The organism is Duganella violaceipulchra (assembly GCF_019166075.1).
GTDB classification, from domain to species: Bacteria; Pseudomonadota; Gammaproteobacteria; order Burkholderiales; family Burkholderiaceae_D; genus Rugamonas; species Rugamonas violaceipulchra.
Map to the genome: position 1 here is coordinate 225982 of NZ_JAHTGR010000008.1, position 56471 is coordinate 282452.

The window sequence follows — 56471 nt, forward strand, 5'->3', positions numbered from 1 at the left end:
GCGCTGGCCTGCGTGCGCGAGCTGGGGATACGTCCGGAGGTGCTGAATATCGATGGCGGCGGCATGGCCATCGGCCATCCGCTGGGCGCCACCGGCGCGCGCATCACCGGCAAGGCGGCGGCGCTGCTGGCGCGCACCGGCGGCCGCTACGCGCTGGCCGCCCAGTGCATCGGCGGCGGCCAGGGCATCGCGACGGTGCTGGAGAAATTCACGCCGGCCGCTTGACACCCGGCGGTTTTTTATCCAGTATCGCGCTGGTGCAATCAGCACCGCCACCAATTGAGGTTGCCCTCCCCCACTGCTCACACCTTGAGCCTACCCGCTTGACACAACGCCGCCGCAAGGGCGGCAAGCCGTTCTGTGTCCGGCGGGTTGATTGACACTGATCGCCAGTGTCCCTTCCCTTTTTTGTCTGACCAATTTGGCGCCTTTGCGCCGAAGGAGTTCCCTTGATTTATGACGTCGTCATTGCCGGCGCGGGTCCGGTCGGCCTGTTTCTCGCCTGCGAGCTTGGTCTCGCCGGTATCCCCGTGCTGGTGCTGGAGCGGGCCGAAAACCCGTGCAATCCCTTGAAGCGGCTGCCGTTCGGCATGCGCGGCCTGTCGGTGCCCAGCGTCGAAGCCTTCTATCGCCGCGGCCTGCTGGCGGACATCGCGGGGATAGCGCCCGGCGCGCCGCAGCCGCGCCGTCAGGCCGGCCATTTCGCCGGCATCCCGTTCGATGACGCCAACATCGATACGTCGAAATGGCCGTATCACCTGCCCGGTCCGGCCGACACCACTATGGCGGCCGACATGGAACACATCGAAACCTCGCTGGCCGCGCGCGCCGCCGCAGTGGGCGTCGAGATCAGGCGCGGCATCGGCGTCGACGAAGTCGCGCAGTCGGAAGATGTAGTGACCATCCAGGCCGGCGGCGACACCATCCGCGCGCGCTGGCTGGTCGCTTGCGACGGCGGCCGCAGCACGGTGCGCAAGGCGCTGGGCTTTGAGTTCGCCGGCACCGATCCCGAATTCACTGGCTACTCAGTGCAGGTCGACATCGCCGATCCCGAGAAGCTGGCCGCCGGCCGCCACTACACGCCGACGGGCATGTATTTCCAGTCACGGCCAGGCACGATAGCGATGGTCGAATTCGACGGCGGCGCCTTCCACCGCACACAGCCGATCACACTGGAGCAGGTGCAGGCGGTCTTACGCCGCGTCTCCTGCACCGACGTCACGCTGACAGGGCTGGAACTGGCCACCACCTGGACCGACCGCGCCTGCCAGGCCAGCGCTTACCGCAAAGGACGGGTTTTACTGGCCGGCGACGCCGCACACATCCACTCGCCGCTGGGCGGCCAGGGGCTCAACCTGGGGCTGGGCGACGCCATGAACCTGGGATGGAAGCTTGCGGCCACCATACGCGGCGACGCGCCGGCCGGCCTGCTCGACAGCTACACCAGCGAGCGGCATCCGGTCGGTGCGCAGGTGCTGGACTGGTCGCGCGCGCAGGTGGCGCTGATGCGGCCAAGCCCGCACGCACGCGCGCTCGAGGCCATCATCCGGGACCTGATCGGTACGCGCGACGGCGCGACCTATTTCGCCGAGCGCGTGTGGGGCATCGCCCTGCGCTACGACATGGGCGGCAGCCATCCGCTGGTGGGCCGCAGCGCTCCCGATTTCGAGCTGGTAGATGGCAGGAAGCTGGGTGAACTGCCAGGCAAGGGCCATGGCCTGCTGCTGGACTTTGACGACATCCGCCAGCCTTGGCAGGCGCTGGCCGGCCGCTGGAGCGACCGTGTCTCCTATGTCGCCGCCCAGGTCAAGGACAGTCTGGGCTTGAGCGCCATCCTGGTGCGGCCGGACGGCATTGTCGCCTGGGCCGGCGAAACGTCCGCCGCCGAAGCGGAAGCCGCCCATGCCACGGCGCGATGGTTCGGCCAGCCGCGGCGCTAGACTTATTGCGCCAGCTCGATGCAGTTACGGCCCACGCGCTTGGCGCGGTGCAGCGCCGCATCGAGCCGGTCAAGGACGGTGGCCCCGCCCTCGTCCGCCCCCACCTGGGCCACGCCCAGGCTGATCACCACGTCACCGCTGTTCGGCAGGTCCGCTTCGGCGATCGCGCCGCGCAGTTTTTCCGCCAGCCGCATGGCATCGGCCGCCACGGTGTGGGTGGCGATGATCAGGAACTCTTCGCCGCGCATGCGCGCCAGCAGGTCCGAGGTGCGCAGCCGGCCTTTGACCACGTCGGCCACCGCGCGCAGCGTGGGCGCGCCGACCGGAGAACCGTATAAATCGTTTTCAGACTGGAAGCTGGCGACATCGAACGACAGCACCGCCAGCGGCAGGCCGTAACGGCGCGCACGGCGGATTTCGTTGTCCAGCATGTCCTCGCCGGCGCGCCGGTTGGCGGCGCCGGTGACGCTGTCGATGGTGCTCATCAGCGTGATCTGGCCGGACAGCTCTTCATTCCGGTGCTTCAATTCGCTCATGCCCAGGCCGAAGCTGACAAACTGCGCCAGGCTGGCGAAGCAGGCGAACTGCTCGCGCGAGAAGGTGATGTGGCGGTCGAACATCAGGCAGATCGCGCCCAGTTCCGAGCCGCCCGGTTCGGCGCGCAACGGCAGCGCCAGCACCATGCGCACGCAGCGGTCGTGCAGCATCATCGCCAGTTCCGGGTCGCCGGCTTTTTCCGGCGCATCGAGCAGCACCATCTCGCCGCGCGACACCGCCAGCAACGGCGGGAACACGTCGCGCAGCGGCGATTGCAGCAGGCGGTCGCGCCGTTGCAGCAGGCGCCCCAGGTCCAGGTGGTTGCGCGATTCCTGCGCCACCAGTTGCAGGTCGCCCCGCTCCTTCATGTGCAGCACGGCGGTATGGCGCACGCCGGGGAAATTGCACAGCGCCAGGCAAATCTGCGCCGACATCGATTCGATGGTGTCGATGCCGCTCAGCGCGCGCTGCAGGCTGCGCTGCACGCCCAGCAGGTCGCGCAATTCCTTTTCCTTGTCCAGCAAGGTTTGCTGCAAGGCGGCGGCAGCATCGGCCGGCACCGCCAGCGCCAGCTGCACGGCCTGCTGCAACTCGTCGCTGAGCACCGGGCAGATGCGGTAGTCGAACTGGCCGTAGGTCATCAGCTCCGGCAGCCACGCGCTGTGCTCGTAGGCGCACAGCACCAGCACCGGCGCACCGGCGCGGCCCCGTATCAGCGCGCCGACGCCGGCCAGCTCGCTCAGCTGCTCGTAGCCGTTCAGGTCCAGCACCAGCAGGTCCACGTGGCGTTTGCCAAGGGCAGTGGCCGTGGCGTCGACGTGCTCCGCCATGGTCAGCTGGGAGAACAGCTCTCCGCAGCAGGCCTGGAACTCCGCGCGCCGCTCGCCTGCGGCGTTAAAAAAGACACCTACGCTAGTGGTCCTGTCCGCCATCATATCGCTCCTACGCATGCTTTTTAGTGTAAAAAAATACATCCCCGCACTAGTGTGCCATAAAGTTCATAAATAGCAATATTTTTTGCATTAAAGACTAGACTATTTCCCAAGGAAACTAATTGGCGTCGCGGTTTTGCCGCATATGTGTGAACGAGCGCACCGTCACAGGACACATAGCCGCAAATACTGTGTACTCCAAGGAGGATGCCATGGCAAACACCAAGAATCAATCGGATCCGGACGCGGCCAACATGCAGCGCGAGATCCAGCAACAGCAGGACCAGTCGGACCAGCGCGGCAAGCAGGAAACGCGCGCCAACCAGATCGGCGACCGCCAGGGTCCGGTGCAAACGACTCAGCACGACTACCCCGGCACGCCGCTGCCGGCCCAGCACCTGGAAAAGCCGGGGCTCGAGGCCGAGATGCAGCTCAAGCCGGAATTCCTCGCGCCCGACTACTGCGGCAGCGGCAAGCTGGCCGGCATGGTGGCCATCGTCACCGGCGGCGATTCCGGCATCGGCCGCGCGGTGGCGGTGCTGTACGCGCGCGAAGGGGCCGACGTGGCCATCATCTACCTCAACGAGCATGAGGACGCCAACGACACCAAGCGCTATGTGGAGGCGGAAGGCCAGAGCTGCATGCTGCTGCCGGGCGATGTGCGCGACGCCGCCTTCTGCCGCAACGCCGCCGAGCAGGTGCACGAGCGCTTCGGCCGGCTCGACATCCTGGTCAACAACGCCGCCTTCCAGGAACACGCCGAAAAGCTGACCGACCTGACCGAGGAGCGCTTCGACCTGACCATGAAGACCAACGTCTATGGCTACTTCCACATGGCCAAGGCGGTGCTGCCCTACCTCAAGCGCGGCGCGGCCATCATCAATACCGGCTCGGTCACGGGCCTGAAAGGCTCGAAGCACCTGCTGGATTATTCGACCACCAAGGGCGCGATCCACGCGTTCACGATGTCGCTGGCGTCCAACCTGCTGGAGCACGGCATCCGCGTCAACGCCATCGCGCCCGGACCGGTGTGGACGCCGCTGAATCCCGCCGACGCGCCGGCCGACCAGGTGGCGCAGTTCGGCGCCGACACCGACATGCAGCGGCCCGCGCAACCGCAAGAGCTGTCCCCGGCCTATGTGTTCCTGGCGGCGCCCTGCTGCTCCAGCTACATCACCGGGATCGTGCTGCCGATGACCGGCAGCGTCGGCGAGTAGGCCATGGCGGCGCGCGCGTTGTGGAAAGGGGCGATCAGCTTCGGGCTGGTGCACATTCCGGTCGAGCTGTATTCGGCCGTGCAGGAGCACGAGCTGGACCTGACGATGCTGGACCGGCGCGACTTTTCGCCGGTCGGCTACAAGCGCTACAACAAGAACACCGGCAAGGAAGTGACCTGGGACGATATCGTCAAAGGCTATGAATACGAGGACCACGAGTATGTGGTGCTGTCCGACGAGGACCTGAAGCGCGCCAATCCCGAGGCCACCGGAACGATCGACATCCAGGCCTTCGTCGACGCCGCCGAGGTGCCGCTGCCCCACTACGAACAGCCCTACTACCTGGCGCCGACGCGCGGCGGCGCCAAGGTGTACGCGTTGCTGCGCGAGACGCTGCGCAAGGCCGGCAAGATCGGCATCGCCACGGTGGTGATGCGCACCAAGCAGCACTTGTGCGCCCTGGTCTGCGTCGACAACAAGATCGTCTTGAACACGCTGCGCTATGCGGCCGAGATCCGCAGCGCGGAAGAATTGAAGCTGCCGCCAGCCACCATGAAGGCAGCCGGCATCAGCGACAAGGAGCTGCAGATGGCGCTGTCGCTAGTCGAAGGCATGAGCGAGGAGTGGAAACCGGAGCAGTATCACGACACCTACAAGGACGACGTGCTGGCACTGGTGAAGAAGAAGGTGAAGGCGGGCCAGACCAAGACCATCACCGCCGCCGAGCCGGAGGCCAGGTCGGCGAAGTCGTCGAACGTGGTGGATCTGGTGGCGCTGCTGCAGGACAGCCTGGGCAAGCGGCCGGCGAAAACCGGCGGTACGCCCAAGACGAAAACCACGGCCAGGCGGCCTGCCGCGCGCAGCCCATCCCGCGCGCGCGCCGGCGCGGCGCATTAACGGCGACGCGTTTTCCAGGCCAGTGCCGCCAGGCCGGCCAGCAGCATGACGTAGGTTTCCGGCTCAGGCACGGGAGCCGGCATTGGCGTGACCGTCACCGACGTCAGGGCGCCGTTCGCGCCCATCATCGCGTGGGTCGCGTTGGAGGAGTAGGTGTAGTAAAAGCTCGACTGGCCAAAGCTGGCGAAGTCCAGCTGATCCGGCATGGTCGACGCGCTCAGGGCCAGGCCGGATTTGTCGAAGAAGCTCACCGCCATCATCTGCGAAGCGTAGGCATTGGCCGACACGTTGGCGATGCCGAAGCTGTCCGCGCCACCGAGGGCTGCGGAGTTGTTGGCGACTTGCACATTGGTGCTGCTGTAGTTCGCGTTGCCCAGGCTGATGCTGGCGCCGCCGATGCTGGCGTCCAGGCTATTCTGGGCCGCGGGCGCGGAATACATGGTGCTGCCGCCAAAGTGGCTGAACACGCCGGTCGCGGTGTCGTAGCTGAAATGACCGGTGAGCTGATCGCCCACCGACACGGTGCTGCCCGACAGGCTGCTGGAGGCCACTGCGCCGCCGCTGAAGGTCTGCGGCGAAAACTCGACCATTTCCTGGATTTTGGCTGTGAAATCAAATTGATAGACGGTCGCTTGGGCGGAGCCGAACAAGGTCATACCGGCTAACAAAATGGGCAGCTTTTTCATCTGGAGGGTCCTGAATCAAGTATCAAGACGCCATTAAAACATTCATAACACATGTTGTCAAGAGAGAATAATAATTTCACCATAAAAACATTCAAGCCGCGCCGGGCTTGAAGCCCATGACTTTCATCGCCGGGGCCAGCCCCTTGGCGGCGTGCTCGTAGGCGTCCCAGGGCGCATTGCCGACATCGAGCCGCGTGTGGACGTTGGCGACGGTCCATCGGTCGGCGCCATGCAGGCCGTCCAGTTCCTCCCACGCCAGCGGCACGGAAATGCCCAGGCCCGGCCGGCTGCGCGCCGACCACGCGGCCACCGTGGTGGCGCCCCGCCCGTTGCGCAGATAGTCGATGAATATTTTCCCCACCCGGTTGCGCGGCCCGCTCTTCAGGACGAAACGCTCCGGAATATGCTCCGCCATGTGGGCCACGATGGCCTGCGAAAACGCCTTGACCTCATCCCAGCCATACCCCGGCCGCACCGGCACCACCACGTGCAGTCCCTTGCCGCCGCTGGTCTTCAGGAAGGCCGGCAGGCCCAGTTGGTCGAGGAAGGCGCGCATCAGCTGCGCCGCCTCCTGCACTTGCGGCCAGGTGACGCCCTTGCCGGGGTCGAGATCGAACACCATGCGGTTGGGCTTTTCGTAGCTGGAGGCGTTGGCGTTTTGCGTGTGCAGCTCCACCACGTTCCACTGCGCGGCCGACAGCAAGCCCCGTTCGGTGGCGATTTCCAGCATCGGTGGGTGATCGGGATCGAGCTTCGGATCGAGATGTTTAACGCCGGGCAGCTTGCCAATTTCGGCGTGCTTCTGGAAAAACAATTCGCCGCCAACGCCGGCCGGCGCGCGCACCAGCGAGACCGGGCGGCCCTTCAGGTGCGGCAGTATCAATGCGCCGACCAGCGCGTAGTAGCGCACCAGCGTGATCTTGGTGGCGCCGCTCTGCTGGTCGATCACGCGATCGGGATTGCTGATCTTGAGTGTGGCGGGCAGCTTGCCCTGCACTGTGCTTGCTGGCTGCATGGTTGCTTGCTCCTTGAGATGGGCCGCGACTTCACGGACGATGGCGTCGGCCTTCTTGTCCTTGCGCAGACCTTTGAAGACGGCGTGACGGATCGAGCCCGAATGCGTCCACTCGCCGAAACTCACTTCCGCCACCAGCGCCGGCTTGACCCAGTGGGCTTTCCTGTCGATGTCGCGATTGGGCGCGAACGGACTTTTGTCGGCCGCCAGCTTGTCCATTTTATTCTTGATGTCTCGCAGCGTGCCGGCGTTGAAGCCGCTGCCGACGTTGCCCGCATATTGCAGCTTGCCGTCCTTGTCGTAGGTACCCAGCAGCAGCGAGCCGAAACCGCTGCGCGAGCCCTGCGGCTCGGTGTAGCCGCCGATGACAAACTCCTGCCGCTGGCCGCATTTGAGCTTGATCCAGCTGCCGCTGCGGCGCGAGGTGTAGCCGCTGTCGCGGCGCTTGCCGATGATGCCCTCCAGGCCCATGCTGCATGCGGCCGCGATCATCTGCTGCGGCGTCGCGTCCAGCGCGGCGCTGAAGCGGATGGTGTCGGACGGCTTGTTGTCGAGCAGCGCTTGCAGCATGGCGCGGCGCTGCTCCAGCGGCGCTTGGCGCAGATCGCGGCCGTCGTGGAACGGAATGTCGAACAGGAAGTAGACGATATCGGCGGGCTTGTTTTCGTCGAAGGCGTTTTGCAGCAGGCCGAAGTCCGGACGGCCGTTGTCGTCGTGGACCACGATTTCGCCGTCGTACCAGCCGGGCGGCAGTTTCATCCTGGCGAGGGCGTCGCGCAGGTTTTGCAGGCGATGCGTCCAATCGTTGCCATTGCGGGTGAACAGGCGGATGTCCTTGCCGTCGATGCGCGCCAGCAGGCGGTAGCCATCGAACTTGATTTCGAATAGCCAGTCTTCGGGCGAGGACGGCGGCGCATCCACCAGCGTGGCCAGTTGCGGCGACAGCGTTTCCGGCAAGGCGGCTACCGGCATCGCCTTGACGCTATCCGGCATCTCATCCACCACGCTGAACTCATCGGCGGGTCGCGCGTAGTCGTCCTTCTCCTTGATGAGCAGCCACGGCTCCTGCTTCTCGCCCCTGCCCTTCATGCGTACCAGCGCCCAGCGGCCGTGCATCTTGTGCCCCACCATTTCAAACTTCAGGCTGCCCTCCGCCAGCGCCTTGCGCGGATCGCCCAGCGGCCGCCACACGCCGCGATCCCAGATGATCACCTTGCCCGCGCCGTATTGTTTGGGCGGGATCGTGCCTTCGAAATCGTTGTAGGAAATCGGATGGTCTTCCACATGCACGGCCATGCGCTTGTCGCGCGTGTCGTAGCTGGGGCCCTTGGGCACGGCCCAACTCAACATGACGCCATCGAGCTCCAGCCGGAAATCGTAATGCAGGCGGCTGGCCCAGTGCTTTTGAATGACGAAGGCCAGCGCGCCTTTGCCCTCCTCGCCGCCTTCGGCCGGCTCGGGCGTGAGCGCGAAGTTACGCTTGGACTGGTAGGTTTTAAGAGCGTCTCCCATTCGAACAGAGTATGCCCGCATGCCCTGCAATTCCGTGCGCTAGCCAACATGTAAGCAATCTGGAGAGCTTGTAAGTGAATGTAAAGCCCGTCAACGACAGCGCTCCGGGCCGCGTTTTTTGCTCAGTGACACGGGAATTGTCCCGGCTCCAAATCAACCTGAATGAGGATTTCATCATGAACAAACTTATCGCTACCCTGATCGCCGGCCTGTTCGCTACCGCAGCTTTTGCACAGACCCCAGCCACCAAGCCAGTCGCTCCAGCCGCTCCGGCAGCTGTGAAAGCCGAAGCCAAGGAAGCCAAGACCGACGCCAAAGCCACCGCTAAGGAAACCAAGGCTGAAGTCAAAGCCGAAGCCAAGACCGCCAAGGTAGAAGCCGAAGCCAAGAAAGACGTCGCCGTCGCCAAGGCTGACGAAAAAGCCGACAAGGCCGACGCCCATGCCAAGGCTCACAAAACCAAAGCCAAGGCCCACGCCAAGGCCGAGAAAGCCGAAGCAGCAGCTGCACCAGCACCTGTCGTCACCAAGTAATTCGCAGCCCCCCCGTTGGGGGTACGCGGCGGCCCCCAGCCCGCCGCAGACGTAAAAAACCCCGCCGGCCCGAACGCGCTTAAAATCGCGTTCAGTACCGGCGGGGTTTTTCATTGGCCGTTCAGCTTATTGCTGCGCGACCTTCGGCGCCGCGTTGGCGCCATCCCAGCCGCCGCCCAGGGCGCGAATCAGCGCCACGGTGGTGACTGCGCGATTGCCACGCAACTGCACTGCGGTGCGTTCCACCGTCGCCAGGTTGCGCTGCGCGTCCAGCAGATCGAGATAGCTCGAACGGCCGGCCGCGTACAGCTTCTGCGCCAGGTCGGCGGAACGACGTGCCGATACCACGGCGTCTTCGATCTGCGCGGTCTGTCCAGCGAGGATGCGCAGGCCGGCCAGGTTGTCTTCGACTTCCGCGAAAGCCACCAGCACGCTCTGGCGATAGGTGCCGACCGATTCCTCAAGCGCCGCTTCGCTGCGCGTGATATTGGCCTTGTTGCGGCCACCATCGATCAGCGGCATCGACATCAGCGCGCCCAGCACCCACGAACGGCTGCTCCACTTGAACACGTCGGCAACTGTGTTGCTCGAAATGCCGCCGGCGTTGGCGTTCAGGGTCAGCGCCGGGAACATCGCCGACTTAGCGACGCCGATGCGGGCGTTGGCCGCTTCCATCGTGCGCTGCGCCGAAGCGATGTCGGGACGACGCTCCAGCAGCGACGATGGCAAGCCCGCCGGAATCACCGGCAGCAGCGAGGTATCGAGCAGCGGGCTGGCGCCGGCCGTGTAGCTGGCCGCCGGTTTGCCCAGCAGGACCGCCAGTGCATGCTCGGTCGTCACGCGCTGGCGTTGCAGGCCGATGGCTTCGGCGCGCGACGTGGCCAGTTCGGTCTTGGCGCGCGACAGGTCGAATTCGCCGATGTCGCCCAGGTCGAAGCGACGCTGGTTGACCTTGACGTTTTCCTCACGGGTCTGCACCGTGCGGTTCAGCGTTTCCAGTTCGGCGTCGGTGGCGCGCAGACGGAAATAAGTCTGCGCCACGTCTGCCTGCACCGACAGCAGCACCGAACGGTAGGTCGCTTCCATGGAGGCGGCGTCGTTGCGGGCGGCGCTGACGTTGGACGATACGCGGCCGAACAGGTCGACCTCGTAGCTGGCCGTCAGGTTGGCGCTGAACGCGTTGCCCGCAGCGACCGGCGTACCGGCCGGCAGGCCAAGCGCCACGTCGGACTGGCGCTGGCGCTGCGCGCCAACGTTGACGCCGACCTGCGGAATGCGGTCCGCCTCGGCGATACCGGCGATGGCGCGGGCCTGCTTGACGCGGGCTGCTGCCACTGCCAGGTTGGCGTTGGCCTTGGTGGCTTCGGCGATCAGCTCATTGAGAGCCGTATCGTTGAAAGCCAGCCACCACTCGCCGCGCGGCTGCGCTTCCGCGGCTTGCGCCTGTTTCCAGGTGCTGCCGTCGGCGGCGACCTTCACCGGCGCAGGCAGTTGCGATTCCTTGAACGCGACCGGCACGTCCATCGCAGGCTGCTTGAATTCCGGCGCGGCGCATGCGGTCATCAGCAAGGCCGCCAATACAGGCGCCACGCCTTTAGCGATCATATGCAGTTTGTTCATCGAGTTGCTCATGTTAGTGAGTCCCTTCCAGTTTTACCGCGGCGGCGTCGCCGGCCACGGCAGGTTTTTTCTTCTCCAGGCGCACGGCCAGCTTGCGCAGCAGGACGTAGAACACCGGCGTCAGGAACAGGCCGAAGAAGGTCACGCCCAGCATGCCGGCAAACACCGCCACACCCATCGCATGACGCATTTCCGAACCGGCGCCGTGCGAGAACACCAGTGGCAGCACGCCCATGATGAATGCGATCGACGTCATCAGAATCGGACGCAGACGCTGACGCGATGCTTCCAGCGCCGCTTCGACGATGGTGCGGCCATGGTGTTCCAGTTCACGCGCAAACTCCACGATCAGAATCGCATTCTTGGACGCCAGGCCCACCAGCACGAACAGCGCGATCTGGGTGAAGACGTTGTTGTCGCCGTGGGTCAGCTTCACGCCGAGCAGTGCGCACAGGATCGACATCGGCACGATCAGGATCACCGCCAGCGGCAGGGTCCAGCTTTCGTACTGGGCTGCCAGCACCAGGAACACCAGCAATACGCACAGCGGGAACACATACATCATCGTGTTACCGGACAGGATGTCCTGATAAACCAGTTCGGTCCACTCGTAGCCGATACCTTTCGGCAGGACTTCGTTGACGATCTTGGTCATTTCAGCCTGCGCTTCGCCGGTCGATACGCCAGGAGCGGCGCCGCCATTGATCTCCGCAGCGACGTAGGCGTTGTAGCGCTGTACGCGGTCCGGGCCATAGCTGTCCTTGACGCGCATCAGCGACGACAGCGGAATCATCTCGCCCTTGTTGTTGCGCACTTTCAGCTGGGCGATGTCTTCAGCGTGCGAACGGAACTGCTTGTCCGCCTGGACGCGCACCTGGTAGGTACGGCCAAACTGGTTGAAGTCATTCACATACAGCGAACCCAGATTGATCTGCAAGGTCTGGTAGATCGTCTGCAGCGGCACGCCCAGTTGCTTGGCCTTGGCGCGGTCGATGTCGGCGAACAGCTGCGGCACGTTGATCTGGTAGCTCGAGAAGACGCCGGCCAGTTTCGGGTTCTGCCATGCCTTCATCTGCACCGCTTGCACCGCCTTGTACAAGGCGTCGTAACCCAGGTTGTCGCGGTCTTCGATCATCAGCTTGAAGCCACCGGTGGTACCCAGGCCGCTGACAGGCGGCGGCGACAGCACCAGCACGAAGGCGCCTTCGATGGAGCCCATGCGCTTGTTGATTTCGCCGGCGATCGCCTCGGCCGATTCGCTGGCCTTGGTGCGCTGGTCGAACGGCTTCAGGCCGACGAACACGATACCGGCGTTAGGCGCGTTGGTGAAGCCATTGATCGACAGGCCAGGGAACGAGATCGAGTTGTCCACGCCAGGAATGTCCTTGGCGATGTCCGACATCTTGCGGATCACGGCGTCGGTGCGGTCCAGCGAAGCGGCGTCCGGCAATTGCGCGAAGCCGATCAGATAGCCCTTGTCCTGTGGCGGCACGAAACCTGGTGGCACCAGCTTGAACATGAAGCCGGCGGCGACCGCCAGCACGGCGTACACGATCAGCGAGCCGCCCTTGCGTTTCAATGCACCTTTCACGCCGGTTTCGTAGTTGTGCGAAGCGCGGTTGAAGAAGCGGTTGAACCAGTTGAAGAAGCCGCCGAATACCTTGTCCATGCCGCGGGTCAGCGCGTCCTTCGGTGCATCGTGCGAACGCAGCAGGGTCGCGGCCAGAGCTGGAGCCAGCGTCAGCGAGCTGAATGCCGAGATCACGGTCGAGATGGCGATGGTCAGCGCGAACTGCTTGTAGAACTGGCCGGACAGGCCCGATACAAACGCGATCGGCACGAACACGGCGCACAGCACCAGGGCGATGGCGATAATCGGACCGCTCACCTCTTTCATCGCCTGGATCGTCGCATCATGCGGCGTCAGGCCGTTGGAGATATTGCGCTCGACGTTTTCCACCACCACGATCGCGTCATCGACCACGATACCGATGGCCAGCACCAGGCCGAACAGCGACAGCGTGTTGATCGAGAAGCCGAAGCCCAGCATCACGGCGAAGGTACCGACCACCGACACCGGCACCGCCAGCAGCGGGATCAGCGAAGCGCGCCAGGTTTGCAGGAAGACGATCACCACCAGCGCCACCAGGATCACCGCTTCGATCAGGGTGTGGATCACGGCGTCGATCGACTGGCGCACGAATTGGGTCGGGTCATATACAACGCTGTACGTGACGCCTTCCGGGAAATCTTTCGACAGACGTGCCATGGTCGCGCGGACGTCAGTCGACAGTTGCAGCGCATTGGCGTTCGGCGCTTCGAAAATAGGAATCGCCACCGCCGACTTGTTGTTCAGCAGGGACCGGAGCGCATACGAGTTCGAACCCATTTCAAGACGGGCGACATCCTTCAGCAGCGTGACCGCGCCGTCGGTGTTGGTCTTGAGGATGATGTTGCCGAATTCCTCTGGAGTCTTCAGGCGACCCTGCGTATTGACGGTCAGCTGGAAGTCCGCGCCCTGGCTTGGGCCCTGACCGATCACACCGGCGGCAACCTGTACGTTCTGCTCGCGCACCGCGTCGACGACGTCGCCGGCGGTCAGGCCGCGCTGCGCCACCTTTTGTGGATCGAGCCATACGCGCATCGCGTAGTCGCCCGAACCGAACAGCTGCACCTCGCCCATGCCGGGCAGGCGGGCCAGTTGGTCCTTGATGTTCAGCACCGCGTAGTTACGCAGATACAGGTCGTCGTAACGGCCGTTCGGCGATTGCAGGTGGACCACCATGGTCAGGTTGGGCGAGGACTTGACGGTCGTCACGCCGATCTGGCGCACTTCTTCCGGCAGGCGCGGCAGAGCGCGTTGGACGCGGTTCTGCACTTGCGTTTCGGCCTGCTCGACGTTGGTGCCGATCTTGAAGGTGACGGTCAGCGCCAGCGCGCCGTCGGAGGTGTTTTGCGAGGACATGTAGAGCATGTTCTCGACGCCGTTGATCTGTTCCTCAAGCGGCGCGGCCACGGTTTCGGCGATGATCTTCGGATTCGCGCCCGGATACTGGGCCCGCACCACGATCGATGGCGGCACCACGTCCGGGTACTCCGAGATCGGCAGCTTGAAGATAGCGATCAAGCCGGCGACGAAGATAATGATCGACAGTACAGCCGCAAAAATCGGCTTGTCGACAAAAAATCGAGAGATATTCATATTGTTTTATTCCTTGGAAGTGCCGGTCTTCGCAACGACCGCGGCGACTTTTTCATCTTTTTTGACTTCAGGTTTCGCCACGTTGGCGGCCAGCGGATCGGAATCCATGGCGACCACGGTCGGCGTGATCGGCGCGCCGGGATGGACCCGCTGCAGGCCGTTGACGACGATCTTCTCGCCGGCTTTCAAACCGCCGCGCACCACGCGCAGGCCGTCGATCGCAGGTCCCAGGGTCACAGGGCGGTACTCGGCCTTGTTATCCTTGTCGACCACGAACACGAACTTGCGGTCCTGGTCCGTGCTGATGGCGCGGTCGTTGATCATCAGCGCCGACTTGGCGCCGGTGGAACCGGCCAGCTGCACACGGGCGAACAGGCCGGGCACCAGCATGCCGTCGGTGTTGGTGAAGGTGGCGCGCATGCGCACCGAACCGCTGCGTGGATCGAGCTGGTTGTCGACGAATTCCAGCTTGCCCTCGTGCGGGTAGCCGGTTTCGTTGGCCAGGCCGATCTTGACGGTGGCCGGCTTGCCCTGGTGGGCGGCGGCGCCAACGCGCAGATAGGTCTCTTCGTCGCCGTCGAAGGAAGCGTAGATGCGCTCCAGCGAGACCACCGAAGTCAATACCGCCGAAGCGTCGACCAGGTTGCCGAGCGTGATTTCCGCTTTCGACACGCGGCCATTGATCGGCGACGTCACCTGGGTGTAGCTCAGGTTCAGTTTGGCCGCTTCGTACTGCGCTTGCGCGGCGCGGGTGTCGGCGTCGAGCTGTTTCAGGCTCGATGCCAGGGCGTCGTATTCGCGCTGGGCGATGGCTTTGTCGGCCAGCAGTTTCTCGGCGCGGGCCAGCTCCAGCTTGGCCAGGTCGGCCTTGGCGCGGGCCGAACCGGCTGCCGCTTCGGCGCGGTTGGCTTCCGCCTGGAACGGACGTGGATCGATGACGAACAACACTTCGCCCTTCTTCACTTCGCTGCCCGGCTTGAAGTTGATGGCGGTGATGAAGCCGCCGACGCGCGGACGGATCTGCACTTGCTCGATCGCTTCCAGGCGGCCCGAGAACTCCTGGGTCTCGGTGATGGTTTTCTCGACGACCACGGCGGCCGAAATCGGAGGACCACCGGCTGCCGCCGGTGCTTCAGCCGTCTTGCCGGTAGCGTCTTCGCAACCGGAGAGGCCGAAAGCGGCCAGTCCCGCCAGCGCCATAGCGGCGGCCAGCGGCCGGGCTACGACGGTGAGTTGTTTAATGGTTTTCATGTTTATTCCCTTTTATATGAAAATAATTAATAGAAATGGCGGCACCGGTTGCCCTCAACGAATTGCGAGAAAACACGGTACTAGCGCCCCTCCGGCAAGCCAGTGGGGACGTGATTGCAGATACTGCTTAAAGGTTGGGGAACCCTATTCGGCTGGCGGTGTCTCGGACCGTTCCAGGCCAGCGATGAAACTGGCGATTTCTCCCAGCGCGTAACACTTGCACGCGCATTCGTTACGTGCCCCGGCTTCGTTCAAAGCCGCGGCAGGCATTCGGTTGACGGTGGTCTTGACGCCGCAGGCGATCAATTTGGCACCGTATTGTTCCGCTTCATCCCGCAGCGGGTCGTCTTCGGCCGACAGGATCAGTGCCGGCGGCAGGTTCTTCAAACGGCTCGACTGCAACGGCGAGGCGTAGGGGTGGGTGCGGTCGGCGGCGTTCGGCAGGTAGCCGCGGTAGGCCGCCGCGCAGGCGTCGGCCACGTCCAGCAGCTCCGGCGCGTTCTGCATCTCGCGCATCGACCAGGTGCTCAGGCCGGGGTCGAGCATCGGCATCACCAGCACCTGGCCGGCCAGCGCCGGGCCGCCTCGGTCGCGCGACATCAGCGCGCAGACGGCGGCCAGGTTGGCGCCGGCTTCGATGCCGGCCACCAGCAGGCGCTTGCCGGTCCAGCCCAGCTTGGCCTTGTTCTTCTTGGCCCAGATCAGCACCGCGTGGGCGTCTTCGACGGCGGCCGGGAAAGGCTGCACCGGCGCCAGTGTGTAGGCCGTGGCCAGTACCGCGCTGCCCTGGTTGTCGTCGGCCATGTGGCGCAGGAACATGTCGGCGTCTTCCAGATCGCCGCTGTTGAAGCCGCCTGCGTGGAAGAACACGACCAAGGTATCGCGCTTGATGCCGGCTTCGCCGCTGGTGTACAGGCGGGCGGCCAAGGGGCCTTCCGCGCCGCGCACTTCCAGCGAGCGGACCTTGATCAGCTCCGACAGCTGCGGCAATGGCTCGACGGCTGCGCTCATCGCTGCACCGTATCCGATGGGCTGGACAACATCGCGGTGTCGGCGCAGGCGATGGTCTCGCCGGCGGCCGCCTCGGTCAGGGCACGAACGCCGGTCGCTTCGGCCTTGGCCGCCTGCGAGTAGGCATCGGTATAGACCACGCCTGCCAGGGCGACCGAAGTCAGCGCCAGTGCCAGCGTTGCAAAAATTCCATTCCGATATTTCATGATGAACCCCTTTCCTTCGATGGTCTTACTTGGTGCAGTACAGCAATCATAAACTTGATCTACAATCTGATAAATACCGCAATGTCGAATTGATTGTTCAGGATTCCGAACAATGGGATGGAAAGATGAATAAACTGCAAGCAATGGAAGTGTTTGTCCAAGTGGTCGACGCCGGCGGCTTCACGCGCGCGGCCGACAATATGCAGCTGCCCAAGGCCACCGTCTCGACGCTGATCCAGGCGCTGGAGGCGGCGCTGTCGGTCAAGCTGCTGCACCGGACCACGCGCCAGGTCAGCGTGACGGCCGACGGCGCCGCCTATTATGAGCGCTGCCTGCGCATTTTGTCGGACGTGCGCGAGGCCGAGGAATCGCTGTCGCGCACGCGGCTCAGCCCCAGCGGACGGCTGCGGGTGGACGCGCCCACCGGCCTGGCCAGCGACGTGCTGATCCCCGCCCTGCCCGACTTCTTCACGCGCTACCCGGACATCCAGCTGGAGCTGGGCTGCAGCGACCGCACCATCGACTTGATCGAGGAAGGCGTGGATTGCGCGGTGCGCGGCGGCGTGCTGGGCGATTCCAACCTGATCGCGCGGCGCGTCGGCATTCTGCAGTTCGTCACCTGCGCTACGCCGGGCTACCTGAACAGCTATGGCCGGCCGGTCCATCCCGATGAGCTGATGCGCCACCGCTGCGTAAACTATTTTTCCTCCCGCACCGGCAAGCTGTTCGACTGGGACTTCTCGCGCGACGGCCACCGGATACAGGTCGCGCTGCCCGGCCACATCGCCGTCAACGACACCAACGCCTATACGGCGGCTGGCCTGGCGGGACTGGGCATCGTGCAGATGCCGAACTTTATGCTGGAGCCCATGCTCAAGGACGGCCGCTTCGAACAGCTGCTGGCCGACTGGAGCACCGATCCGCTGCCGGTCCACGTGGTCTATCCGCAGAACCGCCACCTGTCGGCCAAGGTGCGGGTGTTTGTCGAATGGGTCGCCGAACTGTTTTCCAACCATCCGGGCATGCGCCTGCCGAAAGCCCCGCCACCGGCGCGCCCGATTCCATTTGAGGTTGCACTATGACTGCCATGACTGATATGCACCGCATCGTTTTCCTCGACCGCGACAGCGTGATCGCCAATATCCGCAAGCCTTCGTTCGCGCACGAGTGGACCGAGTATCCGGCCACCGCCGCGGCCGACGCCATGCAGCGCCTGCGCGACGCCCGCGCCACCATCGCCATCACCAACAAGGTGCCCTTGCGCGCGGCCGACCTGGCGCAGCTGCCGGATCTGAAGATGATCGCGGTGGCCGCCACAGGCACCGACATCGTCGACCTGGCGGCCTGCCGCGAGCGCGGCATCGTCGTCTCCAACATCCGCAACTACGCGGTGCACACGCTGCCCGAGCACACCTTCGCATTGATCTTGGCGCTGCGCCGCCAACTGGTGGCCTACCGCGCCGATATCGAGGCGGGACTGTGGCAGAAGTCGGACCGTTTCTGCCTGTTCGGCCATCCGATTTCCGACCTGGCGGGCAGCCGTCTTGGCCTGCTGGGATATGGCGCGCTTGGGAAATCGGTGGCGCGCATCGCGCAGGCGTTCGGCATGGAGGTGATGGTGCATACGCGCTCGCCGATACCCGACGCGGCGGCCGACGGCGTGCGCGAAGTGGGCTTCGACGAGCTGCTGGAAACATCGGATGTACTGAGCCTGCACCTGCCGCTGAACGACAAGACGCGCAACCTGATCAGCGCGAAAGAGCTGATACGCATGAAACGCAGCGCCCTGCTGATCAACACCGCGCGCGGTGGACTGGTGGACGAAACCGCGCTGGCCGATGCGCTGCGCAGCGGCGTGATCGCCGGCGCCGGCTTCGACGTGCTGGTGAAGGAACCACCGCCGGAAGACAACGTGCTGCTCAATCTGCGGCTGCCCAATTTCATTCTCACCCCGCATTCGGCCTGGGCCAGTTCGCAGGCGATGCAGGTGCTGGTGGATCAGCTGATTGACAACGTCGAGACGTGGGTGGATGGCGCGCCGCGAAACGTGCTGGCTTAACCAGCGCCTGGGGCACGTTCGGTGAAGCTGCTGCTGGCTGTAATTCTGGTGCCGTTTGCAGGCCTGCTCGTACTGGTGCTGGCTTACAAGCTGGTCTTCCTTTGCCTGAGCCGGCGCGCCACGGCCGTCGTCACCCATACGGCCTTGCACCAGCAGGAGGATACCGAGGGCTATCTCAATCGCCACTACCGGATCTCGATCCGTTATGACGTAGCCGGCCGCAGTTACGAGGCGGACGGCTTCCAGGAGCTGGTCGATTTCGCGGTGGGCAGCGAAGTATCGATCCGCTACCGCCGCAATAATCCACAGGACGTGCACCTCGGTTACTGGGGAAGCCTGTGGACGCTCGCTGTCGCCACCGCGCTCGCCGTTTCCTTCGCATGGTTCATGGTGAGTTAAACGCTTTATCTACTATCGATAATTGGTGCCGTTGTTCATGTCGATGACGTCGCCATTGATGAAGGCCGGCGCGTCGGTTGCCAGCCAGCAGACCGTCTCCGCAACCTCTTCGGCAAGGCAGAATCGCTGGCTGATGGTCGCGGCCATCAAACGGTTCTTTCTCTCTTGCGGAATGTTTTTCATCATTTCAGTTTCCACGGGGCCCGGCGCAACCGAATTGGCGATCACGCCTTTGGGGCCATAAGTGCGCGCCAATGAACGCATCGCATTCATAAGGCCCGCCTTTGAAACGCCGTACCAAATATCCGGATGGCCGATTTCGCCGGCGATCGACCCCATGCTGACAATGCGGCCGCCGCCCTTGCTCGCCATCCGCTCGGCCACATGCACACTCAGGCGCACCGTTGAGATCAAGTTCACGTGCAGCATGTGGAGTATCGCTTCGCTGTCGTAGTCGCTTGCCGTCTTCGCATTCATGATCCCGGCATTGTTGATGAGTACGTCAGGTGTTCCGATCTCCCCGACAATCCGCGCAACCTGTTCGTATTCCCCGATGTCGGCTGTCCACGAGGTCAAGCCGCTCACCGCAGCCGGGACGCCCGATCGAGACAGCACATGCACTTCAAATCCCTTGTTCAATAGCTTCTTCGATATTTCGAGTCCGATGCCTCGGTTACCACCAGTGATGATTGCTTTCATTTTTATGCGCAGGCAGTTGGTTACTAAAAACAATAGAGTATAATAAATGCCTATTTAACACAACCCCGCCTCGCCAGAGCAGCAGTATAGGAACACCACGTATGCTTATTCAACGCCGCTCCATCCTTCTTGCCTTAGCTTGCCTTGCACTATGCGCTACCTCGCCACCGGTTCTTTCAGCTTCGGCGCCAATGAATGAACAACAGTTTTGGCAACTCATAGACGCGGTAAAAAATGAGGCCGGTACTCGTATCGAATTCCGACCGGCAGTTTTACAAAAACATCTTTCATCTCTCGATCCCGAGGCAATTCAAGGTTTTCAGCAACGATACGAAGCGCTCCTGCTCATGGCCAATCGTTGGAGTCTTTGGGGCGCGGCATCCCTGATGAACGGCGGCTGCTCCGACGATGGATTTAAATACTTCCGTGATTGGCTCATTTCCGAAGGAGAGAAGACTTTCAAGGAGGCGCTTGCCAAGCCAGATTCGCTTGCATCGTTCCCGCGTCGCGATTTTTTTGAGCTTGAGTTATTTGGATATGCCGCCCTCAAGGCCTACGCCGCAAAAGGCGCTGGGGCGTTGGAGCGCGACTTCAAAGTAGAGTATGCCGTCACCGAAGGCCTCGAATGGCAGGAAGCTGATTTACCCCAGCTATTCCCCGCGCTGGCCGCGAAGTATCCCAGGCGCTAGCGTGTCATAAGCGAGGGTCAAGTCTGACATTCGGACACGACCTCAACCATCACCGGCCAAATTAAGGCCGAGCTTGTGTCCGAATGTCAGACTTGACCCTCCCCATCCTAAAACAGACGGCGCACGCGCACAGATAATGTGCTGCCCAATGGCGACAGACCTCGCTCGGACCGGGCTTCGCCGGTCTGGCGCAAAGCCGACAGCATCAGCGTAGTGCGAGGTGAGTAGTGATAGTCGGCCGTACCATGCCAGACGGCGCTGTGGTCGTCCCGGCTGGCATAGACACCGCCGCCTAGTTCCCAATCCCCCACCGTTTGACCTAGCGAGACACTAAGATAGCGCTGGCGGGCGCCCTGGCTGACCAGCATCTGCGCGGCCTGCGCCTGCAAGCCTTTGCGCGCGATGTCCGGCAGCGGCAAGGATAGATTGCGGTCGATTAGCGCCAGCCAGCGGTCAAACTGGCTGTAGGACAAGCCGCGTCCATCGTAGGCATATTCAAGTTGGAGTTTGGGCAGGTCCGGTAAGGTGTAGGTCAGGCCGACCGTCGCGCGCTGGTAGCGCCGGCCGTCGTCGCTGCGCAGGAAGGCTGGTGTGGCGTCTCCGCCGCCGGACAGCACCGCGCCCGCACTGGGGCGCTGCGTACCGCGTGCGCTGTAAGCCGATCCATACCACGACAGCTGCTCTCCCACCGCTCCGCTCAGCGTTGCACCGATGCCGTTGGATTCCCCGCTGGCGCGGCGCAGCAGCACGCTGGCACTCAGGCGCTCAAACTCGTAACCAAATTTGATGATGGATTGTTCGACGCCGCGGTTGTAGCCATCCGCGTGCCGCGCCGCGTCCTTGCTGTAGATCGCCGTCAGGCTGGCCTGGGAACCGGTCCATCCCAGCACCGCCATCGGCAAGCCTTCGGACTGCCCCAGTTCATCCAGCGGATCGTTCAGGTCCGTGCGCTTCTGCAGAAAGCCCAGCGGCTGGTTGACGAAGGATGGATCGAGCGCATACAAGCGTTTTCCAAGCGATAGCGTTACCGCCGGAGTCAATTGAAATACGCGATTCAGTTCCTGAAGCGTCGCTGACGAAGCGCCGCGCTGTCCATCGATGTTGCTGCGCCGGGCTTCGAAACGCGCGCGCCAGGTCAGGTCATGGAAACGGCCTTCGAGCAAGCCCGCCAGCGTCGTTTTATTTGTAGGTATCGCCAGAAAATTATCGACGTTGAGCGGTGTCGCCTGCAAGCGCGTGGCTTCCTGGCTGGCCAACGCGAAACCGCCCTGCCAGTCGTCGTCCGCCTGTGCGCCGCCGCACAGCATGAACCCCGCCATCAATGCCGGCCAACGCACGCTCATTGTTCCAGGCTGCGCGGATTGAAGGTGCTGGCCGAGAACTCCACCGCCTTGACTTTCTCGTACACCACGCGCGTTTGCTCGGCAGGCAGCAGTGGATCGAAATAGCGCGTGACCGGCGGCAGGCCGCCCGTAGCCGCGTCGAACTCCGCAACCTTCAGCAGCTTGCCGCTGGCGACATACAGCATCGCCTTCTGCGGCACGTACTGGCCGCGCTGCTTCGTCACCAACAGCGTAATGCGCGTATAGGTCGCTGCCTCGTTCTTGCTGCTTAGCGCCAGCGCGATGCAGTCGACCGTGCAGGACGCGGGCGGCGTATCCATCGTCACAGCGTCGTAATCGTTCGTGAAACTGATCCGTGCCAGGTCGCCGATCGACGCCTTGCCGCGCAGCGTTTGCAGCGGCGTCAATCGGATAGCGCGGCGGGTGCGGGGCGCGTAGAAAAAGATGCCTGCATCGGTGGTCAGGAATTTCTGACCGCGCTGGTCGACGCTGGTCGCCTCCACCAGCACCTGATTGTGATTCGCGCCACGAATCACGTAGGTGCCGGGCTCCTGCTCCTGGCCGCCCTGCACCGGCACGATGCGCACCGCCGCCTCGAAACTGTCGAACGGCATGCGGTAGCGGTCCACCTGCCGCAGAATCTCCTGCGCCGGGGGCGCGGCCATCGCCGGCCCCGCGAGCAGGATGGCGCAGCTCACAAGCCAGCGGATACGGTCAAATTGAAATGGCATGGAGCTGGCTCACTGTATGGAAAGGGATGACATGATCGGCATGCGGCCGATGCGACGGCTGATCAACCATGCAGCCAGCATCGCCACCAGCGGCAAGGCGCAGATGATGGCGGAGCTGTACAACGGCACCCACAGCATTTGCAGCAGCACGCCGGCGTTGCGGCCAGGCGGCGGCGCCAGTTCGATATGCGCGGCGTTGATCAGCAGGATGGCGCCAAACGCCAGCAGCGCGCCGGCGCACGCGCCAAACACGCCTTGCAACATGCCCTCCATGACGAACAAACGCCGCACCTGCGCGTGGCCTATGCCCATCGCGCGCATGGTGCCGATCTCCCTGCCCCGCTCATAGATGGTGGTCAGCGTCATCGCCGCCACGCCGAGGAAGACGATGATGCAGATCACAACGCCGAACACCAGGAACTGATTGCGGTACAAGGCCAGTACCTGCGAATACAGTGGCGCCAGCGCCGGCCAGGTGCGCAGCTCGACATGCGCACCGTTCATGGCCGCGCGCAAACGCGCCGATACAGCGTCTGCCTGCGCAGTGTCCTGGTACAGCACAGCGACGCTGGATACCTTGGTCGTACGCAGCAGCTCTTGCGCCGTTTCGAGCGGCATTTGCAGCAGGTACAAATCGGTCTGCGGAACACCGGTCGCCACCAGACCCGCCACTTCCAGATCCATCGCGTTGACGCTGCCGCTGACGGTGGTGGTCATCAGCGTGATCGAGTCGCCGGGCTTGACCGACAGGCGCCGCGCCATCTCCTTGCCGATCAGGACTTGATATCGGCCAGCCGGCTTGGCGTTCAACGGAACGCCAGCCGATAAAGTCTGGAAGGCGCCAAACGCCTGGCGCTCACGGTCCGGCATCACGCCGCTGCCCTCGAAATTGAGCGTGCGTGCGCCGTTTGAAACCAGGCCGGCGAACAGCAAGCGCGGGACGACGCGGCGCACCTGCGGCTCCTGCGCCAACAGCGTTTCAAGCTGCGCCAGCGCCGGCCGATCCAAGCCATATTGCAGCTGCTGTTCGGCGTAGCCGTCAAACTGGCCGGCGCCGGCCAGCTGTGCATGACCCAGGCCGCTGCGGATCGTGCTCTCGCGCAGGCCATCCAGCGAGGCCGCGATGTACGCCACAAACAGCAGCAGCGCCAGCGTGCCCACGCCTATGGTGCCGCCCAGCAGAAGGGAGCGCCGCCCATTGCGGCGCACGTTGCGCAGCGCGAGTGTCAGCCATTGCTTCATGCGACCTGCCTGCCATCCGCCAGCCGCACCACGCTGTGCGCCATGTCCATCACCCGCTGGTCGTGGGTGGCTATCACGAAAGTGGTGCCGACCTGGCGGTTCAGACTACCGATCAGTTCCAGCAGCTGCTGCGCGGTCTTGCCATCCAGGTTACCGGTCGGCTCGTCGGCGATCACCAGGCTGGGACGATTGACCAGCGCCCGCGCGATGGCGACCCGCTGCTGCTGCCCGCCCGACAGTTCGGACGGTTCGTGCCTGAGGCGATGATCCATGCCGACCATCTGCAGCGCTTCGATGGCGCGGCGGCTACGTTCAGCCGGTGACAGCTTCTGCGGCGCCAGCGCCAGTTCCACGTTCTCCTGCGCCGTCAGCGTGCCGACCAGATTGAATTGCTGGAAGACGAAACCGAGCTTGCGGTTGCGGTACTGGTCCAGCTTCGGTTCCGCGATCTGGTCCAGCCGTTCGCCGTCGACGCTGATGCTGCCGCTGTCTGGCCGGTCGAAGCGCGCCAGCATGCCGAGCAAGGTGCTCTTGCCGCTGCCCGATGGCCCGGCGATGGCCGTCACGCTGGGTTGATCGATGCGAAACGATACCCGGTCCAACGCCACGATGCGCTCGTCGCCGCGCAGATAATGCTTCGATACCGCGTCTACTTCCAGTATCGCCGCCATCAGTAGACCATGTCGATATCGAGCGCCGCTTTGCCAGCCTTGACTTCCACCGCCGCGTCCTCAAAGGATGGCGGCCCGTACTTGCCCTTGGCGTTGCGCGAGAACGCATAGCCCTCCAGCGGCATGCCGTTGGCCGAGCGGTCGAATTCACCGTTGCCATTCTCGTCGTGGAACAGCATGGCCGCGTATGTGCCGGGCTTGACGCCGTCGAACTTCAGCTTGACGACCGGCGACGCCGCCACCGTCTGCATATACGGACAGCGCTTGAGAAAGGTCGCCTTGTCGCACAGTGCCGCCATGACCATGCCTTTGCTGCCGGCGACACCGGTCAACTTGATGGTGACACTGGCGCCAGCCGCCAGCGACGGCGTTTGCACCGATGCCGCCTGCGGCGCCCGCGACAACAGCAAGGCCAGTACCACGCCCACACACGCGACGATGCTCATGGTGGCGATCAGCGGAAGGCGGCGCAATTTGCTGCGCGTGTCTTCGTCCCGCTGCAGCTTTGATCGATTTTGTTCGTTCATGTCAGGTCTCATTTTTCAGGAGCGCGGCATCCATGTAAAACGCCGCGCCGACAGCGCCAGGCAGGCTATCAGCATCACCGACAACAAGGCCACACTGTAGATATCAGTGCTCCACCCCATGCCGCCGGTCAGGCCGCGTCGTATGCTCGACATCATCGCGTTGAGCGGCAAACAATCCAGCGCTTCGCGGGCCAGCTTGGGCAGGCCGCCCAGCGGGACCATGAGATTACCCGAAAACAGCAACGGGAAATACAGCAGATTGCAGAACATGGTGGCGGCGGCCACGCTATTGGTCATGGCTGCGATCAGCAATCCCAACGCCAGGAAAGCCCCTGCGCCCAAGGCCAGCATGGCGATGGCTGCTGTCACCTGCATGCCGTCGGCGCTGATGCGCACGCCGTAGATCGCCCAGGCGGCGACGAACATCGCCAGGCTGGCCGCCAGCACGATCAACAGCCGCGATATGCACCATGCGGCCACCACCACGCCGGTCGGCATCGGGAACAGCTGGTACATGCGGAACATGCCGCCCTCGCGCGCGGCCACCAGCGGGCCGGCGAATCCCATCAAACTGGTGGACAGTATCACCATGCCGGCCAGGCCGGTGACGAGGAACAGGCGGTAGTCCAGCGTTTGCTCGGCGCCTGGCGGCGGCGGCAGGGCCACGCGCGGCGGCGCATTCAGGCCGTTGAGATTGTAGGCGTCGCTGTAGCCGCGCAGCAGGCCGTATGCAGCGTCGAATGCGGCGCCCGCGCCATGGCCGCTGCGCAGCGCCATGTCCGTGGTGCGGCCGGCGGCGACGTTGGCGGCGAAACCGGCCGGTATCGTCAGCACGAAGTCGGCTTGCGCGGCCGCGCCATCGGCAGGAGTCGTCACCGGAGCGAAGTCCACGCTGTGCTGCTGGCGCAGGCCAGACTGCAACTGCCGCAAGTAGGCGCCGCTCTCGGTGCTGCGATCCAGATCGACGATCGCCAGCGACACGGGACCAAGCTTGACGTCCTGGCCGAACAAGGCCATCTGCATGACCAGCATCAGCAAGGGGAAGGCAAAAGTCCAGAACAGCGCCAGCTTCCCGCGCAAGAACATGGCCAGATCGGCTTTGACCAGATGCAGAAGTATTTTCATGATGGCTGCCCCGTTGTGGGCACGATTTGGGTGACGTCGGCGAGGAAGTCCTCTACCGACACGGGCTCCAGGCTGAACGCGCCGACGCGTTGTTGTTCAATGAACTGGCGGAAGGCCTGGTCGAAACCGGCGCCGCCGAACAGTTCCCAGGCGCCGTCGCGTTCACGCGGCGCTTGCACCAGTGCGGGCAGCGCGCGCAGGGCCTGCAACGCCGCTTCCGACAGTTGTTGACGCAGCACGCCCTTGAATTGGCCGACCCGTTGCGCCATCAGTGACGCCAGCGTGCCCTCTGCGACGATGCGGCCATCGTCAAGGCAGCAGATGCGGTCCAAGCCCAGCAAGTCGGACGGTGCGTGCGAGATCACCAGCAGCGTCACCGGCAAGGCGGCCAGCAGTTCGCGCAGCGCGCGGGCGAACCATTCGTCCAGCCCCAGCGACGGTTCGTCGAGGATGGCCAGCTCCGGCACGTGGGCCAACGCCATCCATAGCATCACGCGCTGTTTCTGGCCGCGCGACAGCTGCTGCCAGTATCGGTCGCGCAGTTCGTCCAGCCCCAGTGCGCGGGTGACCGCGGCGTCGGTGCGGTGATACATGGCCTGGTGCAGCGCCATCATCTCGCGCACCTTGGTCTGGCCCGGCAGATCGTAGCCTTGCAACAGGCCGCCGATGCGCTGGCGTGTGGCCGCATCGCGCGGATCGCCCAGGTGAAGCGCGACGGTGCCGCGGTCGGGCTGGCGCAATCCCAGCAGCGTTTCCATCAGCATCGATTTGCCGCTGCCGTTACGGCCGATGAAGGCCACGCGTTCGCCGCGCCGCACCGTCAACGCGCCGGGGCGCAGCGTGAAGGAGGACGACAGCCGCAGCTCCACGCCGCTCAGTTCCAGCAGCGCCGGTGCGGGCGCAGATGGTGGCGCGTCCAACGGCTGCTCCGCAGCGGGAGCGACAACCTCCTCCGCCGGCATCTCGACGCCATATTCCAGCAAGACCTGGCGCGCGTGTTCGCGGTAGACCGGGTCCAGCATCGCCTGCCGCAGTTTGCTCACGCCCAGGTCGCGATCACCGCCGTATGCGGGCGGCGCATGCAGCAGCAATGAGGCGTGCTGCACCAGCAGGTCGGGATCGTTCGGTATCAGCTGCACGGCCTTGTTGAAGGCGTTGATCGCCTGCTGGCCGGCGCTGGCGACCTTGATGATGTTGGGCCGGGCCAGCAAAATCATCAGGATCGCGTGCGTGCCGCGCCATAGCCACAAGCGTCCTTGCGGCAGGCATTCCCCGGCCTTGAGCAGCATGTCCAGCTGCGCCAGTTCATGGGCCGTCGGCGCGGTCGCGAAATTGACCTGCAATAGCGCGCGGTTGATGCGCGCGCCGAGCAGGCTGTCGAGCAGCGCCGGTTCGGCATGGATTTCGTCCGCTTCCAGCGCTGCGATGGCCTCGTCCAGGTCCGCCGGATGCTTGTTGATCCATGCGGTGAACACGGCCTGGCGCGCGCGATCGATCAGCGCGGTCTGCCCGGCACTTGGCCCGCCGCTGCGGGCGACAGCGGGAAAACTCTGCCCGCTCGCCTCTTCCACCAGACGCACAACCTGGGCTTCCGAGCCGGCCCGCGCCACGGCGGCGAACAGGCGCGTGACGCGTCCCGCCCCGCCCAGCGCGTAGATCGCTTCCAGCAAATCGGCGCCGACGCGGCAGGCCGACTTGTACACCGCCAGATCGCTATCCACGCTTTCGCCGAACATGCTGTCGGCGCTGCGGCTCAACAGCGTTCGCATCGGCGGCAGCAGATCCATGTCCGCCGCCGGCAACGTGGCGCCCGCATGACGGTTGGCGAAGAAGTGCGCCAGCCCCTCGTCCAGCAGACGCACGCCGCAGGTCAGGAAGCAGTGCGCCACCTCGTGAAACTGCACCGCCCGCAAATCGTCGGGATAACCGGGCGACAGCGTGGACAGGCGCAGCACGGCCAGTCCGGGGAAGCTCTCCATGGTCAGGTGCAGGTCGCGGCTCTCGGCTCGGCATTGCAGCAGGATGCACGGTGCCGGCAACTCAAGGAAACTGGCGCAGCAAGCGATCGCCTCTTCAAAATGGGCCTGCAAGGCTGGCGGCAGCGGCTCGGCGCCAAGCGCGAACAGCGATCCGCTCGGGTGCCAGGCCTGCTTGCCCACCACCATATCGAGCAGCAGTGGATAAGCATGGAAGCGGCCACGCAGCGCGAACAGCTGATCCAGCTCCGCCAGCGCGGCATCGTGCTCGCCCACCGCCGCGTGACGCAGCAAGGCGAATGCCCCCTGCCGCAGGCTGGCTCCAGCCGCAGGCACTGCATCGCCCAGCACACGGATGGCGTTGTCGTTCATGGCTTGGCGTTCTCCTGCTGTGCCTCGCGTCCCAGCAACATGACCGACACCACGGTCTCGGTCACGCCGTCGATATCGAGCAGCGCCGCCAGTTCGTCGTCGTAGTAAGCGCCGTAGACCAGCGATCCCATGCCCAGTCCCTGCGCCGCCAGGCACAGGTTCTGCGACGCGTGGCCTGCCTCGAGCAACGCCATGCGATAGCCGCGGGCGCCGTATTTGGCGGTCGCGCGCTGCGGCACGCTGGTCATCACGCACACCAGCGGCGCCTTGATCGACTGCTCACCGCCGCGCACTTCGGCGCTGCCGAAGGCGTCGCCATCCTGCGGCTTCAACACCCGCAGGCAGTGCCCACGCGCGTCGTAGTGCGCGATGCATGGTGCGACACCCTCGACCTGGTTCAGGAAGAAGTAAAACTCGGTCGGATACAGGCCGCCCGGCGATGGATAGGCGCGGAACGCCAGCTTGACGTGCGGCGCGGCGTCGCTGCTGCGATAGCGGTTCACGCGCACCGCGTGGTGCAGCAGGCTCGAAACCTCGCGCAGGCTGAGCGACGGCGCGAAACCGCGCGCGCTGGTGCGCCCCGCCATCGCCGCCGCCAGTTCGCCCAGCGCCAGGTCAGGCTGCGGCAGGTCTATCTTCGGACAGGAGGCGAACACGTTGTAGCCGGCCGCGCCGCGCGCGATGAAGGCCGGATGCCGCAGGTAGCGGACGATGTTCTTGACCTGCCCCGCCAGCGTGGCGCGATGGAACTTGGTCTGCTCGTGCAGGATCTCTGCCGGGTCGTCGATGTCGAAATCGCCCGCCATGGCCTGCGGCGGCAGCAGTTCTTGCAAACTATGGTTCATATCGGGTCCGCATCATGGGAAAGGGTGAGGATCGGTATTCGGCGGCGGCACCTCGGCCAGCCCCCAGTGGCGGGCGATCTGGCGCAGGCGGCGTTCGTCGCGGCTCAACATGCCGTCGCCGAACAGCAGCGGATGCAGGCCGGGGATCAGCGAGCGCACCACGCAGAAGCCCAGGCTGGCGATATCCTCCGACGTCACATCCACCGCCAGCGCCGGCAAACCCATCGCGCGCAGGCGCGCCAGCAAATCGTCCAGCGTGGCCAGTTGATGCAGGGAGGCGTCGCCGCTATCGATGCTTGCCGCGTTCGTGAACAGGAAGTCCATCGCCTGCTGGCGCGACGGCTCCAGGAAGTAGGCGAAGTGGTCGCCTGGATTGCGGATCGCGGCGCGCTCCGGCAGCGGCGTGCCGGCGCCGAGGATGGAGCTCGCCCAGCAATAGCCGTGCAGCGCTTCGATCACCGCCTTGTTGATCGCCTGGCCGACGCCCAGCTGCGCGCTGGCGCCCAGCGACATGGTGCCGTCGTTGCGGCTGCGCGCCAGGCACAGCACCACCGGCAGGCCGACATCGGTGGTGATGTCCCACAACCGCACGTCCAGCGACGGATGGTCCAGCGCGCGCTGCACGCCGGGCAGCAACGCCGCCCGCGCTTCAGGGCCCACCTCCAGCCGGCGCGGCGCGTAGCGCATCTGCCACATCGCCGCGAAGGCGTCGCGTTCGATCACTTCGCACAAGCCGCTCAGGATGGCGCGCTGTTCGTCCATGCCGCACGCCAGGCCGGTCGACGACGATTGAAAGACGATCTCGCGCTGATTCTTCACCTGCATGCCGAGGTAGACCATCTGCGCCGGCACGTAGCACTCGCGCTGCGGGTCGCACAGGTCGGTCGCGGCAGCCCAGGCGCGGGTGACGTCGGCATCGGGTGCGGAGAATTCAAAGCCCTCGGCCGCGTACTGCTCCGGCGAGAACAGCACAAACTGCTCCAGCCCCACCGCCGCCGCGCCCAATTGGGCCTGGCTGGCGTAGTGCAGCTGGTCGTCGAAATGCACGGCGGCCGAGTAGCGCTCGATCGCCTCGCCGAACGCCGCCCACAGGGCCGAGGTGCGGTCGAACGCGGCGCCGGAACCGGCCAGGCTGGCGCGGTCGCTGGTCGGGTTGTTAGGTTTGGCGCGCGACGGATCGATCATCATCGCCTTGACGTCGACCATCAGCGCGTTGAAGACGAATAGGCCGCGCGCATCGGGATGCTCGGTCTCTTCCAGCAGCGTGGTGATGATGCCGTGGCGGCGGTGCACCAGGGCTTCGTGGATCAGCGCCAGGCGCGCAGCGTCGGAAAGTCGTTCCATGGCTTAGGCCCGGCGACGCAGCAGCGATTGCTGGAACACGGTGCCGACCGGCCGCGCCGTGCTGGCGTTGCCGCAACACGCGCAACGCGGCAGGCGCAGGATGCGGCTGCGATGGGTCTCGCCGCTCAAGCTATCAATTTCGCTGAACACGCTGTGGTGCAGGTCGTCCAAGGTGCCGCTCAGGTATTGCAGCACCAGGCGCGAGGCCTCGGCCACGCCGAACTGGATCGCCAGCTTGCTCGGCAACGCGTGGTACAGGATGTTTTCCGGCTTGCTGCGCACGTCGAATTCGGCGACGAACTTGCGCGTGCTGCGCACCCGGTGGAAATAGCATTCGTAGCAGGCGGTCGCCTTGGGCATCACCAGCGGACCGCACTGCACCGTGCTCCAGTCGATGCCCAGGTACAGGCTGGCCATGCCGCGTTCGACCGCCTTGGCGTTCATCGCACGGAAGGACGCGAAGTCCTCGAAATCGGAGCAGACCAGCAGCAGCGCGCGTTGCTCGCCGATGGCGTCGGCCGGCGGCAGTTCGGCATCGCGGCCGATGCGCCGCAGCGGCACGTTCATCTGGGCCAGCGCCTCGGCCAGCGCGTCGGCGCAGGCGCCCTCGCCGGCCAGCACCAGCAGCCAGTTGGCGCGGTCGTAGGCGGCCAATTGGTCGCGCGGGATCAGCGCATCGAGTTCGCGCCGGTGCTGCAGATGCTGGTGGGTGGCGTCGCCACCGGCGCGGGCGTCGTCGCGCACCAGCACCCGGGCGTTGACCAGCGCCGTCACCGCCGCCTCGACCGCCTCCGGCGGGAAGCTGTCGGCCATGGCTTCCATCAGCGCGGTCAGCTGCACGCCCTGCCCGGCCTGGTCCAGGATGCTCTTGAGCATACCGACCTTGTCCTCGACCGTGAAGCGGCGGCCGACCACGGACATGGCTATCTTGTCCTCGCCCAGCGTGGTGATTTCCGCCAGCGGCGATACGTAAAGTGACTCATTCATTGTGAAGACCTATCGTCAGAACATTCATCCAACCTCCGGAAAGGCGGGACGACGGAGCAATGCGCACCGCTATCCCGCCCGCCCGCTGGCAATTAGCAGCAGCAGGAGCAGGAGCAGGTGCAGCAAGAGACGCTGACGTCAGCCAGGGCGCCGCTCATGTCGTCGTGCAGGTATTCCGATTCGGTCGAATCGGTAATCGAGATGAAGGTCGTGTCGATCAGGATTTCCATTTCTTTTTCCTATTATGAAGTGAATGAAAGGCGGCCCCCTCATGCGTTTTGCGCATAAGGAGTCGCCGAAATCGAGAGTAGCACGCGACGATTGCCGCACAGAAAGGAATGACTTTAAATACAACAGTACTAGAACATTAACTCTAATTCAAGCAGATTCAATTGACTTGCGCGCGCATCAGGCGCGTGCCGCCGCCAAGCCGCATGCCGTCGTTGCGGCTTGCAAGATAGCGCTGGCGCAGCTGGTCGGCGCCGTGGTCGGAGACGTCGCCGAAGCCGAGCGCCCGCAATTCGCAGGCCAGCACCTCCGGCGCGAAGTAGGAAATCCAGGGTTCGCCCTCGGCCTCGTACTTCTGGGCGAAATAGGCCATGCCCATGCGCTCCATCGGGTTGAGCAGGTCCGGCACCACGCCGTAGTCGAACACGATGCCGCTGCCGGGCGCCAGGCCGGCGACGAAGGCCAGCGTGTCGAACACGGCGTCGCTGCTCAGGTACAGGGTCACGCCCAGCCAGGAAAAGAACACCGGCTGGTCCAGCCGGCAGCCGGCCGCCGTCAACGCTTCGGCCAGATCGTCGCGTTCGAAATCGACCGGCACGTAGGTCAACGATGCCGGCGCGGCGACGCCGGCCTGCTCCAGCAAGCCGCGCTTCCAGCGCTGGGTGGCGGGGTGATCGACCTCGAACACGCGCAGCTCGGCCAGCCGATTGCGGTAGGCGTAGGTATCGAGGCCGGCGCCCAGCAGCACATACTGACGCACGCCGTCGCGCAGCGCCTGCGCCAGTTCGTCTTCGGCGAAGCGGCTGCGTACCGCCATCGCGGCGCGCAGCACGCGCACCACGCCGGCGTCGAATTTCTCTGGCGCGGCGCGCACCGTCGCCTCGTGTTCGGGCCCGAGAACGGACAAGGCCAGCGGATCGTCGAACACCAGCGGCGTATCGATCAACTGGTGCGCGGCGCGCAGCATGGCCACCATCAGCGCACTGCGGCTGGCCACGCCCTGCTGCAACAAACCCTTGCCGCTGCTGGCCTGCTTCATTTGAAGCTACCCGGCAGCAGGATGTTTTTATCGACCATGGTGACGTCGCGCAGGCCGCAGAAGGCCATCGTCAGATCGAGTTCGTTGCGGATGATGTCCAGGCATTTGGTCACGCCCTGCTCGCCCATCGCGCCCAGGCCATACAGGAAGGGACGGCCGATGTAGACGCCCTTGGCGCCCAGCGCCAGCGCCTTGATCACGTCCTGGCCGGAGCGCACGCCGCCGTCCATGTGGATTTCGATCTGGCCGCCGACCGCGTCGACGATGGCCGGCAACGCGCCGATCGACGACTGCGCGCCGTCCAGCTGGCGGCCGCCGTGGTTGGAGACGATCAGCGCGTCGGCGCCGCTCTCCACCGCCAGCCGCGCGTCTTCGGCGTCCATGATGCCCTTGATAATCAGCTTGCCGCCCCAGCGCTGCTTGATCCACTCGACGTCTTTCCACGACAGGCTCAGGTCGAACTGCTGGTTGGTCCACGCCGACAGCGACGACATGTCCGACACCGACGATGCATGGCCGACGATGTTGCCGAAGCTGCGGCGTTTGGTGCCCAGCATGCCCAGCACCCAGCGCGGCTTGCTCGCCATGTTGACGATGTTGGCGATGGTCAGCTTGGGCGGCGCCGACAGGCCGTTGCGCAAGTCCTTGTGGCGCTGGCCCAGCACCTGCAGGTCCAGGGTCAGCACCAGCGCCGAGCAGCGCGCGGCCTTGGCGCGGTCGATCAGGCGATGGATGAATTCGCGGTCCTTCATCACGTACAGCTGGAACCAGAAAGGCTTGCTGGTGTTGGCGGCGATGTCCTCGATCGAGCAGATGCTCATGGTCGACAAGGTGAACGGCACGCCGAATTTTTCCGCGGCCCTGGCGGCGAGGATCTCGCCGTCGGCGTGCTGCATGCCGGTCAGGCCGGTCGGCGCCAACGCCACCGGCATCGCCACTTCCTGGCCGACCATGGTGCTCTTGAGCGTGCGGTTTTCCAGGTTGACGGCCACGCGCTGGCGGAATTTGATGGACTGGAAATCATCGACGTTGGCGCGGTAGGTCGATTCGGTCCACGAGCCGGCATCAGCATAATCGTAGAACATGCGCGGCACGCGCTTCTGGGCCAAGACGCGCAGGTCTTCGACGGTAGTGATGATGGTCATGCACGCTCCTCCGGGACTATGATCGGACAATCATCGCACGGGGCCCGCGTATCATGGAAGCACTATCTCACGCGCGAAAAAGCCGCGAGCAAATAGAAAAAAGGCCTGAAGATCACTCTTCAGGCCTGTCGTCTTACGAATTTTGGTGCGGCTGGCAGGAATTGAACCCACGACCCCTTGGTTCGTAGCCAAGTACTCTATCCAGCTGAGCTACAGCCGCGAAAGACAACATTATAGCAGGGGAAACTCAAATCAAGAAGGGCCGCGGCGACTTTTTTACGGCGCGCTTTTCAGTGACGCACGCGGGCATATTTCGCCTCGTATTCCCGGCAACGGATTTCGTAGCTGCCGTATTCCACCGCCATCAATACCGCCGTTTCGCGGTCGGCAAAGCCGAGGATTTCGGGCCGCTTCAGCGGGGTGGCGTCGTCGGCATGTTGCAGGACGCGGTATTCGGGCAGCCACTGCCCTTCCTTGTTGTAGGCGGAAGCTTCGATCTGGCTTTCCTTGACGTCCTCCTCGCCCTAAAGGACGGGGATTCCTACAGCTAGCGTCGCACGTCCGCGACGGAGAATGTTCAAAGCAGCATTGATATCGCGATCATGTACGCAACCACAATCACTACATTGCCACTCTCTTATTCCAAGCCCTGCGATACCCTTCGGCCGCGAATCGGGCAAGGCGCCGCAATTCGAACAGGTTTGGGAGGTAAATCGTTCATTCACTTCTTCGAACCATGCGCCATGCTTAACAGCCTTGTACGCCAGTTTGTTTCGGAAGGACGACCAGCCGGCATCGAGAACGGACTTCGCCATGCTGGTCTTGGCAATTCCGGCGGCGCTCACATTACCCACCGCGATGTAGTCGAACTCACGCACCAGACGGCTCGACAATTTATGGTGAAAATCGTTTCTGCAATTGGCTATCTTGGCGTGGATCGCTCTCACCCGGCGCTTCTTGCGCGCACGCTGGGCGACAGCAAGCGCTTGTTCCATACCGCGGTAAATCCGCTGCGCTTCGATTTTCTCGCCAGTGGACAGCGTCGCGAAGTCTTTCAGCCCAAGGTCTATCCCCACCCCTCGCACCGGCGCGCGCGCGTGAGCGGCCGTCGCATCAACTTCAATCGCGATGTTGAGAAACCAGTTGCCCCGGCTGTCGCGGGAAAAATTCGTACCGTCCTTGATCTTGCCTTCCGGGAGCGGGCGACTGTTGAACACACGAAACGTATTGCCGGCGAACCGGAACGCATCACCTTCGCGTTTCAGTTCGCGCCCCTTGAGCGGAACCCATCCGAGGTTTTTTTTGCCTCGGTAGCGCAAAAAAGGGCGCTTTTTCTGCGCTCTCGACTTGGCGTATTGCTCGCAAACCGCATTGATCGTGCCCGAGTGCAGGCCCAGTTCCTTGCTGCTGCCTTGCGTAAGCTTGTTCAGGTCGAAACCTGTGTGCCAACGACGACCAAACCGCAGAGCGTCTTTCTGCCTGTCGTTGCAAAAATTCCAGACGAAATTGCACGCCCGGCTTTGCTTGTTCAGCAAGCCGATCAGCGACTTTACTCGGTAACGATAGACCAAAACCATACTGTGATTATATACAGTTATTTCAACCGAAGGGCAACGACTGCTACGCAGTCGGCTCCGTTCACTCCCCGCCCTGAAGGACGGGGTTTCTCGGAGCAAATCTGATGAAGGTGAAACTGGTGGCGTGTGTGGTGGTCATCGTGTTCTCCTGGCTGTTTCAGACAGGATAGCGACAATTGCTGGTTTGCATCGTGCGCTGCCGTACATAGACGGCGGCGCAAGGAAGACCCAAAGGAAAAAGGCCTGAAGATCACTCTTCAGGCCTTTCGTCTTACGAATTTTGGTGCGGCTGGCAGGAATTGAACCCACGACCCCTTGGTTCGTAGCCAAGTACTCTATCCAGCTGAGCTACAGCCGCGAAAAACAAGATTATAACAGCGTTTTCTTGTTTTGCGAAGGATTCCTTGAAGAAATTTTACAATCCGTTTCAAGGCCTTACACTAATAGCAAAAGGGCCCGAAGATTGCTCTTCAGGCCCTTTCACTCACGAATTTTGGTGCGGCTGGCAGGAATTGAACCCACGACCCCTTGGTTCGTAGCCAAGTACTCTATCCAGCTGAGCTACAGCCGCTTAAGCAACATTATAAAGCATAAATTTCGTTTTGCAAAGTTCGATATTTTCTATCGTTTAGTTGGTCAAGTGCACGAAACACCGAATCAACCACCTTGCAAACTGCTTTGCTGCATCTCTTTCAACCGGCATGCCGTTCGAAAGAAGCAGCATTATAGGGACACTCTCCCGGCTTGTCCAGCACTCTCTGTCAGGTGCCGAATTCGGCCGCCGCCTTGGCCGACCACAAGGCTTCGTTGTAGGACGCATACGGCACGCCGTAGCAATCGACATGGCCACCCTCGCCGACAAACTTGATCCACCAGCCGGCCGGGTCGGTGACGATGGCGATATCGCCCTGCCGGCACTGGTCCGCTATCTGCTCGTTTTGCTCCAGTACAACAATGTTAATCTTTCTGTGCTTCACCACAGTCGCCATAGCGCCTCCCAATTGCGGCACTGCGCCGCTTCCACCGCCAGTGTATACGGAGCACGCCTGGATGCGAAAAAAAACATGGTCAATCCGCTCACAAACCCAGGCTTTTCAAGGCTTGCGGGTGGCTTCATTCATGCCAGTGATCTCGCTCATCATCAGAAAAAATTTGCTTTCGTTTGCGCGTTGCAGCATCATTCACCTGTCTCCTCTATTCTCCTCCAAGGAAATAGATTTAGCCCGCTCCTGTAGCGGGCTTTTTTTTTAGTGTACGATGCGGTCAGCTTTGCCTTCCAAGACATATACAGACAGGTTGCCCAGCATGACACCACCCACCGCCGTCGCGCCGCCCTCCCCCGACTGGTCGCGCACCGCCCTCGGCGAGCCGGCCGGCTGGCCGCTGCCGCTGCGGCTGACGGTGGACATCCTGCTCAATTCCCCCACGGCCATGCTGCTGATGTGGGGCCCCGAACAAATCATGGTCTACAACGACGCCTACGCGGCGCTGATCGGCTTGTCGAGCCTGCGCGCGCCCGGCGGCGCGGTGCCGTCGATCCAGCCGGCCGCGTGGAGCTGGAACAGCGCCGCCGTGCGCCAGGCCTGGGCCGGCGACAGCGCCAGCTATCGCGGCGTCAGCCTGCCGGCGTGGCGCAACAACGGCGTCGCCCAGCTGCCGCTCGACCTGTACTACACGCCGGTGCGCACCGACGCCGCCCATGTCGGCGGCGTGCTGTGCGCGCTGGCGCCGGCCCAGGCCGCGCCGCCGGCCGAGGCCGCGCGACCGCTGCACATGCTGGTGGTCGAGGACAATGCCGACGCCCGCTACCTGGTGTGCGAAACGCTGCGCGCGCTGGGCCACGAAGTGCACGCCGCCGCCACCGGCGAGGACGCCTTGCCCGAACTGGCGCGCCAGTCCTTCGACGTCCTGTTCACCGACGTCAGCCTGCCCGGCATGTCCGGCGTCGAGCTGGCGCGCCAGGCGCTCAGGCAGGCGCCCGCGCTGCAACTGCTGTTCGCCTCCGGCTACGGCGACGAACTGACCCGCCACCTGGAATTCCCCGCCCAGTCCCTGCAAAAGCCCTACGACATCGAACAGCTGCAAGCGGCGCTGGACCAGATCGCCCTGCGCATGGCCGCCCGTCCGGCCTGAACCGCTGCCAACCGTGCGGAGCCACGGTGGCGGATGGAGCTACAATGAAGTCACCGTAAACGTCGCGCGTCAGCCTGGCGAGCCAACGGTCGCCGTCCGGCGGCTGCAGGCATCGCGGCAGCCCGAAGCCCCACATGATTCTTCCTCACGAGCCCACCGACGCCGTAACGCCCGAGCCCCCGACGGACGACGCCGCGCTCCCCGCATCATCGAACGCCCAGCAGGATTTGCTGAGCGCACGGGAAGCGCTGCGCCAGAGCCAGCTGGAGCTGCGCGCGCTGGCCAACTCCATGCCGCAGCTGGCCTGGATCGCCGAGCAGGACGGCACCATGATCTGGTACAACCAGCCCTGGTACGCCTACACCGGCACCACCCCCGAACAAATGAGCGGCGGCGGCTGGCGCCAGGTCTACGCGCCCGACTGCGTGGCGCCGATGCTGGAGCGCTGGGAACACTCGCGCGCCACCGGCCTGCCGTATGAGCTGGAAGTGCCGATCCGCAGCGCCAACGGCGAGTTCCGCTGGTTCCTGACGCGCGCCAACCCGGTGCACGACGCCGCCGGCCGCGTGCTGCGCTGGTTCGGCACCAGCACCGATGTCGACCAGGTCAAGCGGGTGCAGGAAGCGCTGCGCGACGAGACCGCCGTGCTGGAGCTGGTCAACCGCACCGGCAGCGCGCTGGCCTCGACCCGCGACCTGCATCCGCTGCTGCAGGAAGTGACCGACGCCGCCACCAGCATCAGCGGCGCCCGCTTCGGCGCCTTCTTCTACCGCGGCGCCGACGGCCACGGCCGCGCGCGCGAACTGCACATGGTGTCGAGCGGCGCGCCGGCCGGCTGCGCCGCCTTCGGCCGCCCCGACGACGGCGCCCTGTCGAGCGCCGAGCTGTGCATGCACGGCACGGTGCGCAGCAACGACTGGCCGGCCGACCCCCGCCACGGCCGCGATGCGCCCCGCCACCGGCTGCCACCGGGCCAGCCGCCGGTGCGCAGCTACCTGGCGGCGCCGGTGGCGCTGCGCTCTGGCGTGGTGATCGGCTGCCTGTTCCTGGGCCACCCGGAACCGTCCATGTTCAGCGAGCGCACCGAGCGCATCATTGGCGGCATCGCCGCCCAGGCCGCCGTCGCGATCGACAACGCGCGCCTGGTCGAAGCTTCGCGCCAGGCCGCCGAGGAACGCAAGATACTGCTCGACAGCGAGCGCCAGGCGCGCGCCGACGTTGAACGCACCAGCCAGATGAAGGATGAATTCCTGGCCACGCTGTCGCACGAGCTGCGCACGCCGCTGACGGCCATCCTCGGCTGGGCCCAGGTGCTGCGGCGCGGCAGCCGCGACCAGGCCGACTTGCACCGCGGCCTGCAAACCATCGAGCGCAACGCCCGTGCCCTGGCCCAGCTGATCGAGGACTTGCTCGACATAAGCAGCATCGCCTCCGGCAAGGTGCGGCTGGACATGCTGGCGCTGGCGCCGGCCGCCATCGTCGCCGCCGCCATCGACACCGTGCGCCCGGCCGCCGAGGCCAAGCAGATCCGCATCGAGCGCGATTTCGAAGCGGCGCCCGGCATGGTGGCCGGCGACGCCAACCGCCTGCAGCAAATCATCTGGAACCTGCTGACCAACGCCCTCAAATTCACGCCGGCCGGCGGCCGCATCCAGGTGGGCATCCAGCGCGAAGGCGACCAGATCGCCGTCACCGTGCGCGACAACGGCATCGGCATCGCCCCCGCCTTCCTCGGACATGTCTTCGAGCGCTTCCGCCAGGCCGACGCCACCACCACCCGCAGGCACGGCGGGCTGGGGCTGGGGCTGTCGATCGTCAAGCACCTGGTCGAGCAGCACGGCGGCACGGTCAGCGCCGCCAGCGAGGGCGAAGGCCGCGGCGCCTGCTTCACCGTGCGCCTGCCGCGCCGCCGCGGCGGCCACGAGCCGCTGGGCGCCGCCGGCGACGGCGCGCCGGCCGAACGGTCCGTGGCGCACGACCTGTCCGGCCTGCAGGTGCTGGTGGTCGACGACGAGGACGACGCCCGCGAACTGATCAAGCGTATCCTCGCCGACTGCAACGCCGACGTGCTGACCGCCGCCACCGCCGGCGAGGCGCTGGGCTTGCTGCAACACGCGCGCCCGGACCTGATGCTCAGCGACCTGGGCATGCCCGAGGTGGACGGCTACGGCCTGCTGGACCGGATCAGGGCGCTGGGGCCGGCGCGCGGCGGCGACTTGCCGGCCATCGCGCTGACCGCCTTCGCCCGCTCCGAGGACCGCATCCGGGCGCTGTCGAGCGGCTTCCTGGCGCACATTTCCAAACCGGTCGAGCCCAACGAACTGATCGCCAAGGTGGCGGCGTTGGGGGCGGCGCACCGCCACGCCCGGACGGCGATGTCACGCCTTTAACAACCGTGGTAATTATTTCCACACAGAAATTTGCACGCTCTTACTTGCAGACGAGGCAATGTCCTACAAGCATTCTGAAGTTCAGTTGATAAACTACAAAAATCCCGAAAAGCAGGTACAATTAATTGCCGCGTGGAAATATAATGCGCAGGTGTGCGCTGCAACACAGACGCATGCGCTAAGATCGTGGGACTATTAAATTTCCGGCCAGAATGGCCTACTTGAGACAGACCGAGACCATTATGCCGAGCCGAGACGAAATCCTGAACGCCAAGATCCTGGTGGTGGATGACAGCGCCGACAACGTCGAACTGATGTTGGAGATCCTGCGCGAAGCCGGCTATACCGATGTCGCCTCGACCATGCTGCCGGAGCAGGTGTGCCCGCTGCACCGCCAGCACTGCTACGACCTGATCCTGCTGGACCTGCAGATGCCGGGCCTGAACGGCTTCCAGGTCATGAAGGGCCTGAAGGAGATCGAGCAAGGCGGCTACCTGCCGGTGCTGGCGCTGACCGCCCAGCCTAGCTTCAAGATCGCCGCGCTGGAAGCGGGCGCGCGCGACTTCATCAGCAAACCGTTCGACCTGCTGGAAGTGCACAAGCGCATCCACAACATGCTGGAAGTGCGCCTGCTGTACAAGGAGCTGGCCCAATACAGCCGCCAGCAGCAGGAACTGGCGCTGCACGATCCGCTGACCGGCCTGCCCAACCGCCGCCTGCTGGAAGACCGCATCGCCACCGTGTTGCAGCACGCCACCCGCCAGCAGACCAAGGCGGCCGTGATGTACCTGGACCTGGACGGCTTCAAGGCCATCAACGACACCCACGGCCACGCGGCCGGCGACGAGCTCCTCAAGATGGTGGCGCAGCGGCTGGTCGGCTGCGCCCGCAAGGAAGACACCGTGGCCCGCGTCGGCGGCGACGAGTTCGTCATCGTCATGGGCAATATCGCGCAGCTGGGCGACACCCAGGAGCCGGCCAGCAAGCTGATCGAGGCGGTCTCCGAACCCTATCTCATCAACGGCCTGACCTTGCAGCTGTCGACCAGCATCGGCATCGGCATCTATCCCGACGACGCCGACCAGGTGGCGTCGGTGATCGCGGCGGCCGACAGCGCGCTGTACCAAGCCAAGCGCTCGGGCAAGAACCGCTGCTGCACCGCGCAAACCATGCGCACGCCGGCGCCACAACACGTGCTGTCGCCGACCCCGGCCTGAGCGGCCGGGACCGGCTGGCCTCACACCGGGTGTGCGGCGTCCTCTTCCATCTTGCCGGCGTGCTGGTGATCGTCGTGCGCGTCGACCTTCTCCGGCGCCACCTCGATGCGGGTGATGCCGGCGTCCACCGACACCGGATCGCTGGCCGGGAAAGTCATCTCCAGGCCGTCGTCCAGCAGCGTTTCCTTGGCCTGCTCTTGCGGCGTGGCCTGCTCGTGCTCGGCCAGGGTGGTGATCGCGGCCGCCCATTTGACGAACTCCAGGTTGGCCAGCTCGCGCACCGTGTGCACATTGAAGGCCTGCGCCAGCGCCTTGGCGTCCCTGGCGCTGATGCCGCGCAGCGCGCTGGTGGGGGCGTCGGCCAGCGCGCGGAAGCTCAGGCCCAGGTACTCTATATCTACGACAGTATCGATATTCATGATGCGTCCTTTCCGTTGGTGTTAGCCACCACTGTCGCAGTCCCGGCCGGCGGGGTCTGTACGGAATCGAACACTCTGGGCCGCGCCCTCCGCCGCGTTCGATTGACAGGGGTTTTTGACATTCATATAGGCAATTGCTATCATGGTTTTACGTGTATTTCTTGCTTCTCTGGCAGCGTCAAGGCCGCGAAGATTTCGCCGTTCCAGCAGTGTGCAGAGACCCCGTGCCTAAAACAGAAAAGCCCAAAATCCTGGTTGTCAACGACGATGCCAACAGCCTGTTCGCGTTGACCAGCCTGCTCACCCAGTGGGCCGAACAGGAGTCCTACGAGGTACTGGCGGCACGCTCGGGCCAGGAGGCGCTGCGCCAGGTGCTGATGCACGACTTCGCCGTGATCCTGCTGGATGTGAACATGCCCGGCATGGACGGCTTCGAGACGGCCGAGGCGATCCACCAGCGCGCCCGCTCGGCCGACATTCCCATCATCTTCATCACCGCCTTCCTCGCGGACGAGCTCGACCGGCTGAAGGCTTACCAGCGCGGCGCGGTCGACTTCCTGTTCACGCCGGTGATCCCGCAGATCCTGTACGCCAAGATCTCGGTGTTTGTCGCGCTGGCCACCAAGAACGAGGAATTGAAGAAGCAGGCGCGCCAGCTGAGCCAGCGCACCACCGAGCTGACCGCCACCAACGCGCGCCTGACGCGCGAGATCGAGGAGCGGCAGTCGGCGCAACGGCAAAACCATGCCAAGGACGAGTTCCTCGCCATGCTGGGCCACGAGCTGCGCAATCCGCTGTCGGCCATCAGCAGCGCGGCCTCGCTGATCGGCCTGCCCGGCGTGTCGGCCGAGGGCGTCGCGCGCGCCAAGAAAATCATCCAGCGCCAGAGCCAGCACCTGGGCCGCATCGTCGACGACCTGCTCGACCTGTCGCGCGCGATGTCGGGCAAGATCCTGCTCAACCGCGCGCCGCTGGACCTGGCGGCGCTGGTCGCGGCCTCGCTGGAAACCTACCGCGCCACCGGCCGCAGCGCCGACTACCAGCTGGTGCACGACCTCGACCAGGGCTGGGTCGACGGCGACGCCACCCGCCTCGAACAGATCACCAGCAACCTGATCGACAACGCCCTGAAGTACACGCCGGCCGGCGGCCGCATCGAGGTGCGCACCTGGACCGAGAACGACGACGTCGTGCTCAGCGTGCGCGACACCGGGGTCGGCATCGCGGCCGACCTGCTGCCGCATGTGTTCGACGTGTTCGTGCAGGGTTCGAGCACCTTGGACCGCTCGCAGGGCGGGCTGGGCATCGGCCTGTCGCTGGTGCGCCGGCTGGCCGAGCTGCACGGCGGCGCCATCGCCGCCGAGAGCAAGGGTCCGGGCGGCGGCAGCACCTTCACGCTGCGCCTGCCGCGCATCGAACACCAGCCGGTGGCGCCGCCCGCGCCGGCCGAGCCCGTCAGCGCGCACGGCATGCCCAGCATCCTGCTGATCGAGGACAACGACGACGGCCGCGAAATGATGACCATGATGCTCAGTTGCTACGGCTATGAGGTGCACGCGGCGGCCGACGGCAACGAAGGCGTGGCGGCCGCCGCCAGCCGGCAGCCGGATGTGGCGCTGATCGACATCGGCCTGCCCGGCATCGACGGCTACGAGGTGGCGCGCCGCCTGCGCGCCGATCCGGCCACGCGCGACATCCGCCTGATCGCGCTGACCGGCTACGGCCTGGCCGAAGACCTGCGGCGCGTGCTGGACGCCGGCTTCGACCGCCATCTGGTCAAGCCGGTCGACATCGACCAGCTGGCCGACGTGATCGGCGGCTGCGTGCCACAGACCGTCAAACAGTGAGCAAGGGCCAGAGTGCGCCACGACTTGCAAAGCTCGGGTATGATCGCCCCACAAAGTAAGCACGAATAGAGAAAACCATGTCCGTCCCGGCACCACAACCACCGCAAGACGCGCTGCGCAGCGCCGACCTGAGCGACCTGCTCGGCCACGTTCACACCTGCTGGGACAACGAGCGCCGCTCGCTGTCGCGCCAGCTGCACGACAGCCTCGGTTCCTCGCTGACGGCGCTGACCATGCACCTGGGCCTGCTGATGCAGAAAATGCCGCAGGAAGCGGCGCTGCAGGACCGCGCCGCCCACATGAAGCAGCTGCTGATGCAGATCGTCGAAACCAACCGCCAGATGCAGATCAAGCTGTGGAACGACAAGCTCGAATTCCTCGGCGTGCGGGTGGCGCTGGGCGAGGCGGTCGAGCAGTTCGGCCAGCAGCAACAGCTGACCGCGCGCTGCAGCCTGCCGGAAGAGGAATTGAACTGCCCGCGCAGCCACGGCATCGTGCTGCTGCACACGCTGGAGGAAGCGCTGCGCAACATCGCCGCCCACGCGCGGGCCTCCGCGGTGGACGTCATCGTCGACGACAACGAGGACGAAGTGATGTTGACGGTGAAGGACAACGGCGTCGGCCTGGACGGGCCGGTGGCGACGCTGCTGGGCCAGGTCAGCGGCAAGTTCGGCCTGCGCACCGCGCGCGAACGTGCCGCCTACCTGGGCGGCACGCTGACCCTGTCGAACGGCGCCGAGCGCGGCGCCACGCTGACGATGATACTGCCCAAGCCAGTTGCCGCCTGAACCGCCCCTAGTGCAGCTTGACCAGCGGCGTGCTGCGCTTGATCAGGAAGCGCGCCAGCGCCAGCACGGCGGTGCGCACCGTGCCGAGCACGGCGCGGTGGTGCATCAGGTGCAGGCTGACATACATCAGCCGCGCCACCAGGCCGTCGACAAACCAGCTTAAGCCCTTCAACGATCCCATCAGGCTGCCCACGCTCGTGCTCTGGCCGACCGACACCAGCGAACCATAATCGCGATACACATACGGCTGTTGCAGCGGCGGCTTGCCGCGCCGCTGGCGCAGCAAGGTCTCGGCCAGGTAGCTGGCCTGCTGGTGCGCGGCCTGCGCGCGCGGCGGCACCAGCTTGCCGTCCGCGCCGGCGCAGGCGGCGCAATCGCCCAGCGCATAGATGCCCGCGTGGCCAGGCACGGCCAGGCGGACGTCGACTTCGACCTGGCCCGACTTGGAGGTCGGCAGGCCCAGCTGGCCGAGCAGGTCCGGCGCCTTGATGCCGGCCGCCCACACCACCAGCTGCGCCGGGTAGACGATGTCGCCGGCCGTCACGGCGTCGGCGCCGATGGCGGTCACGCGGGTGGCGGTCACGACCTTGATGGCGCGTTGCTGCAGCAGCTCCAGCGCGGCGCTCGCCACCTTTTCCGGCAAGGGCGCAAGGATGCGCGGCGCCCCTTCGAGCAGCGTGATGCGCACGTCGCGCTCGGCACGCAGCTGGCGGAAACCGTAGGCGGCATACACACCGCTGGCCTCGCGCAACTCGGCCGCCAGCTCGACGCCGGTGGCGCCGCCGCCGATGATGACGATGTCGACGCCGGCCTCGGGCCGGGTGCTTTTCTGCAGCTCGGCCTGGGTCAGCAGCTTGAGCAGGGTCAGACGGAAACGCTCGGCGTCTTCGGTGGCGTTCAGGGAAATGGTGTGTTCGGCCGCGCCGGGCACGCCGAAATAGTTGGAGACGCTGCCGATGGCCAGCACCAGCGATTCGTAGCCGATGCGGCGTTGCGGCAGCACTTCTTCGCGGCGGCCGTGGTCGTCGCTGTAGATCGCGCCGACGGTCAGCTGCCGCTGCCCGGCGTCGAGCGCCTGCATCGGTCCGTAGACGAAGGTGAAGCCGTTGTCGTGCGCCAGCATCTGGTAGGACAGGCCTTCCTGATGCACGTCCAGGGTGCCGGCCGCCACTTCGTGCAGCGACGGCTTCCAGATATGAAACAGGCGGCTGTCGACCAGCGACACCGCCTGCGGGCCCAGTTTGCGCCCCAGCTTGCAAGCGAGCTCCAGCCCGCCTGCCCCGCCGCCGACGATCAAGATTTGACTCTGCAAACGTTTCTCCTGTGGGCGGCGACCGGCGCCGCGTGATCAATCCTTGTTGTGGCCTTTGCCGTGACCGTGGCCGTTACCATTGCCGTTGCCGCGGTCGTCATCGCGACGGTCGTCACGGCGGTCATCGCGGCGCTCTTCATGGCGGCCATCGCCGTGACGATCGCGGTATTGTGGCACGTATTGATTCTGGTACCAGCCATCCTGCACGAAGTACACGCGCTGGCCGCAGGCGTTGTAGGCGCCGCAGTGCTTGTCCCAATGCTTGGCATGGCCCGGCGGCACGCGCAGGTAGATCGGCGCGCTCTCCACGTAGCGGACCGGACGCTGGACGATCACCGGCTCACGGTATATCACCTGAGGCTGCGGATAATCGCCGATATCGATGCGGCCGTAAAAACCAGGCTGGCCGATGTTGATGGAAACGCCGACGTCGCTGGCGAACGCTGCGGAAGACAACGCCAACAGGCTGGCGGCAAGGATCTTGGTTTTCATTTGGGCCTACTTTTCTTGTAATCGTGGCTGAGCGAACTTGCTCAATTGGAATAATAACAAACCCCGCTCCGACTATCCGTACGCTAGCGTACACAAAAAACCACAATACCTCACCAAAGTTGCGCCAGCGGCAACACCACGCCGCTAAAGAAAGCCCAGTTGGGCGAGGCGCTGTTCAAGCCATGCGCGGCGCCTACATCCACTGTCAGCCGCTTGCTGGGGCTGTAGCTGAACGCCACCAGCACTTGCGCGGTACTGGCCGCGCCGCTGCGGCGGGTGCCGGACCATTCGCCGGTCACGCCCCACTGCTCGTTCACCGGGCTTGAGAACGAGGCCGACAAGCCGGTCTGCACCCGGCCGCTGCCCGCATCATAGGCGCCCAGGCGGGTGGCGTTGAGATTGGCGTCCATGTGGACGCTGCCCATGTCGCGGCTGTAGATGCCGTTCAGGCTGTAATCAGCGCGGCCGCTGCCGATGCCGTCCATGGCGGTGGGCGCCTTGGCGCCCAGTTCCAGGCCCAGCGCACTGGCCTCGTCCAGCACGAAGGCGCGCTTGAGCACGAACAGCGTATCGCCGATGCCGCGCGCATGGCCGCCGCTGCCGTCCGGCGCCGACACATAGGCTTCGCCGCCGAGCACGATGCCCCATTGTTCATTGAAGCCCAGCTTGAGCGCGTAAGGCAGGCTGTTGCGGCGGCCGTCATCGGATTTGCTGCTCAAGCCGCCCAACTCCAATTCCAGCTGGCCGGCGGCCGGCAACTGGGCAGGGCTGGAAACGGACGGGCGATAAGGCGTGATCGGCGGCCCGTCTTCGGCCAGGCAAAACAGCGGCAACAGACAGACTGCGGCGGAAAGTAAGGTTTTCATGCTATTTCCTTGTTGGGCCATGTCATCAGCGTAGCACGTCTTAAACCCGGGGTCAGGTCCCCGGATTATTTGCGCAGCTCGGCGTCGAGCTGGCGGATCGCCGCCTGCGCCTGGGTGATCACGCGGTCGGCGATGCGCTGGCGCATGCCGGGCACGCGGCCGGCCGCTTCGGCTTCCAGCAGCAAGGGCGTCAGCAACTGCAGCGCGGAGTCGTGGAAGCCCTGGGCCACCAGGTCCAGCTGGGCGTTGAAGCTCAGCTCCGCCGCCTGCAGCTGCTTGCGCAGTTCGGCCTCGAAGGCGGCGCGCTTGTCGCGGATCTCGGTGCGTTTGCGTTTGCCGCCGTCGGTGAACCATTTGAAGGCGCCCGCCAGCAGCACCGCGCCGCCGACAAACGGCGCCGCCGGTGCCACCACCGGCAACACCACCGCCGCGCCGATCAGATAGGCCGCCGTGCCAGTGCCGGCCGCCACCACCGCCCCGCTCATCAAGGTGACATTGGCCGCCGTGTCGACGCTGTTGACGATGCGCGTGCCGACCCGCAGCCGCGGCATCAACCGCGCCAGCGTCGAATGGTGCTGACGCTGGAACACCGACGATTGATTCAGGCGCATCGCCCGCTGGAACAGCCGCAAGTCTTCCTGCAACAGATGCAGCGACTGCTCCTTGCGGCGCACGATGCGGTCCAGCCGCCGCTCCATCTCCTGGCCGAACTGCTGGCGTCCCATGCTGGCCCACACGTCGTCGTCTTTCCACTGGTCGGTGTTGAGACGGTCGGTGATCGCCAGTTCGATGGCGTTGCCGGCGTCGTGCACGGCGTCGTCGATTTCCTCCAGCAGCAGGCGGCGTTCGTGGGCGATGCGCTGGTCCACCAGGGTCAGGCGTTGCAGCACCTGGTTTTTCAGGTCGTTGGCGGCGCCGACCAGGGTGGCGGCCATGGCCTCGCCCACCGACAACATGCGCGCCTGCTCCAGGTAGACGCTGATGTCCTGCGCGATGGCGGCGGTGGCGCTGCCCACCAGTTCCCGCAGTTGGCTGTGATCGATGTCGCCGGACTGGAAGTTGCGCGCGTGTTCGACCAGCACCGGCTGCCCGGCATGGCGGCCGAAATCGGCCACGGCGTCGGCCAGCGAGCGGCCGCGCACCAGCCGGCGCGCCTGTTCGCCCAGGTTGGCGAGGATGCCGCGCTCTTCGGTCTGCGGCAGGCGGTTCAGGTCTTCGGGCGAGAGGCGGGCCGACAAGGCCTTGGCCAGGCGCTGCGCCAGCACGCGGGCGTCGGCGCCGTGCAGCGCCAGCAGCGGGATGGTCATGCTGAGGGCATTTTCGCGCGCGGCCTGGTCGATGCCGGCGCTGCTGCGGCCGAGGGCGTTGAAGGCCCAGTCGACGTCCACGCCCGATTCGATGGCGTTCAATACCAGTGCGGTGAAGACGGCGGAGGATTTGCCGTCGCCGGCGATGTCGGTGACGGCGGCGAACTGGGCCAGCGTTAGGCTGCCCTCGTTGCCGGCGATGGCGCCCACCGCGCGCGCGTAGGCCGAGCTGAAACTCTGGTCGCTGGACATGTGTTCGTCCAGCGAGCGCACGCTGACCACATGGGTATCGCCTGGAGTACCGTGCTGATTGTTCACACTTGCTCCGCTTCGTAAATAATGCTGTTATTGCATTTTAACTGAAGCGGCGCGATCACTGCGTTAGCGGGCGAACGGCTAGGTGCGGAAGTAGGCAAGCGCGGCGAACAGGACGGCGCTCTGGCCGATCCAGAGACCGATCACCCAGCGCATGATTTCAGTGCGCAGGCCGTGAATCTCGTCGCGAACCAGCGCGCGCAGTTCCGCAAAATCGGCAGCGTGTTTGGCTTCCATCTTATCCATTCTGGCATTGAGCTCAGCGCGCACCAGCTCGATCTTATCGTTGAGCTCAGCGCGCACCAGCTCGATCTTATCGTTGAGCTCAATCCGCACCAGTTCGATTCTGTCGATGAGCTCGGTCCGCACCTGTCCGATCTTATTGGTCAGGTCAGTTCGGCACAGATCAATCTTGTGACTCAGCTCGGTCTTGCATAATTGCAGATCCGCCTTGGTGGCCAGCTGCATCCGCAGCGCTTCGCTGAGCGCAAGCGCATGCGCCTCGGCCTGCTCCGGGGGCACGCCGGCCGCTTCCAGGCGCCGGGTATAACTGAGAGTGTCGAAGGTGCCGTTCATCCGCACATTGTGCGCCTCTGGCTGCGCCTTGCAAGCGCCGCGCTTTGAGCCCGATCAACCCGGCACCACCTCGGTCGACAAGATCAAGGTCTCCTTGATCTCCTCCATCACGACATAACTTTTCGACTGCGCCGCCCCTGGCAAACTGAGCAGCATGTCGCCCAGCAGCTTGCGGTACTCCGCCATCTCATGGATGCGCGCCTTGATCAGGTAATCGAAATCGCCCGACACCAGATGGCACTCCTGCACCTCCGGTATGCGCAGCACCTCGCGCCGGAACTGCTCGAACACCGGACCCGACTTCTGGTTCAAGGTGATCTCCACGAACACCAGCAACTTGGCCCCCAGCGCCGGCGGATCGATGCGCGCGTGGTAGCCGGTGATCACCCCGTCCCGCTCCATGCGTTTGACCCGCTCGATGGCCGGCGTGATCGACAGGCCGACCTGCTCGCTCAAGTCCTTCATCGAGATGCGCCCATCTTCCTGCAGGATGCGCAATATCTTTCTGTCCAGTTTATCGAGGGTACGGACCGATTCTTTTTGAATTCGCATGAAAATCCACTGAATAGTTCAATTTATATAGTAACAAATACTAGTAATACAAGCATACCATAGCGGAATATCTGGTATGACTAAATAATCGGGAGACTGTAATGCGGGTTGTGATCTTGGGTAGCGGTGTCATCGGCGTCACCAGCGCCTACTATCTGGCGCAAGCCGGCCACGACGTGACCGTGCTCGACCGTCAGCCCGGTCCCGCGCTGGAAACCAGCTTCGCCAACGCCGGCCAGATCTCGCCCGGCTACGCCTCCCCGTGGGCCGCGCCCGGCATCCCGCTCAAGGCGATGAAATGGATGCTGCAACGCCACGCCCCGCTGTCGATCACCCCGGACGGCACGCTGTTCCAGCTGCAATGGATGTGGCAGATGCTACAGAACTGCAATGCCGAGCGCTACGCCGTCAACAAGGAGCGCATGGTGCGCCTGGCCGAATACAGCCGCGACTGCTTCAAAGCCCTGCGCGCCGCCACCGGCATCGAATATGAAGGCCGCCAGCAAGGCACGACCCAGCTGTTCCGCACCCAGAAGCAGCTCGACGACGCCGCCAAGGACATCCAGGTGCTGCAGGAAACCGGCGTGCCCTACGAGCTGCTGGGCCGCGAACAACTGGTCGCCGCCGAACCCGGCCTGGACCAGAACAAGCTGGTCGGCGGCCTGCGCCTGCCCAACGATGAAACCGGCGACTGCCAGCTGTTCACCACCCACCTGACCGCGATGGCCGAGCAGCTGGGGGTGAAGTTCCGCTACGGCGTCGATATCACCGGCCTGGTCACGGCAGGCGAAGAGATCAAAGGCGTGCAGTGCGGCGCCGAGCTGGTGACGGCCGACTCCTACGTGGTCGCGCTGGGCGCCTACTCGACCACGCTGTTGAAGGACCTGGTCAAGATCCCGGTCTACCCGCTGAAGGGCTACTCGATCACCGTGCCGATCGTGAACGCCGCCTCCGCACCGGTCTCGACCATTCTGGACGAAACCTACAAGATCGCCGTGACCCGCTTCGACGACCGCATCCGCGTCGGCGGCATGGCCGAGATCGCCGGCTTCAACCTGGCGCTGAACCCGCGCCGCCGCGAAACGCTGGAAATGGTGGTCAACGACCTGTTCCCCGGCGCCGGCGACAGCGCCGCCGCCACCTTCTGGACCGGCCTGCGTCCGATGACGCCGGACGGCACGCCGGTGGTCGGGCGCACCGGCCTGCGCAACCTGTTCATCAACACCGGCCATGGCACGCTGGGCTGGACCATGTCCTGCGGCTCGGCCCAGCTGTTGTCCGACCTGATTTCGGCCCGCCGCCCGGCCATCCTGGCGGACGACCTGTCGGTCAGCCGCTACAGCCGCGACAGCGCCACCCGTCGTCCGCAGTTCGCCAACGCCTGACGCCGGGCTCAGCTTTACCCCGTGCGCGGCGCCCGTAACGGCGCCGCGCACGGCTCCCGCACGGCTCCCTATCTCGCCTCCCGCCGCCGCCAACACCTCACAGTGTGGCATTGCCGCCTCCTCCTGGCCCCAGAAGCCACCCGCAAGCCAAGATGGCGTTGAGATTGGGGCCGCGCATGCGTATAATTTTGATCATGAATAAACTAGAAGCATTCGGCCATATCGCGGCGCTGGCCATCCGTGGTGAGCTGGTCTTTCCGACCAGTGTCAATGCGGCGCTCCGCGTCCAACTCGCGCTCGACGATCCGGAATGCCCGGTCGACAAGGCCATCAGCCTGGTGCTGGCGGAGCCTATCCTGGCCGCGCGCACGGTGGCCATCGCCAATTCCGCGATGTTCAACCGCTCCGGCGCGCCGATGATCACCAACGTGCGCGGCGCCATCATGCGCATCGGCTACCAGAACCTGTTCGCGCTGGCCGCCGCCATGGTGGTGCGCCAGTTCGGCGCCAAGATCGCCGACCCGGAACTGCGCTACAAGGCGGAAAAGCTGTGGGACCACACCATCGCCGTGGCGGCGCTGTCGCGCATCATCGCGCGCCAGGTCACCGGGGTCAATCCGGACACCGCGCTGTTCGCCGCCATCGTGCACGAAGTGGGCGGCTTCTACCTGCTCTCGCGCGCCGACGAATTCCCCGGCCTGCTGGAGGAAGATCCCGAGAACTGGCACTCGGCCAGCGAGGAAATCATCACCCGCGAAGTGATGCGCAAGCTGTGCATCCCTGAGCCGGTGGCCGAAGCCATCGAAGGCCTGCGCGACAGCTTCATGTCGATCCCGCCGGACACGCTGCTCGACACCCTGCTGCTGGCCAACCACCTGACGCCGGTGAAATCGCCGTTGCAGGAAGCGCAGCGCGACCTGCCGCCGCACTCTGATTCGGCCATCGACCTGTTCATCGACGAAGACAAGCTCGAATCCATGCTGGCCGAAGCCAAGATCGACGCCATCGAGATGAACAACGCGCTGCTGGTCTGAGCTTCAACTCATCGATTGGCGTAGCCGGAGCGGAACGGCTTGCGGCTGCCGTCGGGTGCATACACAAAGCGGTCGACGGCGCCGATATCCGCGCCATACACATGCACGCCGACCGACACCCGGTCCTCATAAGCGTTGCGCACTTCATGGATGTCACCCAAGGTGGGCGACACCGCACTCACCTCTCCCGCCCGCAATAGCAAAGGTGCGCCGTCCATCACCAGGGCGCCACTGTCGGCGTGGCGCCATGCCTGCGCCTCTTCCGCGCCGCGCAGGATGCCGACCAGGCCCCACACCGTGTGATCGTGCAGCGGCGTGCGCTGGCCAGGTCCCCACACGAAACTGGCCACCGAATAACGCGACGCCGGATCGAGATGCAGCAGGTACTGCCGGTAGAACTGCGGATGCGGCTGCGCCAGCGTGTCGGCCAGCCAGTCGTCATGCGCCAGCAAGGCGCGCAGCAGCGCGCCACCTTGCGCCACGATGTCGGCTTCGGCCGGGCCGCGCGCCAGCAGCGCGTCCATGCCATCGACAAAGCGCCGCAGGCGCGGCGCCAGATCCGGTTGCTGCATACACTCTCCCGCCGAGGATATATCACCTCATCTTAGCGTAATTTGCTATCCTGATGCCCGCGACCATCACGGAGAATTTTGAATGCAGAATGCGCCACTGTCCTACGGTTCCGACTCATCGGGTCTGGTCTGCGGCTACCTGTTCGGCCGCGGGCCGGACGGCAAGGGCCTGCCGCTGGAAGCCGACGCAGCGCGACTATGGCTGGCCGAGCGCGAACAGCATCCGCGGGAATTCATCTGGCTGCACTACAACCTGGCCAATACCGCCAGCGAGAAATGGCTGCACGAGCACACCGCGCTGCCGGAGGAATTCTACGAAAGCCTGCACGAAGGCCCGCGCTCGACCCGCATCGAGATGGCCGACAACACGCTGATCGCCGTGGTCAACGACGTGCTGCACGATTTTTCGTTTGAGCCGTCCGACATCTCCACGCTGTGGCTGAGCGTCGACCAGCAGATCGTCATCAGCGCGCGGCGCAAGCCACTGAAGGCGGTCGACGGCCTGCGCAACGCGGTGCGCAACGGCGAGCCGATACGCTCGTCGGTGGAGCTGCTGATCCACCTGCTACGCGACCAGGCCGACGCGCTGATCAAGATCGTCCGCAACGCCATCAGCACCGTCGACGAGATCGAGGACAATCTGCTGGCTGGCAAACTGAAGACCAAGCGCGCCAGCCTGGGCGCGCTGCGGCGCGTGCTGGTGCGCTTGCAGCGCCTGCTGGCGCCGGAGCCGGCGGCGCTGTTCCGACTGCTGCAACGGCCGCCGGCCTGGGTGGCCGAACTGGACGCCCAGGAGCTGCGCGAATCGACCGAGGAATTCTCGATGGTGCTGGCGGACATGGCCTCGCTGCAGGAGCGCATCAAGCTGATACAGGAAGAGATCGCGGCGCTGGTCAATGAGGGCAATAACCACAGCCTGTTCGTGCTGACCATTGTCACGGTGCTGGCCCTGCCGATCAACATCATCGCCGGCCTGCTGGGCATGAACGTCGGCGGCATCCCGCTGGCGCAGGACCCGGAAGGCTTCTGGCTGGTGGTGGCCATCGTCGCCAGCTTCACGGTGATCGCCGGCTGGCTGGCCTTCCGCCGCCAGCGCGACGTATCATAGGGAGTCGACGCCATGCATAAGCTCAACAATCGCCTCAACTACCTGCGCGGCATGGAAGCCTTGGCTGCCGTGGCGCTGCCGATTATTTTTATCCTGGATTGGCGCAAGTCTGCAACGGGCGTGCATTGGCCGCTTGGGCTGGCGGCGCTGCTCTCGGTCAGCTATCTGCTGGCGCAAGGCGCCCTGTATTGGCAACTGAAACACCGCGCCCTGTCGGCGTCGGTCCCATTGCCGAGCTATTTTGACAGGCTGTTCAACGCATTCAAGGCATCCAATCTTGCGCTGTTTGGCGCAGTGGCGCTCGGATTCGCTGTCCAGATCGTGGGCGCCGGATGGAATGCGCAATTGGCCTGGCCACTCGGGATTTTCCTGTTCGCCGTGCTTGAGCACATCAACTATTACCACTATCAACTCATGTATGACACTTCGGCATCGGTGCGTTATGTGCTGCGCAACCGCCGCCTTCGCAAAGCCGCACTCGGTGTCGACCTGAATCGGCGTGCGGGCCGCAGTGTTGCGTTGAACGATTGAATCCGCGGCCACAACTGGACATTCCAAAAATCGGGCAAATCGCTGTGCATTACCATAAATTTACTAAAATAATTCTTACCGGTGCCTTTAAATGCCAAGATACAGCGCTCAGTACTTATCTCAACTGCTTACACGGCGTGACTATGGAGCATTAGTAGACCTTCAGGGAGTTGCTTTAGGTTGGGAGGGATACGACGCGAGACTCCCGTCATTTGGTTGGCCACAACCCATCTTTGTGATCTTCGAGATACTTACATGGTTAGCCCAAGCCGATCGATCCGGCGTCTGGACCTACTATGAAGCGACGCCTGTTGTACGTCTGGATTGCGCCTTAGCCACGCTCGAAATGCTAAAAGCTGTAGAGCTACAACAGCAATACGCTCATGGAAAAATGCACTGGCAAGACAGCGAGGTGAGTAGGAAGCTAGATTACTGGATTCGCGAGAACGAGCAAACCATCATCGAGTGGGCCTTTGCTACATTGGTAGATCATCCAGTTGAGTTGGCCATGGTCAGCTCATGAGTGCAAACTTCTCAGATGAGTATGCCCCGAATTCGGCCACAAGCTGCCATTGGAGGGAATAGATGAGTCAATTTTACACCGATGAGACTCTAGTTAAGACTGAATCATTAGTCAGTAAAAGCTTCCATACGGAAGCAGGTTATACGCATCGCCTCGCAGAGGCGGTCTTGGATGGAATTGCTGCTCACGGACTGGATGCAAATGACTGGGATACGATAGTTGAAACTGTTAAAGTGGTCGTGAAGTCTTGGGTGGCGAATGGTGCTTTAAAGAATGAAAGCATTCAATAGAGGCGTCGTGGCGACTTTGGCGAGCATTAAAAGTTTGTGTTCGGCCAAAAGCGGAAGCCTGCTGCCCGTTGAAATTAAAATTGGAAGGGCGCCACATGATAAGTAAGGAAAGCGCTCCTGTAGGTTGGTCGGCCCTAATGTATGAGCTCGAAGATGCGCAAGAGCATTTAACCCGATTGATTTCGGAGATAAACAGTGACCCTGAGTATGATGAAGCGAATCTGCGCATTGACCTCGGACATGTTTTTTCTCATTTGAACAGAGCTTGGCACCGACGGGATGTAGCAGATGGCCTTAATGAAGAAGATTGCCAGCGTGCTAGCCAATTTCCTACAGACCTAGACCCGATATAGGACGGTTTAGATTACGGCAGAAATCGGCTGCGGAAGCCGACTGCCATCTAACGCATTGCGTCAGGCCAGATCGGAGCCCGCAAACATAAGGAAAGTGAATGAACGGACCATCCCCCAATAACCCGCATCCGATGGCGGGCTTCCCGCAAATCTGCTACATCAAGAACACCGTCGACAATCCGAACATCGTCATCGGCGACTACACCTACTACGACGATCCCGACGACTCGGAGAACTTCGAGCGCAACGTGCTGTACCACTTCCCCTTCATCGGCGACAAGCTGGTGATCGGCAAATTCTGCGCACTGGCGCGCGGCGTCAAGTTCATCATGAATGGCGCCAACCACAAGCTGTCCGGCATCTCGACCTACCCGTTCCAGATCTTCGGCAACGGCTGGGAGCAAGTCATGCCGGCGCAGGGCGAGCTGCCGTACAAAGGCGACACGGTGATCGGCAACGACGTGTGGATAGGCTACGACGTACTGGTCATGCCGGGCGTGACCATCGGCGACGGCGCCATCATCTCATCGCGCTCGGTGGTGACGGGCGATGTCGCGCCGTACACGGTAGTCGGCGGCAATCCGGCCAGGCAGCTCAAGGAGCGCTTTGCGCCCGAGGTGGCGGCGCGTTTGCAGGCGATCGCGTGGTGGGACTGGCCGATCGAACATATCACCGCCAACCTGCTCTTTATCGTGGCCGGCGATGTCGAACTGCTGGCGCGTCTACAGCCGCATTCCTGAAGTTCCAGACGCGGGTCCCACCGTAGGCCGCGAACAGCACGCCCATCGCCAGCGCGATCAGGTTGTCGCGGCGGTAGCTACCGCGCACCGTGGCCAGGCTGGAGACTTCCTTGCCGCCCACCGAAACGCCGTAGACCGCATAGAACCGCCCCTGCAAAAAACCC

54 protein-coding genes and 3 tRNA genes (2 of these 57 only partly in view) are annotated in these 56471 nt (G+C 64.2%); 21 read left to right on the forward strand and 36 right to left on the reverse strand.

Annotated elements, in window-relative coordinates; translation table 11 throughout:
- Positions 1-225: the final stretch of a thiolase family protein gene (locus KVP70_RS16850; RefSeq protein ID WP_217943363.1), read on the forward strand. Its footprint begins 924 nt before the window's first position; only the last 225 of its 1149 coding nucleotides appear in the window; its start codon lies beyond the left edge, outside the window; its stop codon occupies positions 223-225.
- A 224-nt stretch (positions 226-449) separates the two neighbouring features.
- Positions 450-1940 (forward strand): FAD-dependent monooxygenase, encoded by a 1491-nt coding sequence (locus KVP70_RS16855; protein ID WP_217943364.1) that lies wholly within the window; start codon positions 450-452, stop codon positions 1938-1940.
- Between the two features lie 2 nt (positions 1941-1942).
- On the opposite strand, the gene KVP70_RS16860 is transcribed toward KVP70_RS16855, so the two are convergent.
- Positions 1943-3412 (reverse strand): GGDEF domain-containing protein, encoded by a 1470-nt coding sequence (locus tag KVP70_RS16860; protein ID WP_229224871.1) that lies wholly within the window; start codon positions 3410-3412, stop codon positions 1943-1945.
- Positions 3413-3621: 209 nt separating this feature from the next.
- On the opposite strand from KVP70_RS16860, the gene KVP70_RS16865 reads away from it, so the two are divergent.
- Together KVP70_RS16865 and ku are read left to right on the forward strand one after the other, a co-directional pair.
- Entirely contained in the window at positions 3622-4626 is a 1005-nt protein-coding gene (locus KVP70_RS16865; protein WP_217943365.1) for an SDR family oxidoreductase, read from the forward strand.
- Positions 4627-4629: 3 nt separating this feature from the next.
- Entirely contained in the window at positions 4630-5523 is an 894-nt protein-coding gene (ku, locus tag KVP70_RS16870) for a non-homologous end joining protein Ku (RefSeq protein WP_217943366.1), read from the forward strand.
- Here the strand turns inward: ku and KVP70_RS16875 are convergent.
- Together KVP70_RS16875 and ligD are read right to left on the reverse strand one after the other, a co-directional pair.
- The gene (locus tag KVP70_RS16875; protein WP_229224872.1) at positions 5520-6209 is read right to left on the reverse strand and encodes a PEP-CTERM sorting domain-containing protein; all 690 of its coding nucleotides are present in this window, start codon (positions 6207-6209) and stop codon (positions 5520-5522) included. The genes ku and KVP70_RS16875 overlap by 4 nt on opposite strands.
- A 91-nt stretch (positions 6210-6300) precedes the next feature.
- On the reverse strand, positions 6301-8736 hold the full coding sequence (gene ligD, locus KVP70_RS16880; RefSeq protein ID WP_217943367.1) for a DNA ligase D: 2436 nt from the start codon (positions 8734-8736) through the stop codon (positions 6301-6303).
- Positions 8737-8912: 176 nt separating this feature from the next.
- Between ligD and KVP70_RS16885 the strand changes: the two genes are divergently transcribed.
- The gene (locus KVP70_RS16885; protein ID WP_217943368.1) at positions 8913-9269 is read left to right on the forward strand and encodes a hypothetical protein; all 357 of its coding nucleotides are present in this window, start codon (positions 8913-8915) and stop codon (positions 9267-9269) included.
- A 126-nt stretch (positions 9270-9395) separates the two neighbouring features.
- Here the strand turns inward: KVP70_RS16885 and KVP70_RS16890 are convergent, their stop codons facing one another.
- The 5 genes from KVP70_RS16890 to KVP70_RS16910 all read right to left on the reverse strand — a co-directional run bounded on the left by KVP70_RS16890 (position 9396) and on the right by KVP70_RS16910 (position 16559).
- A complete protein-coding gene (locus tag KVP70_RS16890) occupies positions 9396-10889 on the reverse strand; it encodes an efflux transporter outer membrane subunit (RefSeq protein ID WP_217943369.1) in 1494 nt (497 codons plus the stop codon).
- A 13-nt stretch (positions 10890-10902) separates the two neighbouring features.
- Positions 10903-14091, reverse strand: coding sequence for an efflux RND transporter permease subunit (locus KVP70_RS16895; RefSeq protein WP_217943370.1), 3189 nt, complete (start codon positions 14089-14091; stop codon positions 10903-10905).
- Positions 14092-14097: 6 nt separating this feature from the next.
- The gene (locus KVP70_RS16900) at positions 14098-15342 is read right to left on the reverse strand and encodes an efflux RND transporter periplasmic adaptor subunit (RefSeq protein ID WP_217943371.1); all 1245 of its coding nucleotides are present in this window, start codon (positions 15340-15342) and stop codon (positions 14098-14100) included.
- A gap of 144 nt (positions 15343-15486) precedes the next feature.
- A complete protein-coding gene (locus KVP70_RS16905) occupies positions 15487-16353 on the reverse strand; it encodes an alpha/beta hydrolase (protein ID WP_217943372.1) in 867 nt (288 codons plus the stop codon).
- Complete coding sequence (locus KVP70_RS16910; protein ID WP_217943373.1) at positions 16350-16559, reverse strand: hypothetical protein; 210 nt, start codon at positions 16557-16559, stop codon at positions 16350-16352. Before KVP70_RS16910 ends, KVP70_RS16905 begins: the two co-directional genes overlap by 4 nt.
- A gap of 125 nt (positions 16560-16684) precedes the next feature.
- Between KVP70_RS16910 and KVP70_RS16915 the strand changes: the two genes are divergently transcribed.
- Genes KVP70_RS16915 through KVP70_RS16925 form a run of 3 tightly spaced genes read left to right on the forward strand, consistent with a single transcriptional unit; the run spans position 16685 to position 19017 of the window.
- On the forward strand, positions 16685-17641 hold the full coding sequence (locus KVP70_RS16915; protein WP_217943374.1) for a LysR family transcriptional regulator: 957 nt from the start codon (positions 16685-16687) through the stop codon (positions 17639-17641).
- Positions 17642-17646: 5 nt separating this feature from the next.
- Positions 17647-18618 (forward strand): D-2-hydroxyacid dehydrogenase, encoded by a 972-nt coding sequence (locus KVP70_RS16920; RefSeq protein ID WP_217943375.1) that lies wholly within the window; start codon positions 17647-17649, stop codon positions 18616-18618.
- A gap of 21 nt (positions 18619-18639) precedes the next feature.
- Positions 18640-19017, forward strand: a complete 378-nt coding sequence (locus KVP70_RS16925) for a DUF3592 domain-containing protein (RefSeq protein ID WP_217943376.1) — start codon at positions 18640-18642, stop codon at positions 19015-19017.
- Positions 19018-19029: 12 nt separating this feature from the next.
- Here the strand turns inward: KVP70_RS16925 and KVP70_RS16930 are convergent, their stop codons facing one another.
- Positions 19030-19716, reverse strand: coding sequence for an SDR family NAD(P)-dependent oxidoreductase (locus tag KVP70_RS16930; protein WP_217943377.1), 687 nt, complete (start codon positions 19714-19716; stop codon positions 19030-19032).
- A gap of 101 nt (positions 19717-19817) precedes the next feature.
- On the opposite strand from KVP70_RS16930, the gene KVP70_RS16935 reads away from it, so the two are divergent.
- Complete coding sequence (locus KVP70_RS16935; RefSeq protein WP_217943378.1) at positions 19818-20405, forward strand: DUF4240 domain-containing protein; 588 nt, start codon at positions 19818-19820, stop codon at positions 20403-20405.
- A gap of 107 nt (positions 20406-20512) precedes the next feature.
- On the opposite strand, the gene KVP70_RS16940 is transcribed toward KVP70_RS16935, so the two are convergent.
- The 18 genes from KVP70_RS16940 to KVP70_RS17025 all read right to left on the reverse strand — a co-directional run bounded on the left by KVP70_RS16940 (position 20513) and on the right by KVP70_RS17025 (position 36534).
- Positions 20513-21748 carry a hypothetical protein gene (locus KVP70_RS16940; protein WP_217943379.1) on the reverse strand — a complete coding sequence of 412 codons (1236 nt, stop codon included), beginning with the start codon at positions 21746-21748 and terminating at the stop codon, positions 20513-20515.
- Entirely contained in the window at positions 21745-22479 is a 735-nt protein-coding gene (locus KVP70_RS16945) for an outer membrane lipoprotein-sorting protein (RefSeq protein WP_217943380.1), read from the reverse strand. The genes KVP70_RS16940 and KVP70_RS16945 overlap by 4 nt, the downstream gene beginning before the upstream one ends.
- A 9-nt stretch (positions 22480-22488) precedes the next feature.
- Positions 22489-23721 carry an ABC transporter permease gene (locus KVP70_RS16950; RefSeq protein ID WP_217943381.1) on the reverse strand — a complete coding sequence of 411 codons (1233 nt, stop codon included), beginning with the start codon at positions 23719-23721 and terminating at the stop codon, positions 22489-22491.
- Positions 23718-24392 (reverse strand): ABC transporter ATP-binding protein, encoded by a 675-nt coding sequence (locus KVP70_RS16955; protein WP_217943382.1) that lies wholly within the window; start codon positions 24390-24392, stop codon positions 23718-23720. Before KVP70_RS16955 ends, KVP70_RS16950 begins: the two co-directional genes overlap by 4 nt.
- Positions 24392-24919: a DUF2141 domain-containing protein gene (locus KVP70_RS16960; protein WP_217943383.1), complete on the reverse strand. Its 528-nt coding sequence runs from the start codon at positions 24917-24919 to the stop codon at positions 24392-24394. The genes KVP70_RS16955 and KVP70_RS16960 overlap by 1 nt, the downstream gene beginning before the upstream one ends.
- 15 nt (positions 24920-24934) lie before the next feature.
- Complete coding sequence (locus KVP70_RS16965) at positions 24935-26044, reverse strand: ABC transporter permease (protein WP_217943384.1); 1110 nt, start codon at positions 26042-26044, stop codon at positions 24935-24937.
- A complete protein-coding gene (locus KVP70_RS16970) occupies positions 26041-28392 on the reverse strand; it encodes an ATP-binding cassette domain-containing protein (RefSeq protein ID WP_217943385.1) in 2352 nt (783 codons plus the stop codon). The genes KVP70_RS16965 and KVP70_RS16970 overlap by 4 nt, the downstream gene beginning before the upstream one ends.
- Positions 28389-29237 carry a SagB/ThcOx family dehydrogenase gene (locus KVP70_RS16975; protein WP_217943386.1) on the reverse strand — a complete coding sequence of 283 codons (849 nt, stop codon included), beginning with the start codon at positions 29235-29237 and terminating at the stop codon, positions 28389-28391. Before KVP70_RS16975 ends, KVP70_RS16970 begins: the two co-directional genes overlap by 4 nt.
- Before the next feature lie 12 nt (positions 29238-29249).
- Entirely contained in the window at positions 29250-30581 is a 1332-nt protein-coding gene (locus KVP70_RS16980) for a YcaO-like family protein (RefSeq protein WP_217943387.1), read from the reverse strand.
- Positions 30582-30584: 3 nt separating this feature from the next.
- Positions 30585-31568 carry a TOMM precursor leader peptide-binding protein gene (locus tag KVP70_RS16985; protein ID WP_217943388.1) on the reverse strand — a complete coding sequence of 328 codons (984 nt, stop codon included), beginning with the start codon at positions 31566-31568 and terminating at the stop codon, positions 30585-30587.
- A gap of 92 nt (positions 31569-31660) precedes the next feature.
- Complete coding sequence (locus KVP70_RS16990; protein WP_158567992.1) at positions 31661-31798, reverse strand: hypothetical protein; 138 nt, start codon at positions 31796-31798, stop codon at positions 31661-31663.
- A 158-nt stretch (positions 31799-31956) separates the two neighbouring features.
- Positions 31957-32835, reverse strand: a complete 879-nt coding sequence (locus tag KVP70_RS16995) for a class I SAM-dependent methyltransferase (RefSeq protein WP_217943389.1) — start codon at positions 32833-32835, stop codon at positions 31957-31959.
- Positions 32832-33980 (reverse strand): alpha-hydroxy acid oxidase, encoded by a 1149-nt coding sequence (locus tag KVP70_RS17000; RefSeq protein ID WP_217943390.1) that lies wholly within the window; start codon positions 33978-33980, stop codon positions 32832-32834. The genes KVP70_RS16995 and KVP70_RS17000 overlap by 4 nt, the downstream gene beginning before the upstream one ends.
- A gap of 143 nt (positions 33981-34123) precedes the next feature.
- A tRNA-Arg gene (locus KVP70_RS17005) sits at positions 34124-34200 on the reverse strand.
- A gap of 304 nt (positions 34201-34504) precedes the next feature.
- A complete protein-coding gene (locus tag KVP70_RS17010) occupies positions 34505-35557 on the reverse strand; it encodes an RNA-guided endonuclease InsQ/TnpB family protein (RefSeq protein WP_217943391.1) in 1053 nt (350 codons plus the stop codon).
- 281 nt (positions 35558-35838) lie between these two features.
- A tRNA-Arg gene (locus KVP70_RS17015) sits at positions 35839-35915 on the reverse strand.
- Between the two features lie 136 nt (positions 35916-36051).
- Positions 36052-36128 (reverse strand) — tRNA-Arg (locus KVP70_RS17020).
- A 190-nt stretch (positions 36129-36318) separates the two neighbouring features.
- Positions 36319-36534 carry a hypothetical protein gene (locus KVP70_RS17025; protein ID WP_332844097.1) on the reverse strand — a complete coding sequence of 72 codons (216 nt, stop codon included), beginning with the start codon at positions 36532-36534 and terminating at the stop codon, positions 36319-36321.
- A gap of 328 nt (positions 36535-36862) precedes the next feature.
- On the opposite strand from KVP70_RS17025, the gene KVP70_RS17030 reads away from it, so the two are divergent.
- The 3 genes from KVP70_RS17030 to KVP70_RS17040 all read left to right on the forward strand — a co-directional run bounded on the left by KVP70_RS17030 (position 36863) and on the right by KVP70_RS17040 (position 41297).
- The gene (locus tag KVP70_RS17030) at positions 36863-37690 is read left to right on the forward strand and encodes a response regulator (protein ID WP_217943393.1); all 828 of its coding nucleotides are present in this window, start codon (positions 36863-36865) and stop codon (positions 37688-37690) included.
- Positions 37691-37824: 134 nt separating this feature from the next.
- On the forward strand, positions 37825-40080 hold the full coding sequence (locus tag KVP70_RS17035; protein WP_217943394.1) for an ATP-binding protein: 2256 nt from the start codon (positions 37825-37827) through the stop codon (positions 40078-40080).
- Between the two features lie 242 nt (positions 40081-40322).
- A complete protein-coding gene (locus tag KVP70_RS17040) occupies positions 40323-41297 on the forward strand; it encodes a GGDEF domain-containing response regulator (protein ID WP_217943395.1) in 975 nt (324 codons plus the stop codon).
- Positions 41298-41317: 20 nt separating this feature from the next.
- Here KVP70_RS17040 and KVP70_RS17045 read toward each other — a convergent pair whose 3' ends face one another.
- Complete coding sequence (locus tag KVP70_RS17045; protein WP_217943396.1) at positions 41318-41716, reverse strand: hypothetical protein; 399 nt, start codon at positions 41714-41716, stop codon at positions 41318-41320.
- A 224-nt stretch (positions 41717-41940) separates the two neighbouring features.
- On the opposite strand from KVP70_RS17045, the gene KVP70_RS17050 reads away from it, so the two are divergent.
- Together KVP70_RS17050 and KVP70_RS17055 are read left to right on the forward strand one after the other, a co-directional pair.
- Positions 41941-43563 (forward strand): response regulator, encoded by a 1623-nt coding sequence (locus KVP70_RS17050; protein WP_217943397.1) that lies wholly within the window; start codon positions 41941-41943, stop codon positions 43561-43563.
- A gap of 77 nt (positions 43564-43640) precedes the next feature.
- On the forward strand, positions 43641-44351 hold the full coding sequence (locus tag KVP70_RS17055; RefSeq protein ID WP_217943398.1) for a sensor histidine kinase: 711 nt from the start codon (positions 43641-43643) through the stop codon (positions 44349-44351).
- 7 nt (positions 44352-44358) lie between these two features.
- Here KVP70_RS17055 and KVP70_RS17060 read toward each other — a convergent pair whose 3' ends face one another.
- The 6 genes from KVP70_RS17060 to KVP70_RS17085 form a co-directional block, all read right to left on the reverse strand.
- The gene (locus KVP70_RS17060; RefSeq protein ID WP_217943399.1) at positions 44359-45663 is read right to left on the reverse strand and encodes an NAD(P)/FAD-dependent oxidoreductase; all 1305 of its coding nucleotides are present in this window, start codon (positions 45661-45663) and stop codon (positions 44359-44361) included.
- Between the two features lie 36 nt (positions 45664-45699).
- On the reverse strand, positions 45700-46155 hold the full coding sequence (locus tag KVP70_RS17065; protein WP_217943400.1) for a hypothetical protein: 456 nt from the start codon (positions 46153-46155) through the stop codon (positions 45700-45702).
- A gap of 110 nt (positions 46156-46265) precedes the next feature.
- Positions 46266-47021 carry a transporter gene (locus KVP70_RS17070; protein WP_217943401.1) on the reverse strand — a complete coding sequence of 252 codons (756 nt, stop codon included), beginning with the start codon at positions 47019-47021 and terminating at the stop codon, positions 46266-46268.
- A 65-nt stretch (positions 47022-47086) separates the two neighbouring features.
- The gene (locus KVP70_RS17075; protein ID WP_262311766.1) at positions 47087-48646 is read right to left on the reverse strand and encodes a hypothetical protein; all 1560 of its coding nucleotides are present in this window, start codon (positions 48644-48646) and stop codon (positions 47087-47089) included.
- Positions 48647-48724: 78 nt separating this feature from the next.
- Positions 48725-49219 carry a CCDC90 family protein gene (locus KVP70_RS17080; RefSeq protein WP_217943402.1) on the reverse strand — a complete coding sequence of 165 codons (495 nt, stop codon included), beginning with the start codon at positions 49217-49219 and terminating at the stop codon, positions 48725-48727.
- 54 nt (positions 49220-49273) lie between these two features.
- Positions 49274-49771: an Lrp/AsnC ligand binding domain-containing protein gene (locus KVP70_RS17085; protein ID WP_217943403.1), complete on the reverse strand. Its 498-nt coding sequence runs from the start codon at positions 49769-49771 to the stop codon at positions 49274-49276.
- 101 nt (positions 49772-49872) lie between these two features.
- On the opposite strand from KVP70_RS17085, the gene KVP70_RS17090 reads away from it, so the two are divergent.
- Positions 49873-51156, forward strand: a complete 1284-nt coding sequence (locus tag KVP70_RS17090) for a D-amino acid dehydrogenase (protein WP_217943404.1) — start codon at positions 49873-49875, stop codon at positions 51154-51156.
- 194 nt (positions 51157-51350) lie between these two features.
- Positions 51351-52190, forward strand: coding sequence for an HDOD domain-containing protein (locus KVP70_RS17095; RefSeq protein WP_217943405.1), 840 nt, complete (start codon positions 51351-51353; stop codon positions 52188-52190).
- An 8-nt stretch (positions 52191-52198) separates the two neighbouring features.
- On the opposite strand, the gene KVP70_RS17100 is transcribed toward KVP70_RS17095, so the two are convergent.
- The gene (locus KVP70_RS17100; protein ID WP_217943406.1) at positions 52199-52762 is read right to left on the reverse strand and encodes a cysteine dioxygenase family protein; all 564 of its coding nucleotides are present in this window, start codon (positions 52760-52762) and stop codon (positions 52199-52201) included.
- 82 nt (positions 52763-52844) lie between these two features.
- On the opposite strand from KVP70_RS17100, the gene KVP70_RS17105 reads away from it, so the two are divergent.
- The 5 genes from KVP70_RS17105 (at position 52845) to KVP70_RS17125 (ending at position 56307) form a co-directional block, all read left to right on the forward strand.
- Positions 52845-53870 carry a transporter gene (locus KVP70_RS17105; protein ID WP_217943407.1) on the forward strand — a complete coding sequence of 342 codons (1026 nt, stop codon included), beginning with the start codon at positions 52845-52847 and terminating at the stop codon, positions 53868-53870.
- Between the two features lie 12 nt (positions 53871-53882).
- Entirely contained in the window at positions 53883-54401 is a 519-nt protein-coding gene (locus KVP70_RS17110; protein ID WP_217943408.1) for a hypothetical protein, read from the forward strand.
- A 91-nt stretch (positions 54402-54492) separates the two neighbouring features.
- Positions 54493-54924 carry a hypothetical protein gene (locus tag KVP70_RS17115; protein WP_217943409.1) on the forward strand — a complete coding sequence of 144 codons (432 nt, stop codon included), beginning with the start codon at positions 54493-54495 and terminating at the stop codon, positions 54922-54924.
- Positions 54925-54986: 62 nt separating this feature from the next.
- Entirely contained in the window at positions 54987-55214 is a 228-nt protein-coding gene (locus KVP70_RS17120; protein ID WP_217943410.1) for a hypothetical protein, read from the forward strand.
- 451 nt (positions 55215-55665) lie between these two features.
- The gene (locus KVP70_RS17125) at positions 55666-56307 is read left to right on the forward strand and encodes a Vat family streptogramin A O-acetyltransferase (protein WP_217943411.1); all 642 of its coding nucleotides are present in this window, start codon (positions 55666-55668) and stop codon (positions 56305-56307) included.
- On the opposite strand, the gene KVP70_RS17130 is transcribed toward KVP70_RS17125, so the two are convergent.
- Positions 56255-56471, reverse strand: the 3' end of a protein-coding gene (locus tag KVP70_RS17130; RefSeq protein ID WP_217943412.1) for a hypothetical protein. The gene runs 305 nt beyond the window's last position; only the last 217 of its 522 coding nucleotides appear in the window; its start codon lies beyond the right edge, outside the window; the stop codon is at positions 56255-56257. The two genes, KVP70_RS17125 and KVP70_RS17130, sit on opposite strands and share 53 nt — an antisense overlap.

Bases quoted from the DNA above. Each gene is read 5' to 3' on its own strand.
- KVP70_RS17110 (WP_217943408.1), top strand. From the start codon at position 53,883: ATGCATAAGCTCAACAATCGCCTCAACTACCTGCGCGGCATGGAAGCC.
- KVP70_RS16920 (WP_217943375.1), top strand. From the start codon at position 17,647: ATGACTGATATGCACCGCATCGTTTTCCTCGACCGCGACAGCGTGATC.
- KVP70_RS16965 (WP_217943384.1), bottom strand. From the start codon at position 26,044: ATGAAAATACTTCTGCATCTGGTCAAAGCCGATCTGGCCATGTTCTTG.
- KVP70_RS16895 (WP_217943370.1), bottom strand. From the start codon at position 14,091: ATGAATATCTCTCGATTTTTTGTCGACAAGCCGATTTTTGCGGCTGTA.
- KVP70_RS16955 (WP_217943382.1), bottom strand. From the start codon at position 24,392: ATGGCGGCGATACTGGAAGTAGACGCGGTATCGAAGCATTATCTGCGC.
- KVP70_RS17070 (WP_217943401.1), bottom strand. From the start codon at position 47,021: ATGAAAACCTTACTTTCCGCCGCAGTCTGTCTGTTGCCGCTGTTTTGC.
- KVP70_RS17125 (WP_217943411.1), top strand. From the start codon at position 55,666: ATGAACGGACCATCCCCCAATAACCCGCATCCGATGGCGGGCTTCCCG.
- KVP70_RS17030 (WP_217943393.1), top strand. From the start codon at position 36,863: ATGACACCACCCACCGCCGTCGCGCCGCCCTCCCCCGACTGGTCGCGC.
- KVP70_RS17055 (WP_217943398.1), top strand. From the start codon at position 43,641: ATGTCCGTCCCGGCACCACAACCACCGCAAGACGCGCTGCGCAGCGCC.
- KVP70_RS16960 (WP_217943383.1), bottom strand. From the start codon at position 24,919: ATGAACGAACAAAATCGATCAAAGCTGCAGCGGGACGAAGACACGCGC.
- KVP70_RS17105 (WP_217943407.1), top strand. From the start codon at position 52,845: ATGCAGAATGCGCCACTGTCCTACGGTTCCGACTCATCGGGTCTGGTC.
- KVP70_RS17045 (WP_217943396.1), bottom strand. From the start codon at position 41,716: ATGAATATCGATACTGTCGTAGATATAGAGTACCTGGGCCTGAGCTTC.
- KVP70_RS16990 (WP_158567992.1), bottom strand. From the start codon at position 31,798: ATGGAAATCCTGATCGACACGACCTTCATCTCGATTACCGATTCGACC.
- KVP70_RS17090 (WP_217943404.1), top strand. From the start codon at position 49,873: ATGCGGGTTGTGATCTTGGGTAGCGGTGTCATCGGCGTCACCAGCGCC.
- KVP70_RS17095 (WP_217943405.1), top strand. From the start codon at position 51,351: ATGAATAAACTAGAAGCATTCGGCCATATCGCGGCGCTGGCCATCCGT.
- KVP70_RS17100 (WP_217943406.1), bottom strand. From the start codon at position 52,762: ATGCAGCAACCGGATCTGGCGCCGCGCCTGCGGCGCTTTGTCGATGGC.
- KVP70_RS16890 (WP_217943369.1), bottom strand. From the start codon at position 10,889: ATGAACAAACTGCATATGATCGCTAAAGGCGTGGCGCCTGTATTGGCG.
- KVP70_RS16860 (WP_229224871.1), bottom strand. From the start codon at position 3,412: ATGATGGCGGACAGGACCACTAGCGTAGGTGTCTTTTTTAACGCCGCA.
- KVP70_RS17000 (WP_217943390.1), bottom strand. From the start codon at position 33,980: ATGACCATCATCACTACCGTCGAAGACCTGCGCGTCTTGGCCCAGAAG.
- KVP70_RS16985 (WP_217943388.1), bottom strand. From the start codon at position 31,568: ATGAATGAGTCACTTTACGTATCGCCGCTGGCGGAAATCACCACGCTG.
- KVP70_RS16865 (WP_217943365.1), top strand. From the start codon at position 3,622: ATGGCAAACACCAAGAATCAATCGGATCCGGACGCGGCCAACATGCAG.
- KVP70_RS16930 (WP_217943377.1), bottom strand. From the start codon at position 19,716: ATGAAAGCAATCATCACTGGTGGTAACCGAGGCATCGGACTCGAAATA.
- KVP70_RS16915 (WP_217943374.1), top strand. From the start codon at position 16,685: ATGAATAAACTGCAAGCAATGGAAGTGTTTGTCCAAGTGGTCGACGCC.
- KVP70_RS16885 (WP_217943368.1), top strand. From the start codon at position 8,913: ATGAACAAACTTATCGCTACCCTGATCGCCGGCCTGTTCGCTACCGCA.
- KVP70_RS17080 (WP_217943402.1), bottom strand. From the start codon at position 49,219: ATGAACGGCACCTTCGACACTCTCAGTTATACCCGGCGCCTGGAAGCG.
- KVP70_RS17115 (WP_217943409.1), top strand. From the start codon at position 54,493: ATGCCAAGATACAGCGCTCAGTACTTATCTCAACTGCTTACACGGCGT.
- KVP70_RS16950 (WP_217943381.1), bottom strand. From the start codon at position 23,721: ATGAAGCAATGGCTGACACTCGCGCTGCGCAACGTGCGCCGCAATGGG.
- KVP70_RS17010 (WP_217943391.1), bottom strand. From the start codon at position 35,557: ATGGTTTTGGTCTATCGTTACCGAGTAAAGTCGCTGATCGGCTTGCTG.
- ligD (WP_217943367.1), bottom strand. From the start codon at position 8,736: ATGGGAGACGCTCTTAAAACCTACCAGTCCAAGCGTAACTTCGCGCTC.
- KVP70_RS17085 (WP_217943403.1), bottom strand. From the start codon at position 49,771: ATGCGAATTCAAAAAGAATCGGTCCGTACCCTCGATAAACTGGACAGA.
- KVP70_RS16900 (WP_217943371.1), bottom strand. From the start codon at position 15,342: ATGAAAACCATTAAACAACTCACCGTCGTAGCCCGGCCGCTGGCCGCC.
- KVP70_RS16945 (WP_217943380.1), bottom strand. From the start codon at position 22,479: ATGCCATTTCAATTTGACCGTATCCGCTGGCTTGTGAGCTGCGCCATC.
- KVP70_RS16980 (WP_217943387.1), bottom strand. From the start codon at position 30,581: ATGGAACGACTTTCCGACGCTGCGCGCCTGGCGCTGATCCACGAAGCC.
- KVP70_RS17040 (WP_217943395.1), top strand. From the start codon at position 40,323: ATGCCGAGCCGAGACGAAATCCTGAACGCCAAGATCCTGGTGGTGGAT.
- KVP70_RS16935 (WP_217943378.1), top strand. From the start codon at position 19,818: ATGCTTATTCAACGCCGCTCCATCCTTCTTGCCTTAGCTTGCCTTGCA.
- KVP70_RS16995 (WP_217943389.1), bottom strand. From the start codon at position 32,835: ATGAAGCAGGCCAGCAGCGGCAAGGGTTTGTTGCAGCAGGGCGTGGCC.
- KVP70_RS17035 (WP_217943394.1), top strand. From the start codon at position 37,825: ATGATTCTTCCTCACGAGCCCACCGACGCCGTAACGCCCGAGCCCCCG.
- KVP70_RS16875 (WP_229224872.1), bottom strand. From the start codon at position 6,209: ATGAAAAAGCTGCCCATTTTGTTAGCCGGTATGACCTTGTTCGGCTCC.
- KVP70_RS16975 (WP_217943386.1), bottom strand. From the start codon at position 29,237: ATGAACCATAGTTTGCAAGAACTGCTGCCGCCGCAGGCCATGGCGGGC.
- KVP70_RS17120 (WP_217943410.1), top strand. From the start codon at position 54,987: ATGAGTCAATTTTACACCGATGAGACTCTAGTTAAGACTGAATCATTA.
- KVP70_RS16970 (WP_217943385.1), bottom strand. From the start codon at position 28,392: ATGAACGACAACGCCATCCGTGTGCTGGGCGATGCAGTGCCTGCGGCT.
- KVP70_RS16905 (WP_217943372.1), bottom strand. From the start codon at position 16,353: ATGAGCGCAGCCGTCGAGCCATTGCCGCAGCTGTCGGAGCTGATCAAG.
- ku (WP_217943366.1), top strand. From the start codon at position 4,630: ATGGCGGCGCGCGCGTTGTGGAAAGGGGCGATCAGCTTCGGGCTGGTG.
- KVP70_RS16940 (WP_217943379.1), bottom strand. From the start codon at position 21,748: ATGAGCGTGCGTTGGCCGGCATTGATGGCGGGGTTCATGCTGTGCGGC.
- KVP70_RS16910 (WP_217943373.1), bottom strand. From the start codon at position 16,559: ATGAAATATCGGAATGGAATTTTTGCAACGCTGGCACTGGCGCTGACT.
- KVP70_RS17065 (WP_217943400.1), bottom strand. From the start codon at position 46,155: ATGAAAACCAAGATCCTTGCCGCCAGCCTGTTGGCGTTGTCTTCCGCA.